The following is a 57,671-nucleotide window of genomic DNA, read 5'->3' as shown; positions in this document are numbered from 1 at the left end:
ACCGGTGATGACCGTGCCGTCCAGGCCGCCGAATCCGCCATCGCCTCGCCTCTGCTCGAGGCCAGCATCGACGGCGCCCACGGCGTGCTGTTCTGCATCCAGGGCGGTGCCGACCTCGGCCTGTTCGAAGTCAACGAAGCTGCTCGTCTGGTGCAGGAGGCTGCACACCCCGAAGCCAACATCATCTTCGGTGCAGTCATCGATGACAACATCGGCGACGAATGCCGCGTCACGGTCATCGCCGCCGGATTCGACAACACGGTCGCCGGTCAGGATTCAGCCCCGGTCGAGGCTGCTCCTGCCTCGATCCCGATGGCGACGAATCCCTCGGACATCGAATCCGCACCGCCGGCAGAAGACGCCGAGCCCGCTGCACCAGCGGCAGCGGCCGAGCCTGAGCCTCGCAACGAGGATCATCAGATTCCGACCTCACTGCCCAACGAGCGCAGCTCATCGAGCTTCGACAACGACCTCGATATCCCGGATTTCCTGAAGTAAGATGCTGCACTCGAGATTCGTCGTCCCCGGAAGGCTGAACGCACATGTGGCGTTCACCGACCGGCACGGCGGCTACTCGAGGGGAGATCTGTCATCATTCAACCTCGCACGACACGTCGGGGACGATGATGAGCTGGTCGCAGCGAACCGCGCAGCTCTGGCCCAGGTCCTCGGGCTGAGCGGAGAACGACTGAGCTTCGTGTCCCAGGTCCACGGGACCGACGTGCACACCGTCGAGTCACCGGAGCAGCTGCGGGAGGCTCCGGCGACGGCAGATGCGCAGGTCACCACCCGCGGTGGCATCGGCTTGGCCATCATGGTCGCAGACTGCACACCGATCATGCTCGCGGACCCGGACGTCGGAGTCATCGGCGCGATTCATGCCGGACGCCCCGGAATGGCCGCAGGCGTGGTGGCGGAGACGATCACCCATATGCGGGATCTGGGCGCTGCGAACATCCACGCGATCATCGGACCCTCTGTGTGCCCACGGTGCTACGAGGTCCCGGCCGCGATGAGGGACGAAGTCGCCCTGGTCGAACCAGTGGCCGCCTCGGTGTCGGTGACCGGAACCCCGGCACTTGACGTCGCCGGGGCAGTGGCCGAACAGCTGCGTCGGGCGGACGTGCACATCGATCATTTCTCCCGCACCTGCACCCGCGAGTCCGAGGACCTGTTCTCCTACCGCAGACACCAGAGCACAGGCAGATTCGCAGGCGTGGTCTGGCTCCAGGAAGAAAACCCCACGACACACCCATGAGACTCACCCGCCAGGCCGGTCTGTTGAGATAGTTTGGCGGCAGGCGAGGAAGTGCCGAAGGCCGAGGAGTGGAAAAATGTCAGCAATCAAGAAGACGCTGGAATACCTGGGTTTCGTCGAAGAAGAGGACGAGCCCATCGAACGTCGTGACCGCGAGGTCATCGACACCTACGAAGAGCCCGTCGACGATCATGTCGAGGAAGAAGAGGAACGGCCCTCCGCCCAGGTGACGCCGATCCATCCGTCACCGATTCGTCCAGTCGACTCTCCCGCGCCAGGAATCTCCATGAACCGCATTAAGACAATCCACCCCCGCAGCTACAACGACGCGATGGTGATCGGTGCCGCGTTCCGTGAGGGAACCCCGGTGATCATGAACCTGTCCGAAATGGACGAGAACAACTCAAAGCGCCTCGTCGACTTCTCCGCCGGCCTGATCTTCGGTCTGCACGGCTCGATCGAGCGTGTGACCAACAAGGTGTTTCTTCTCACCCCTGAGGACATCGAGGTCAGCGGCGAGAACGAGTCCGACCCCGACACCCAGGCGAGCTTCTTCAACCAGAGCTGAGACTGGTTCAACAGAACTGAGTCCCGTTCAAACAGAACTCAGATTCGTTCAACCAGAGTTGGGCACGTTCAACCGGAGCGGGGTTGCGTCAACTCAGACGCAGCCTCATCGACCAGAACTGAACCTCGCGAACTCAGGCGAATTCGCCTGGACCAGCACTGAGATCACCCGCCCGGAACTGAACTGAGATCACCCGGTCGGACCTGTTGCGGCGTAGTCCGTGCAACGCGTTCGGGCTCTGGTCGAAGTCATTCTGATCTCATCCTCAGCTCGACCGTATACGCTGGGGATCGACAGCTAAGCACCAAAGAAAGGCACGAGGAAACACGTGGCCATCATCTTCTACATCCTCGGCACGGCACTCAGTCTTTACGTCTATGTTCTGCTGGCGCGAGTCGTCCTCGACCTCGTCCAGGTCTTCTCACGCGAATGGAAACCTGCTGGTTTCTTCCTTGTTCTGGCAGAGATCGTGTACACGCTGACCGATCCGCCGCTGCGCCTCCTGCGCAAGGTGATTCCGCCCCTGCGCCTGGGTCAGATCTCACTGGATCTGGGCTTCATCGTGCTGCTGATCGGAATCCAGATCCTTGCATCTGTTCTGTTCAACTTCTCGAGGGTGAGCGCCTGAAGCAACTCGCTGAGAACACTTACAGCACGAGCTTCCTCTTCGTTTCACTACTGTTACACGCATCACTGCGGCTGTCCTGAGAAGGTGCTCAGTTCGCGGAACAGAACCGGGTGTTGCTAGGCTCGATTATTACAACTTCGTCATATGAAAATTGCGACACGGCATTTCTGCAGGACAAAACTGCAGGTGTTACGCTAATGTGACGTTGAAGCCGTCTTTAAGGCGGCAGCGTAATGAATGTAGATCGACCAAAGGTGACCTCATGGCGCTCACGCCTGAAGACGTAGTAAACAAGCGGTTCCAGCATGTGAAGTTCCGCGACGGGTACGACCAGGATGAAGTCGACGATTTCCTCGATGAGGTAGTCGTAGAGATCCGCCGTCTCTACCAGGAGAACGACGAACTTCGTCAGAAGCTCTCCACCGCCGAACAGCGCGTCAAGGAACTCGACGCCGGCGGAGCATCTGCTGCCGCACCCGCTAAGGACATCGACGCCACTCAGGCAATGCCTGCCGCGGTGCCGGCTCCCTCCTCGCAGAAGGCCGCCGAAGCGCCGAAGCAGGAGCAGACCCCAGCAGCACCTGCTGTCCCGGAAACCACCGAACAGCCTTCCGCACCTGCAGTCAAGGAAGCAGCACCTGCCGCTCAGACTCCTGCAGCGAAGGAATCTGCTTCTGCCGGCAACAACGCAGCACCAGCTGCTGCAGCAGGCACAGCCGCTGGCCTCGGCCTCGGTTCGGGTCTCGGCAGCGGAGACGGCGACGCCCACGGGCTCATCGCTCTTGCACAGCGCGTCCACGACGAGCATGTGGCTGAAGGCGAACGCCGCCGCGACGAGCTCATCAAGTCTGCAGAGACCGAAGCCAAGGACATCGTTGGCAAGGCTGAGACCAAGCGCGACGAGACACTGTCGACCCTGGAAACCCAGAAGTCGACCCTCGAGCGCTCCATCGATCAGCTCTCGAACTTCGAGCGTCAGTACCGCACGCGGCTCAAGAGCTACCTCAACGATCAGCTGCGCGACCTCGAGAATTCGACAAGTCTGGCACCGGAGACCCTGGACGGGAACTCCTTCGGTTCGTCGTCGAATCACAAACTCTGATTCGTCACAGCAGACACGCAAGGTCCGGGAGCTCCATGGAGATCCCGGGCCTTGTTCGTGCCCGGGTGAGATGGCGCATAACGGCTCCTTCCGTGCCATCGCGTCATCAGTCAGTGAGTTAGAATGAGCCAAATGAACGATGATGCCACTGAGACAAGACCCCGGCGGCGCAGAATGCTCGGGATGCTGTTCGGCATTGCCGGGATCGTCCTTATCGTGGATCAGTTCACGAAGTTCCTCGCGGTCCGATTTCTCGAAGGACAGGAGCCAGTCGCCGTCATCGGCACTCTGGCAGGCTTCAACTTCTATCGGAACCCAGGTGCGGCACTCGGACTCGGGTCCGGTGTGACGTGGATCTTCCCTCTCATCGCAATCGCTGTCTTCGTCGCGATCATCATGTTGTCGAGGAAGTTGGGCTCCGTGGCCTGGGCCATCGGACTGGGTCTGCTGTTGGGCGGACTGTTCGGCAACCTCGTGGACCGGCTGTTCCGACAACCGGGATTCCTCCACGGTGCCGTAGTCGATTTCATTGACCTATCGTTTTTCATCTGCAATGTCGCTGACATTGCGATATCCGCAGCGGCTGTCACCCTCGTGGTCGTCAGCCTCAAAGGCATTGAACTGGACGGATCGGACTCGAAGCACGAGAACACGGTCGGAGAGGACACACATGGCTGAACGCTCGATCCTGGTACCCGAGGGCCTCGAAGGCCAACGGGTGGACTCTGCGCTGTCGAAGCTGCTGGGGCTCTCCCGCACAGCAGCCGCCGACATCTGCGCCGAAGGGGGCGTGCAGCTGTCAGGACAGGTCGTCGCAAAATCGGATCGGGTCTCCGCCGGAGAGCGTCTGGACATCGAGATGCCCGAACCTCCGCGACCGCTGGAAGTCGTCCCGGATCCCGTGCCCGGAATGAAGGTCGTCCACGACGAGGATTCCTTCGTCGTCGTCGACAAACCCGTCGGCGTCGCCGCTCACCCGGCACTGGGCTGGAAGGGGAGAACCGTCGTGGGCGGACTCGCCGCAGCCGGCTTCAGAATCGCGACCTCGGGTGCACCCGAACGACAGGGAATCGTCCAGCGCCTCGACGTCGGCACCTCGGGCCTGATGGTCATCGCAAAGAGCGAATACGCCTACAGCGTGCTCAAACGCGCGTTCAAGGAACGCACCGTGGAGAAGACCTATCACGCCGTCGTCCAGGGACTGCCGGATCCTGTGCTCGGCACCATCGACGCGCCCATCGCCCGCAACCCTCGCCATGACGGTCTCTACGCCGTCCACAGCGGAGGTAAGAACGCGATCACCCACTATGAGGTGCTCGAAGCTCACCGACGAGCGTCCCTGGTCGAGGTGCATCTCGAAACCGGGCGCACCCACCAGATCCGAGTCCACTTCTCTGCGCTGAAACGCCCCTGCGTCGGTGATCTTCCCTACGGCGCGGATCCGACTCTGGCTAAGGACCTTCACCTGGAACGTCAATGGCTGCACGCCGTCAAGCTCGGCTTCCATCACCCGGAGTCGAACGAATGGGTCGAATTCGAGAGCGGATACCCCGAGGACCTGCAGTACGCGATCGATCGCATCCGTACGTCCTGATCTCACCTCGGAAACTGCGTCGCAGCTCCGTAGCGCCACCTCGCTGACCGACATCTTCTCGGTCGCCGAGGTGGCGTTTCGGGCTCCGCTGGCAGACCCGGAGATGGTCTAAGCTGGGGGTCGCAGCAAAGGTCATATCTGAGGGAAGGCTGTCAGTGCCGAAAGACGATTTCGTCCATCTTCACGTCCACACCGAATACTCCATGTTGGACGGAGCCGCCCGACTCACGGACCTGATGGCCGCGACCAAGGCATCGGGAATGTCGGCCATCGCGACCACGGACCACGGCTATCTCTTCGGTGCCTTCGACTTCTGGTCGCAGGCGACCGCAGCCGGCATCAAACCCATCATCGGCGTCGAGGCCTATGTCACTCCCGGCACCGACCGGCGCGATAAGACCAGGGTGAAATGGCGCACGGATGAGTCGCAGAAACGTGACGATCTCTCCGGCGGTGGTGCCTACACCCACATGACCCTGCTCTCACGCAACAACACGGGCATGCGCAATCTCTTCAAGGCCTCGTCCTACGCTTCCCTCGACTCTGTCTTCAGCAAGTGGCCGCGCATCGACCAGGACCTGCTCGAGACCTACTCGGAGGGGCTCATCGCGACCACGGGCTGTCCCTCGGGGGAGATCCAGGTCCGCCTGCGCCTCGGGCAGTACGAAGAGGCCAGGGCCGCTGCCGGCAAATACCGTGAGATGTTCGGCAAGGACAACTACTATGTCGAGCTCATGGACCATGGGCTCTCGATCGAAAAGCGTGTGACCAAGGACCTCATCCGTCTGTCGAAGGAGATGGACATTCCCTTGGTCGCGACCAACGACCTGCACTACACGCATGAGTCCGATGCGAAGGCCCACGAAGCGCTGCTGGCCATCCAATCCGGGTCGAAGCTCATCGAGCCCACCTATGACCAGGGCGGCTCCCGCTTCGCCTTCTCCGGATCCGGCTACTACCTCAAATCGGGTGCGGAGATGCGCGCCCTGTTCTCCGAATTCCCCGAGGCCTGCGACAACACCCTCGAGATCGCCGAGAAGTGCGAAGTCTCCTTCGACACCTCGGCGAACTACATGCCGAAGTTCCCCTGCCCTCCCGGCGAAGACGAAACGTCCTGGCTGGTCAAAGAGGTGCAGACGGGACTCGAATACCGGTACCCGGGAGGAATCCCCGACGATGTGCGCAAGCAGGCCGACTACGAGCTCGACGTCATCATCTCGATGGGCTTCCCCGGTTACTTCCTCGTCGTCGCCGACTTCATCAACTGGTCGAAGGACAACGGCATCCGCGTCGGACCCGGACGTGGTTCGGGTGCCGGCTCTATGGTCGCCTACGCGATGCGCATCACCGACCTCGACCCGCTCAAGCACGGACTGTTCTTCGAGCGCTTCCTCAACCCTGACCGTGTCTCCATGCCCGACTTCGACGTCGACTTCGATGATCGTCGCCGCGGCGAGGTCATCGACTATGTGACACGGAAGTACGGTGACGAACGTGTCGCCATGATCGTCACCTACGGCACGATCAAGACGAAGATGGCGCTCAAGGACTCCGCGCGCGTCCTCGGCAAGCCGTTCTCGATGGGGGAGCGTCTGACCAAGGCTCTGCCCCCGGCCGAGATGGCCAAGGACATTCCGCTGGCCGACATCGAGAACGCCGAATCGAAGCGCTACAACGAGGCGGGGGAGTTCAGAGAATTCGTCGACTCCGACCCGGATGCGCGTGAGACCTTCGAGACGGCGAAGGGCATCGAGGGACTGAAGCGGCAGTGGGGCGTCCACGCTGCCGGAGTGATCATGTCCTCGGACCCGATCATCGATGTCATTCCGATCATGCGTCGTTTCCAGGACGGCCAGGTCATCACCCAGTTCGACTACCCCACCTCTGAGGGCCTCGGACTGATCAAGATGGACTTCCTGGGGCTGAGAAACCTCACGATCATCTCCGACGCGGTTGAGAACATCAAAGCGAACCGCGATTACGATCTCGATCTCGAACACCTCGACCTCGACGACCGCGGGGCCTACGATCTGCTCTCCCGTGGTGACACACTCGGCGTGTTCCAGCTCGACGGCGGTGGACTGCGCGCCCTGCTGCGACTGATGAAGCCGGACAACTTCGAAGACATCTCCGCAACGATTGCGCTCTACCGTCCGGGCCCCATGGGTGCCGACTCCCACACGAACTTCGCGCTGCGCAAGAACGGTCTGCAGGAGGTCACCCCGATCCATCCGGAGCTCGAGGAGCCTCTCGAGGATATCCTCGGCACGACCTACGGTCTCATCATCTACCAGGAGCAGGTGATGGCGATCGCGCAGAAGGTCGCCGGGTACTCGCTGGGCCAGGCGGATATTCTGCGTCGCGCCATGGGCAAGAAGAAGAAGTCCGAGCTGGACAAACAGCAGGTCGGCTTCTTCGGCGGCATGAAGGAACGTGGCTACTCCGAGGCGGCGGCGCAGGCCCTGTGGGACATTCTGCTGCCCTTCTCCGACTATGCGTTCAACAAGGCCCACTCGGCGGCCTACGGTCTCGTGTCCTATTGGACGGCCTTCCTCAAGGCTCACTACACGGCGGAGTACATGGCCGCGCTGCTCACCTCGGTGGGCGACAACAAGGACAAACTCGCGATCTACCTCAATGAGTGTCGACGCCTGGGCATCACGGTGCTGCCGCCAGACGTCAACGACTCGGCCCTGCACTTCACCCCAGTCGGTGAGGACATCCGCTTCGGTATGGGAGCCGTGCGCAACGTCGGCGCCAACGTCGTCGACGGCATCGTCGAAGCCCGTGGGGAGAAGGGGGCATACACCTCCTTCACGGACTTCCTCGACAAGGTGCCCAGCCACGTCTGCAACAAGCGCACGATCGAATCGCTCATCAAGGCCGGCGGCTTCGATTCGCTGGGCCAGACTCGCAGATCACTCGTCGAGGTCCATGAGGAGGCCGTCGACTCGGTCATCGGCGTCAAACGTCAGGAGGCCAACGGCCAGTTCGATCTGTTCGCCGGACTCGGCGGGGACGATGACGAGCCGAGCTTCTCCGTGGCGATTCCCGACCGACCGGAATGGGAGAAGAAGGAGAAGCTCGCGTTCGAACGCGACATGATCGGCCTCTACGTCTCCGACCACCCGCTCAATGGTCTCGAAGGAGTCCTGGCAGCTGAGTCGGAGGCCTCCATCGCCGAGGTGGTGGATCCGGAGTCCCACCGCCACGATGGATCGCAGGTCAAGATCTGCGGCATGATCACCCAAGTCAGCCGCAAGGTGTCGAAGAACTCAGGCAAGCCGTACGCGATCGTGACCGTGGAGGACCTGAACGCCGAGGTGGAGGTCATGTTCTTCGGTGACACCTACGAACCTGTGGCGAGCCTGCTGACCAACGACCTCGTCATCTCGCTGACCGGACGCATCCGCCATTCCGATGACCGCCCGACGTCGATGATGGCGATGTCGATGACGATTCCCGATGTCACCGACCCGAAGGATCGTCCGCTCAACCTCATGCTGCCGATGGAGAAGGCCACAGAGGAGATGGCCTCGAAGCTGCTCCAGGTCCTCGAATCCCACAAGGGCCAGACCGATGTGCACCTGGTGCTCTCGCAGCCGGGCCGGCAGACGGTGATGCGTCTGGATCGCGCCATCCGCGTCGATCCCAATCCGAGCCTCTACGGTGACCTCAAGGCACTGCTGGGATCCCGCTGTCTGACAGCCTGAGAACACGAGCGGTGAGGGCGGGGACTAGAATGGTGCGGGTGAACATTCTGGACTTCCGCGGCGAGAGACTGAACAAGCGATTCCTCAAGCAGAGACTGCCTCGTGCCGCCGAGACGCATGCCGACATCGAACGACGAGTCGCCGAGCTCCTGGCTCAGGTACAGGCTGGGGGAACCCGTGCCGTGAAGGAATTCACCGAGAGGTTCGACTCGGTCACCCTTGAGTCGCTGCGTGTGCCCGCCTCCGAACTGGAACGCGCCGAAGCCGAACTGGACCCCTCGGTCAAGGCTGCCCTGGTCGAATCGATCTCCCGAGCCAGGAAGGTTGCTGCGGACCAGCGACCCACAGACGTCCGCACACAGTTGGCCTCCGGTGCGCACGTGACGACACGGCACCTGCCGATCGAACGAGTCGGTCTCTATGTTCCCGGCGGGCTGGCAGTCTACCCATCGACCGTCGTGATGAACGTCGTGCCGGCACAGGCTGCAGGGTCAGCCTCACTGGCTATCGCCAGCCCACCGCAGAGCAACGGACTGCCCCACCCCACGGTGCTCGCCACAGCCCACATCCTCGGCGTCGACGAGGTCTGGGCCATGGGCGGTGCCCAAGCCATCGGAGCGCTGGCCTACGGCCTCGATGATGTGGAGCAGCTCGACCCCGTCGACCTCATCACCGGTCCGGGCAACGCCTACGTCGCCGCCGCCAAATCGCTCATGCGATCCCAGGTCGGCATCGACGCCGTGGCCGGACCCACCGAAATCATCATCCTCGCAGACGCGAACGCCGATCCGGCCTTCGTCGCCGCCGATCTCATCAGCCAAGCCGAACACGACGAACTGGCGGCCTCCGTTCTCGTTACGGACTCGACCGAACTCTCCGAACGGGTCCAGGTAGAACTGCTCACCCAGGTCCCGGCCGCCGCACACGAAGCGCGGATCAACACCGCACTGTCGGGTCAGCAGTCCGCCATCGTCCTCGTCGACGATATCGACGCAGGAATCGATGTCGTAAACGGCTACGCCGGGGAGCACGTCGAGGTCCACACCGCCGAGGCTGATACCGTCGCTGCCCGCATCACCAACGGGGGAGCGGTGTTCGTCGGAGATTGGTCCCCGGTGTCCCTGGGCGACTACTGCGCAGGCTCGAACCACGTCCTGCCCACCATGGGAACCGCGGCACACGGCTCCGGCCTCGGAGTGCACTCATTCATCAAGGTCAGCCAGGTCATCGACTATGACCGTTCGGCACTGGCCGAGGTCGCCGACCACATCGAGGTGCTGGCCGACAGTGAACAGCTGCCCGCCCACGGTCGCGCCGTCAGCATCCGGTTCGAGGAGTAGATATGCGTTGTCCGTTCTGTCGTGAATCAGATTCCCGAGTCGTCGATTCGCGGACCAGCGAAGACGGCGCCGCGATCCGGCGTCGCCGGCAGTGCCGTCATTGCGGGCGCCGCTTCACGACCATGGAGGCGACCAGCCTCTCGGTGATCAAGCGTTCCGGTGTGACCGAGGAGTTTTCCCGACAGAAGATCATGTCGGGTGTGCGCAAGGCCTGCCAGGGGCGTCCGGTCAATGACGACGACCTGGCGAAGCTCGCGCAGAAGGTCGAAGAGGACATTCGGTCCAAAGGGATCGCCGAGATCGATGCCGACGAGGTGGGTCTGAGCATCCTCGAACCGCTGCGCGAACTCGACCAGGTCGCCTACCTGAGATTCGCCAGCGTCTACCAGGGCTTCGACTCCCTCGAAGACTTCGAGGCGGCGATCGACTCGCTGCGTGCCGACGCCGCATTGAAATCGGGCGATGCCAGGCAGGCAATTCCCGAAGATTTCCAAGCCTGAGAAAATCACCGACAGAATTCTGTGAGCGGAGTAGTCCAGCGCACCGATTCTTGTGTAATATTGACAGTGCGCGCTTCGGCGCGCGGCCGCTTGCGGTTCGGAGGGGAAGCCGAACCGTCAAGCGGCCCTTTAATTTCTCCGTGAGACTTGCTCCACGACGACAGAGGGCGCATCGGGAATGATTCCGATGCGCCCTCTGTTCGTCTTCTCTCAGGCGTGCTGAGAGACCGGGAGGTCAGCCTGCCTCAGTCTGCGATGAGCTCTGACAGCTCGGTCGGCGCAGAAGCCAAGATCCGCAGCCTATCCGTCGTACGGGTCAACGACACATAGAGCGCTCCGACCCCGTCTTCGTGCCCCTCGGGAGCGATCAGACCGGGTTCGACGATGACCACGGAATCGAATTCCAGGCCCTTCGCCTGCTGAGCGGTGATGACCGCGATCTGATGGTCGAGGCCGGTGACTGAACGGCCGATGTCGAAGCCGGCCAGCACCTCGGCGACGGAATCGATGAGATCGCGCGCAGCGATCACGGCGATCTTGCCGCCGCCGACGGTCTCGACCTCATCCCTGACAGTGGGAACGAGTGCCGCGAGTGTCTCCTGCGTCGAGGAGAACGAGTCCATTCGTGGGTCGGGACCGCCCTGGCGAACCGATTCGACGAGTTCGAGCTGCGGGAAATGGCGATGCAGGTAGCGGTTAGCCAGGTCCATGACCGACTGCGGAGTTCGGTAGGAGACGGTGAGCACCTGCAGGCTGTAGCGATCGCCGACGAACTCGGACAGGATGGAATTCCAAGTCCGGGTGTTGTCCACGTGCGAGGACTGAGCCAGGTCACCCACGACAGTCGCGGACTTCGACGGAACTCGACGGAAGAGCACCCGCCACTGCATGGGGGAGAGTTCCTGAGCCTCGTCGACGACGAGGTGGCCGTAGGTCCATTCGCGATCGTCGAGCGCACGCTCGGCCAACGTGACTGTCGGGCCTTCCTCCTCCCATCGGGCAGCCAGTGTCTCCGCATCGATGAGAGCCGAGGTGTCCGTCATGTCGAGGACCGCCTCGGCGTATTCCCGAGCCGATTCATCGCGCGCGGCAGTCTGCTGCGGGCTGCTGCCGAGCAGCTCCGCGAGCTCGTCGAGGAGAGGAACGTCCTCGATGGTCAGCTCTGCGTTCGCAGGGCGGATCAGTCTCTGCTGGTCTTCGGGGGACAGCAGTCGCTCGGCGGCGGCCTGCAGCTTGTGCGGCTTGGACAGCAACGCACGCAGAGCCGCAGCGGGACTGATGGGGAACCAGGCGAGATTGAGAGCCCGGCGCACGTCCACGCTCGAACGCAGTTCGTCCATCAGCTCCGGCAGTCGCTCACCTGCACCGTCGAGGCCCATCTGCCGTGCCAGATCCTCTGCGAGGGTCTTGAGCAGACCGGAGACGAAGCCGTTGCGGGCGGCATTGTGAGCGTCCCCGCTGCGACGGGCTCGATCGCGGGCCCCGCGCACGTCGCGGCGACGCAGCCAGATGGTGTGCGAGCCGACTCGCAGCTCTTCGTCCTGCTCGGGGATCCGCTCGTAGTTGGCGATGTGATTCCTCAGCACCGTGGCCATCTCGGATCGCCCCTTGATCACCGCGACATCCGTGTCATCGCTCAGCTCGGTCTCGAGACCGGGGTAGAGCTGTCCGGGGGTGAGCAGAAGGGCACCCGTTTCGCCGAGGCTGGGCAGGACCTTCTCGATGTACTTGAGGAACACCGCCGAGGGGCCGACCAGCAGCACACCCGATTTCGCGATGCGCTCCCGGTGACGGTAGAGGAGGAAGGCCGCACGGTGGAGTGCCACCGCCGTCTTCCCTGTTCCCGGTCCGCCTTGGACGACGAGCACACCCTGCAGCGGCTGGCGGATGATGGCGTCCTGCTCGGCCTGAATGGTTGCGACGATATCGCCCATGCGACCGGTGCGGTGATTGGTCAGGGCCGCGATCAGCGCGCCCTCGCCCTGCAGATTCGACCGTTCATCATCATCGAGGGCCTCGATGTCGAGCACATCGTCCTCGAGGTCGGTGACCGTGCGGTTCTTCGTCACCAGATGGCGACGCCGGATGACACCGGCCGGATTGGCAGCAGTCGACTGGTAGAAGCGCTCCGAGGCCGGAGCACGCCAGTCGATGAGGATCTGCTGACGGTTGGCGTCGGTGAGCCCGATCCGTCCGATATAGCTGGGCTCCGCGTCCGATCTGAGATCGAGACGGCCGAAGCACAGCCCGTCCTCAGCGCTGTTGAGTCGGATCAGCTGGTCCTCATACAGAGTTGCGAACGCATCGCGCTCACTCCGGTGCTGATGATTGCCGCCGACCTCGGAGATCCTCACCTTGCCCAGTCGGGCCGTGGCCTCATCTCGCAATTCGTCGAGTCGTGCATAGAGCTCGTCAAGCTTGACCTGCTCGACGCGTATTTCTGAAGTCTCGGTCATCTCACCTTCCCAATCGGCATTCCATTATGCCGAACTTTTCTCACCGGGAGTAGTTGGAAGCACTGAAACAATGCTGGTGTGTTCCGTCACAGCCCCAGCCGCGACTTCAGACTGTGCCCGGAAAGGAAGGTCGCCATGGTCGCGGCGGTCCGCAGACTCCTGTCGAGTTCGGGCACTTCCAGTGGAGAAGCCGAGGCGATGACGACCACATTGCCGCGTCGACGGCCCTTGAGAATCCCCGGTTCGGCGGCCGCAGCAACGTGGTCGAAGGCAGAGTACAGCAGCTCAAGCTCGGCCCGGAGGACCCGATGGTCGCCGGAGTCGGGGACGTTGGCGATATAGACCCCCGTGTCCTTGAGGATTCGTGCGCTGGTGGTGAAGAACTCCGAAGTCTGCAGCGTCGGGGGCACAGAGTCGTGATCGAAGGCATCACGGATGAGCACATCAAGGGTGTCGGGCCGGAACTTCTCAACTTCGAGGGCACCGTCGCCGGCGCGCAGTGCAAGCGCGGGGGAGCGCGGCAGATCAAACCAGTCGCGCGAATAGTCGAGGAGAACCGGGTCGATGTCGATTGCCGTCTGCTTCGACCCCGGGCGCTGTGCATGGAGGGCACGAGCGAGGGCGCATCCGGCGGCCCCGATGTGGACCGCTCGCAGCGGTCCCGGTGCGAACTGGACGTCGATGATCCGCGACATCCAATCCAGATATTCGAAGTCCAGACGAGTCGGCTCACTCAGAGTGATCGACGAAGACGGCACACCGTTGACATGAAGGACGTAGCTGTCGACCTCACCGTCGACCTTCTCCAGCCGCGCAGTGCCGGTCGAGATATCGACGACTTGTGAGCCGGGTGCTGTGTATATCCGTCGTTTCGCCACCCCTCACTTGTATGCCAGATGTGCCTCGGTGGCAATTCCGGGTGTCACAGCGTGGGGACAGCGGACCGGACTCATGTGCTCTCGGCCTGTGGATGCTTCGAGCGAATCCACAGGCATCTGATCAACCCTGGTCATTCCGGCAGAGGAGAAGCTTAAGTGATCCCATGCAGACGACAGCGAAGACAGCAGAAGACATCATCGGAATCGTGCCCCATACGCTCGGCTACATTCCACGCGAGAGCCTTGTGGCCATCATCGTGGGAACCGACGAAGACGGCGGTCAGTCATGTGCCACGACGCTGCGCGTCGACTTCGACCTGGAGACGGCCGCGCACATCGTTGCCGAGGGAGGGCAGTGGTACAGCGATCTCATCGCCGGAGCCTGCGCCGCCTCGGGAGTGTTCCTGGCCCTCTACGACTCGGAATATCAGCGCGATCTGCCCGGGGCAGGGCGGAGGCCGGACACAGATCCTGCGCAAGGCGGGGACAACGGCGACGAGTACTCATACGTTCGCCGGGATCTCATCCGGGCCGCCATCGACGAGATTGCCATGGCGCTGGGGGACCGAGGCATCGACACTCTGGGCGCGTGGTGGGTGAGTGAGGAGAGATTCGGTCGCATCGATGGCGATGGGCTGACCAGCACCCTGCTTGAGGCCGCAGCGACCTCGGCCTGCGCCACCGAACTCATCGCCGGCGGCTCAGCGCCCGCGGCATCAGCGAAGGAGCTCGTGGCCAGGCCCGTTTCAGCAGCGGAGTTCCAAGACAGCCGCAGAGACTGCGCAGACACCCGGCTGACCATCGGCGAGGGTTTCGACATCATCTCCGAGGTCTATCCGCGGCTGGTCCGCCTGAGCGAGGGAGACGACCCCATCGACCGAGCCGCCCTCACAGAGCTGATGACGCTGCAGACGGTCATGGCCATCGATGCGATTCTGGGGGAGAAGTGGTCTCGGGACGCACTCGAGATGATCCTCAGCTTCGACCACCCGAACTTCTCACGCTCTGATCTGAAGAAATGCGGTCCCGGGCAGCTGCACCGTCGCGCACAGCGATATGGAAGATCCCCGCAGGCTGCCCAGCACATGGTGGGCCTGTCCGATCGCGCTCCGAAGCCAAGCGATGTTCAGTTGGGCATCGAGTTCCTCGAGGCCTACATCCCTCTGGGCCACCCGGATGTCCGGGCCACCGCCTATGCTGTGATCGCATGGTTCGAATGGTCGTTGGGAGGGTCGACGATGGCAGAGCACTACGCCCAGGCCGGGCTTGACCTCGATGCTGATCATTCGATGGCTACACTGATCATCAACGCCGTTCAACATGGGTATCTCCCACGGTGGCTGATGCCGGTGCGTCGCGGCCCCGGATGAGGCCGTGACACACCCTCGACTCACCGTCCCGGGCTCAATTCGCAAAGCCGGGAATATCGTGCGAAAATTGGGTGTTGACCCTGTCATAGCATCATGGGCGAACTATGTGTTCCCCTCGGGCCCGATCCTCGGACCTCTTGACATGGGTCTTAGTAATGTCCTGGTGCATTCGAGAAGTTTCAACGCTCGCGAAAGGTGAACACGTGCCGAGAGTCGACAAGGAATCCACGACGGTGACGGAAAAGTCGGAGGAAACGGCCGCCAAGACCTCCACCGCTGGATCCAAGACCACTGCGGCGTCGAAGGGAGCCAAGAAGACGACGAAGACATCGGCTTCAGCGACCGCCGCGGCGACCGGGACCAAGCAGACCACCGCCGCCCGCAAGACGGCGACGGCCAAAACTGCTGCCACGAAATCGACGGCAGCCAAGGTGGCGAAGACCACCGGAGCAAAGACCACCGTGGCGAAGAAGACTGCTGCGAAGACCACCAAGGCCGGCGGCGCGAAGAAGAAGTCCGACGATGTGCTCGAAGCGGGCGAGACCGTCGAGCCGGCAACCGACACACTCGGAACCGAACAGAGCCCCGCCGAGGCGACTGAGACGAAGAACTCCGAAGAGAAGGAGAAGAACGCCGCGGTCACCGAAGCAGGCGGCTTCATCGTCTCCGATGCCGACGAAGAGGACGCACCTGCACAGCAGGTCGTGTCTGCCGGCGCCACCGCTGACCCGGTCAAGGACTACCTCAAGCAGATCGGCAAGGTCGCACTGCTCAACGCGGCCGAAGAGGTCGATCTGGCCAAGCGCATCGAAGCCGGCATGTATGCCGAGCATCTGCTCGACGCCGGTGGCATCACCGAACCGCGCGAATCCATGGACTACAAGTGGATCATCCACGACGGCCGCATCGCGAAGAACCACCTCCTCGAGGCCAACCTGCGTCTCGTGGTCTCGCTGGCCAAGCGCTACACCGGTCGTGGAATGCTCTTCCTCGACCTGATCCAGGAAGGCAACCTGGGCCTCATTCGTGCAGTCGAGAAGTTCGACTACACGAAGGGATTCAAGTTCTCGACCTACGCCACGTGGTGGATTCGTCAGGCCATCACCCGCGCCATGGCTGATCAGGCTCGTACCATTCGCATTCCGGTGCACATGGTCGAGGTCATCAACAAGCTTGCTCGCGTCCAGCGCCAGATGCTGCAGGATCTCGGACGGGAACCAAGCCCAGAAGAGCTTGCCAAGGAACTTGACATGACACCTGAGCGTGTCGTGGAGGTTCAGAAGTACGGTCGCGAGCCGATCTCTCTGCACACTCCGCTCGGCGAAGACGGTGACTCTGAGTTCGGTGACCTCATCGAAGACTCCGAGGCCGTCGTCCCGTCGGACTCGGTCAGCTTCACGCTGCTGCAGGAACAGCTCCACTCGGTTCTCGACACCTTGTCCGAGCGTGAGGCCGGAGTCGTGTCGATGCGCTTCGGACTCAACGACGGCCAGCCGAAGACTTTAGACGAGATCGGCAAGGTCTACGGCGTCACGCGTGAGCGCATCCGCCAGATAGAGTCGAAGACCATGGCGAAGCTGCGGCACCCCTCACGCTCACAGGTTCTGCGCGATTACCTCGACTGAGTCGGCTGCCGACAGCCTGGGCTGCACTCTGGCTCTGAGCCGGTGACAACGATCGCCTGCGGACGCGAATTCCCGCGACCGCAGGCGATCTCTCTGTTCAGGGACGTCTCTCTTTGAGACGTCGTCTTGCCTTTCAGGGAGTCCTCTGGTCGCGATGAGGTTCAGTACCAGTCGACGATGCCGTCCATCAGCGCGTCAGCATATTTCTGCTGACCGGATTTCGATTCCATGGACTTGGCTTCGTCTGGGTTGCGCATCTCGCCGCACTCGACGATGACAGCAGGCACGGAGGCGTTGTTGAGCCCAGCCAGGTCCGGACGCCGACTGATCGCGTCCTTTCCATAGGCGCTGTTGGGTGTGAAGGGGCCGGAAAAAGCCTTGCTCATGGCATCGGCAAGACGGTTCGAGTCGTCCTCGACGGTATCCGAACTGCCTGGTTCGGCCACAATGACATGAAAGCCCTTTGTCGTGGACGATTCGCTTCCGTTGGCATGGATGCTGACCATGAGGTCGGCATCATCGGCGAATGTGCCGCGCTCATCGACGCAGGGGCCAACGCCATCATTGTCATCGCGACTCATCACCACCTTCGCTCCGGCGTCTTCGAGATCCTTCTCGAGCTTCTGAGCGACTCCCCAGTTGAAGTCGGTTTCGGGAAAGTCGGAGTTCGTCGAGGTACCTGTGGTGTTGCAGGCCTTGGTTCCACCGCGACCATCCGGCACCGGGCTCGCGATCTCGCTCGGGTGTGAGGCATTGCCTCCATTATGGCCGGGATCAATGGCGATTGTCCGTCCGCTGAGATCGACGGCAGGCTCCGTGGTCGGGGTCTTCTGTGTCTCAGCACTCGCAGAACGCTCCGTTCCCTCGGGTGCGGCCGAAGCGGAGGGGGCTGAGGTGGAGGCGGCCGCATCTTCCTGCGGCTCCGGTCCGCACGAGGTGAGGGTGGGAAAGGCGAGTGCTGCACACACCAGGGGGACTGCGAGGCTGCGACGTGGAGACATAGTGCCATTGTTCCAGCAAAGATGCTTTGCGCAGGAGGATTCGGCAGAATCGAAGCGAGACACGGCTCGCAATGGCCGGGACAGAGTCGACTGAGCGATTAGAATTTAATCGAACGAGAGGAAACGTGTGGAAGAGGAAAGTTACGGCGCCAGGCATCTGTCCGTCTTGTCGGGTCTCGAAGCGGTTCGCAAGCGTCCGGGCATGTACATCGGGACCACTGATTCCCGAGGGCTGATGCACTGCCTGTGGGAGATCATCGACAACGCTGTTGATGAGGCTCTGGGTGGTTTCGGCAAATCGATCCTCATCGAACTGGAACCAGATGGTTCGGTGGCTGTCACAGACAGCGGCCGTGGCATCCCCGTGGACATTGAGCCCAAGACCGGTTTGACCGGCGTCGAGGTTGTCCTGACCAAGCTCCACGCCGGAGGCAAGTTCGGCGGCAGCTCATATGCCGCATCCGGCGGCCTGCACGGAGTCGGCGCCTCAGTCGTCAATGCGCTCTCTGCTCGCCTCGATGTCGAAGTCACCCGAGGGTCGAAGGTTCACAAGATGTCCTTCCGTCGCGGAGTGCCGGGACGATTCGATGACTCGTCCGGTCAGCCGGGGCCAGACAATCCGTTCGAAGAATTCCACGAGCCGACCGGGCTCGACGTCGTCCGCAAGGCGAAGAAGGGAGTCACCGGAACCCGCGTCCAATACTGGGCCGATCCGCAGATCTTCCTGTCCAAAGCTCAGTTCGACTACCAGCATCTCGTCGAGCGCGCTCGTCAGACGGCATTCCTCGTCCCCGGTCTCGAGCTGCGGATCGAAGACCGCCGTGGAGTCGCACGTGACGAGACCGGTGAAGTCATCGCCGAACGACTCGAGGTCTTCCGCTTCGACGGCGGCATCACCGAATTCGTCGACCACCTGTCGATCGATCCGCCGATGACGGACACCTGGCGTCTGCAGGACACCGGGAAATTCAGTGAGACAGTTCCGGTGCTCGATTCCTCGGGCCATCTGGTCTCGAAGGAGGTTGAACGCGAGGTCGGTGTCGACATCGCTCTGCGGTGGGGGACCGGCTACGACACGAAGGTGAAGTCCTTCGTCAATGTTGTGTCCACTCCGCACGGCGGAACGCACTTGTCCGGCTTCGAACAGGCCAGTCTGAAAGCGATGCGCAAGGCCGTTGAAGCCAATGCCCGCAAGCTCAAACTGGGCAAGGACAAACTCGAAAAGGACGACGTCCTGGCTGGGCTGACCGCCGTGGTCACGGTGCAGTTGGCAGAACCTCAGTTCGAAGGACAGACCAAGGAAGTCCTGGGTACGGCTGCGGTGAGGCAGATCGTGGCGAAGACGGTCGAGAGGCAGCTGGGCGACATACTGTCCTCGACCAAACGCGCAGAGAAGCAGCAGGCGGCCGTCCTCATGGAGAAGGTCGTCGCCGAACTCAAATCGCGCATCTCGGCGCGCACGCACAAAGAGAATCAGCGTCGCAAGACGGCACTCGAGGCATCGTCTCTGCCTGCCAAGCTCTACGACTGCCGTGACAACGGGGTGGAGAACACGGAGCTGTTCATCGTCGAGGGTGACTCCGCGATGGGGACGGCGAAAGCTGCTCGCAACTCCGACCATCAGGCGCTGTTTCCGATCCGCGGCAAGATCCTCAACGTGCAGAAGGCATCTCTGTCTGACATGTTGGCCAATGTCGAATGTGCCGCTCTGATTCAGGTCATCGGGGCGGGGTCCGGCCGCAGCTTCGACATCGATGCCGCCCGCTACGGGCGTGTCATCATCATGACCGATGCCGACGTCGACGGTGCCCACATCCGTACCCTGCTGCTGACCCTGTTCTTCCGCTACATGAAGCCGCTGGTCGAACAGGGGCGAGTGTTCGCCGCCGTTCCACCGCTCCACCGCGTGGAAGTGGTCACGAAGCGAGGAACACCGAACGATGTCATCTACACCTACAGCGAGGCAGAGCTCCAAGCGCTGCTGAAGAAGCTGGAGAAGTCGAAGAAGACGTACAAGGAACCCATTCAGCGCTACAAGGGCCTCGGCGAGATGGATGCCGACCAGTTGGCGGAGACGACGATGGATCCGAGTATGCGCACACTGCGTCGGGTCACAATGGCCGATGCCGAAGCGGCGGAGAACACCTTCGAGCTCCTGATGGGTTCCTCCGTTGGCCCGCGCAAGGAATTCATCGTCTCGGGGGCCGCTGTCCTCGACGCCGAGCGCATCGACAGCTGAACCGAACGAGGTGGGGCCCCGCCAGCTGAACTACGGTGTTCAGCTAGGCGGCGCTCCCGTCCAGCTCAGATTCCGGCGGCGATCGGAGCGAAGAGCAGCAGACTGGGGACGAGCAGCAGTCCCAGTGCGACGAGGCTCGACGTCACACGCACCGGGATCCGCGCAGGGTCCAGCGGACGCGAAAGTCGGTCGATTCTCTGAACCGAAAGGTCGCTGCGGTGTTCCGGGCTGATGCCTGCTGCTTCACGCACCGCTTGGGCCAGAATCGCAGGATCGACATGTTCACGCGCCTGGTCATCGGCCATGAGTTCAATCTGACCATTGATGGAGTTGAGTCCGATCGCCGTGGCCGAGAAGAACGGCAGGGCGCGATGCCATGCGGCAAAGGGAATGACCAGCACGTCGTGGCGAAAATCCAGGTGGGCTCGCTCGTGGGCGATGACAGCAGTGCGCTCGTCCTCGCTGAGGACTTCGAGCAGACCGGTGGAGAGAACCGCAGTGCCTTTGCGCGGTCCCTGCGGCAGACAATAGGCCACAACCTCGTCGGTCGTGATGATCCGCGTATCCGGGTACGTGGCAGACGGTTCGCTGAGCAGATGCAGGATCTCATCATGACGAACGCGAGTCTTGCGCGCTGAGTAGAACGTCAGCGCCAGACAGCCCAGCAGGCGCGCGATGAGCGCCACCGCGATGATGAGGAAGATCCAGCCGAAGACCGTGAGGGTGGTGTGCGACTCTCCTCTGGCGAGCTGCCACAGTCCCTCAGGCAGGCTGCGCGAGTCCGGAGCCACGGCGAAGGCCAAAGCCGTACCGATAAGTGAGAGGCCACCGGAAAGGCCCACGGCCTGCCACAGAATGACTTTCGAGATAGGGTCTCCGCGAAAACGAGACAGCGCAGCCGGGACCGGCCACGCTAAGAGAAATGCAAGTACCGCGAGGACGGATCCCACGATGCTCATGCTCGGGAACTACCTGCTTCAGGAGTTGGTTGAGTGATTGCGTCCCAGCAGATTGCGCAGAGCCTTCGTATCGGCCTCCGACACAGTGCCCAGGAAGCGGGCGAGAACGGCCTGGCGATCAGGTGCCTGTGACAGAACTTCGGTCATCAGCTCTGCGACATGGTCTTCGCGTGTTGACACCGCGAGGTAGCGGTGCGGGCGGATGCTGCGATCGCGAGTGACGAAGCCCTTCTTCTCCAGTCGAGTGAGGACGGTGTGGACGGTGGTCAGTGCGAGGTCGCGTGCTGCGAGCACATCGCGGAGCTCGGCCGCGCTCAACCCATCATCATGTACCCAGATGGCGTCCATGACGCTGCGTTCGAGTTCGCCCAGTGTTCCCACGGTGTCCTTGTCCTTCGAGGAGATGCTTCTTCTTGCCAGATCAGTCTAACTCTACAGGCTGTCGAATTCCATGTGAGATCAACAGCAATCCGCTTCGTGGCCGCTGTGGGTGCGGCTTTCGGGCCGGTTTCGTCCGCCCGCCTATTCCGTCGGAGTAGGGTGAGCGCAAACGGGCAATGACGCTCATTCTGGGACGGCAGATCTTAGTGGGCAGAATATTGCCGCAACGTCCTCTACGTGTTGTAGAATTCTACGTGTTGTAGAAATTAGGTCTTCCACGAACGGAGTTCCCATGGACCTGGATCCGGTTCTCATCGGGCGCTGGCAATTCGGCATCACCACCGTCTATCACTTCTGGATGGTTCCGCTCACCCTCGGCCTTGGCATGCTCGTCGCGATTCTGCAGACCAGGTACCACCGCACCGGCAACGAAATGTACCTGCGCAGCACCAAGTTCTTCGGCAAGCTCTTCCTCATCAACTTCATCATGGGTGTTGCCACCGGTCTGGTCCAGGAATTTCAGTTCGGCATGGCATGGAGTGAGTACTCCCGCTTCGTGGGCGACGTCTTCGGTGCGCCTCTGGCGCTGGAGGCTCTGCTCGCGTTCTTCCTGGAGTCCACGTTCCTCGGGCTCTGGATCTTCGGCTGGGGCAGACTCCCTCGTGCCGTCCACTTAGGCAGCCTCTGGTGTGCCGTGATCGGATCGTGGATCTCCGCCTACTTCATCATCGTTGCGAACTCATGGATGCAGCACCCCGTCGGTGTCGAGCTGGTCGAGGGCAGAGCGGTGATGACCGACGTCTGGGCAGTGCTGACGAACAACACGGCTCTCGCGGCCTACGCTCACACACTGTGCGGGGCGTTGGCCGTGGGCGGCAGCTTCCTGCTCGGAATCTCCTGGTATCACCTGTACCGCCGACGCAAGGACGGTATCGACACCATCGGGGCCGACGGAAAGGTCGTCGTCGGTTCCGCACCTGATGTGCCCGGCAGAGACGCCATCGACCATCAGGTCTGGATCCGGTCCCTGCGCATCGGGGCAGTCGTCGGCCTCGTGGCCTTCGTCGGAGTCGCGATCACCGGTGACATCCAGTCCAAGCTGATGTTCGAACAGCAGCCCATGAAGATGGCCTCAGCCGAGGCCGCCTGCCACGACGGCACCGAGTTCTCCGTGCTCACGATCGGCGATCCCTCATCCAACGACTGCGACGGGGTGGAGAACGTATTCGAGATCCCGGGGCTGCTCTCCTTCCTCGCCAAGGGTGACTTCAACACTCCGGTGCACGGCGTCACGACGCTGCTTCCTGACTACCAGGAGAAATACGGCACCCATCTGCCCGAGGACGAACGCTACGGCCAGCACTCGGGCGAGAAGATCGACTACCAGCCCATCATGATCGTCACCTACTGGGGCTTCAGGTTCATGATCGGGTTCGGCATGATCGCGGCAGGGGTCAGCGCGCTGGGACTGTGGCTGACTCGAAAAGGCACCGTCCCCGCCTCACCGTGGCTGATGCGCGGAGCGCTCCTGTCGATCACTGCCCCGTTCATCGCCAACTCCGCAGGCTGGATCTTCACGGAGATGGGACGTCAGCCGTTCGTGGTCGCGCCGAATCCCGCGCAGCTCGATGGCGTGTACATGTTCACTCAAGCGGCGCTGTCTCCTGAGCTCACCCCGGGGATGCTGCTGTTCTCATTGATCAGCCTCAGTCTCGTCTACGGCATTCTCATGGTCGTGGAACTGCGGCTGCTCATCGTCTACATCAGGGGAGGGGTCGCCTCGGCGATGCCGGAGGTCACGAAGACCAATCACACCCCAAAGATCACGAACGACGAAGACGACGTCCTGTCGTTCGCGTACTGAGGAGAAGTCACGATGGAAACTCTCGCTACGATCTGGTTCGTCCTCATCATCGTGCTGTGGATGGGGTATCTGTTCCTCGACGGCTTCGACCTCGGCGTCGGGATGCTCATGCCGGTGCTGAGCCGCACCGAACGGCAGAAACGGGTGCTGCTCAACACGATCGGACCGACCTGGGACGGCAACGAGGTATGGCTGATCACTGCTGCCGGTGCGACTTTCGCTGCCTTCCCCCATTGGTACGCCTCGCTTTTCAGCGCGCTCTACATCCCACTGACACTGTGCCTGCTGGCATTGATCTTCCGTGCAGTTGCGATCGAATATCGCGGCAAGGGCCACAGCGCGGTGTGGAAGTCCTTCTGGACGTGGGCCATGGCAGTGGGCTCGGCCGGAATCGCGTTCTTCATCGGTGCCATGCTCGCCATCACTTCCAGCGGGCTGCCCTTGAACGAACACGGTGACATCGTCGGCGGAGCCTTCGCCTGGATGGGATGGCCCGCGGTCCTGGGCGGCCTGGGAGGGGTCGGCTTCGCCCTCGTCCACGGTCTGATCTTCCTGGGGCTCAAGACTCAGGGCGACATCCGAGAGAAGGCTCAGCGGTGGGCGCGGAGACTGATGCTGCCGGGGTCGATCGGCTTCCTCATCTGGTTCGGGCTCTCCATCACCGCACGTCCGTGGCTCATTGCCTTAGTCGTCGTCGCCGTGATCGCGCTGGTGGCAGCGTACCTCGCGGTGCGTTCCGGGGCAGAGAAGCGAGCCTTCGCCCTCCACGGGATCTACCTCGTGGCGGGACTGGCCGCAGTGTTCGCCGGGGCCTATCCCAATGTCCTGCCCTCAACACTGGACTCGGCGAACTCGCTGACGATCGCCTCGGCCTCGTCATCGGACTACACCCTCACGGTGATGCTGGTCGTGACCGCTGTCTTCCTGCCGATCATCATCGCCTACCAGATCTACAGCTACCGCATGTTCCTGGGACGGATCGCCGAGACCCACATCCCGGAGGCACACCGCGTTCCGGTCGCGATCAGATCATGAGCTCGCCACTGCGGATCCTGCTCGATCTGCCGGCTGGACGGCGGGGACTCTGCCTCTCCGTGTTCAGTGCACTGGCGCGTGCCGTCGGCATCGTGCTCATCGCCGAGGCTCTGGTGCGTTCGATCATCGGCACGAGCCCTGTCGCAGTCTGGGCGGTGCTGGGACTGCTGGGGGCGGCACTGCGCGGAGCGAACCTGTGGGCAGATCACACCCTGGGCACGTCCCTGGCAGCGGTGAACAAACAGCGGCTGCGGTCCTCGATCCTCTCCTCGCTGCTGACCGGGCGCGGCCAGCCTCGCATGAACACAGCAGTCACCGTCACCCGCGGCATCGACGACCTCGACGACTACTTCACGACCGTGGTGCCGGCACTGGCCGCGGCGGCGGTGGTTCCGGTGACGCTGCTTGTGCGCATCGTGTTCACCGACGTCCTCTCGGCGGTCATCATCGCCCTGTGTCTGCCGCTGGTTCCGATCTTCATGATCCTCATCGGCCGCTTCACCGAGGAATCGACGGCAGCCAGCACCACGGCACTCGAGCGCCTGTCCGATCACCTCGCCGAGTTGGCCGAGGGCCTGCCCGTGCTCATCGGCCTGGGCCGATCCAGGGATCACGCGCGCACGCTGCGAGCCCTGGGGGAGAAGTACCACGGCGCCAACCTGGCAACGCTGCGCATCGCATTCCTCTCAAGCCTCGCCCTCGAACTCATCGCTACGATCTCCGTGGCCCTGGTCGCCGTCGTCATCGGCCTGCGACTGGTCTCGGGAACCATGGACCTGAGCTCCGGTCTCTTCGTCCTGCTCTTGGCACCCGAGTGCTTCACCCCTCTACGTGAGCTGGGCGCCGGCTATCACGCCAGCGAGAACGGCCGTGAGGCCCAAGCCCGGGCACATGCGCTGATCGAGAGCACCGAGAGCGAGACACATGAAGGGCCAGACCGGGACAGTGCGACCAGTGCCGAGGCCCATGACGAGACGACGGAGGTCCGTCACCGGGTCGTGTACCCGAATCGGACGACGATCGAGTGGTCCGGTGATTTCCGGGAGTCACCGGGCATCACCGCTGTCCGGGGGCCCTCAGGTGCGGGAAAATCGACGATTCTCTCGGCCCTGGCCGGCAACCTGCCCGCCCAGGCCCGCACCACAGTGGCACCTCGCCGAGTCGCGTTCGTCCCGCAGGCTCCACGATTCTTCGGTGCGACGATTGGGGCTGAACTCGATGTCTACGGTCTCTCACCCGATCTGCAGACTGCCGCTCTGAGCCGTGCCCGACTGTCCGTGGACACGCACCTGTCGACCTCGGCACTGAGTCCAGGTCAGCTTCGTCGACTCGCCTTCGTCCGTGTCCAGCACCTGATCGACGATGATGCGACAGCCCTCGTCCTCGATGAGCCGACCGCCCACCTCGACGATGAGAACGCGGAGATCATCATCGGCATGATCGCCGAGGCGGCCACACGTGTGCGTGTCATCCTGGCCAGCCATGACGACCGTGTCGTCGCACTGGCAGGGGACGAGATCGTGCCCAGCAGACCCAATGAACTCCACGGTGCACTCAGCGATTCGGCGACTGCGCACGCCCGTGCTCTGACCGCAGATTCGGGCACGGTTGCCCAGTCTGCTTCTGCGAATGTGTCCGAGGCAGCGTCTGCGGCGGGCGGGGAAGTTCCTGCCGTCCCGTCATCGGAGGATGGGACTCAGGGCACAGACACGGCGACGACGAACCGTGAGTTCGCAGCGGAAGAACCGCGGGCGAGGCTTCGCCGCCGTTGGTCGCTCCTGCGTTCGAGCATGCCTCTGTTCACCCCGAATATGATCATCGCGCTGCTCGCATCGTGCGCCTCGAGTCTGGCCGCGATCGCACTGACTGCGGTCTCCGCGTGGCTCATCGTCGAGGCTTCCTACCAGCCGCCCATCATGATTCTCCTCGTCGCCATCGTCGGGGTGCGATTCTTCGGGCTGAGCCGGTCCGTGCTGCTCTATCTCAGCCGCCTCAAACTGCACTCGGCGATCTTCGCCTCCTTGGGCAGGCTGCGCTCTCGTCTGTGGGAGCATTTCGAAGCGGTCGGAATGGGGGACCGGAAGCTGCTGACCTCCGATGCAGCGCTGCGCACCATGGTCTCCGATGCCGATGATGTTCGCGATCTGATTCCGCGGACGCTGTTCCCACCAATCGCCTCGGCGTTGGTCTTCATCGCGGTGCTCATCGCGGCCTGGGCCCTCGACCCGGCGTCGCTGCCGGTGTTCCTGATACTCGGCGGCCTCAACCTGATCCTGCTGCCGGCAGCCGTGATCAGGAGTGAGAGCGGTCTGGCCCGCGGCGTCCGAACTGCACGCAACCGGATCCTCTCTGTCCTGGCACGTGCGTTGAATGCCACAGCGGACCTGCGAACGAATCGCGGCGTGGGCACGGTTCTGACAGCACTGGGCCGCGAAGAGCAGGAACTGCGCCGTGTGCAGCGCCGCTCGTCCCACCACCTCGGCATCGCCCAACTCTGGCTGCAACTGAGCACGGTCGGGGCCGCGGTGCTCATCGCCTTGACCTCATCGGCACCGACCGAGATCCGGGCCGTCGTCGTTCTCATTGCGCTGGGGTGCGCGGATGTCTTCTCACAGTCGATGCTCGCATTCCGTGCGCTGCCGAGCCTCGGTGTCGTTCTCGACCGTCTCCCCGCAATGCCACCGGCCCGGTCGGAACGTTGTAGCTCAAACGAGAACGGCACGTGGGCGAGCAACGGGGGCGAGCGTGCTGCTGGCAGCTCCTTCACCGCCCTCAATTTGGAAAGCATGAGCGTCGGATGGGAAGCCGGCCCCGTCGTTGAAGACGTGGATCTGCGTGCTCGGACGGGGCAGTGGACGGTTCTCCACGGTGACAGCGGGACGGGCAAGTCAACGACACTGAGCGTGCTCCTGCGCTTCCTCGACCCGTGGACCGGCAGCTATCGTGCCGAAGACGAAGCAGGCCGCGAGACGGATGTGCTCAGCCTTGCACCGTCAGACCTCGCAGGGAGGATTGCGTGGTGTCCCCAGGAGGCGCACATCTTCCGGTCGACGGTGAGAGGTAATCTCGCGATCGCACGTTCGGGCACACCCACCACAGAGGAGATGTGTGAGGCTCTGACCCGCGCTGGCCTCGGCGAATGGGCAGATGCCGCTGGCCTGGACCTGTGGGTCGGCGATCACGGTGCTGACATCTCCGGCGGGCAGCGTCAGCGGCTGGCCGTGGCCAGGACGATCCTGAGCGGGGCCGAAGTGATCGTCCTCGACGAGCCGACGGCTCACCTCGACGATGAGATGGCTCATCGGCTGGTGGCTGATCTGCGGATGAGCCTGGACTCACACGCCGTTGTGATGGTCACTCACGATCGCAGTCTGATCGCTGAGGGCGATCGACTGGTCGAGTTGGGAGACGAACTCAGTCGCGCTTCGAGCCGAACATGATCTCGTCCCAGCTGGGAATGGATGCGCGGCTGTTCTTCTTCGACTTCGCCTTCGACTCAGGGTCCTTGTACTGATTCGAATCTTCGCTGACTCCAGGCTCATTGAGCAGAGACAGCTGGTTGTCGTCATCGAATCTGCCGACCTCCTGGGTCGGTTCCTGAGGTTCGTCCGGGTCCGGCCTCGAAGGATCTTCGAAGGCGAAGACCTCGTCATCGGTCGCGTCCTCCGGCCGACCCGGTGCGGTGTGCGCACCCTGTGGGTGGGTCTCGGGGTCCTCGGTGACGGCGCGGAGCCGACCTCGGGGTTCGTCCTCTTCCTCATGGCGACGCCGCTTGCGCAGATTCTCCAAGATCCGGCCGGTCTCGGCCTGGTGGTCGCGGGCGGCGGGAGAGGGCTCGGATGAAGCCGGAGGAGCGGGCGGAGTGTCGATCTCCTCGGTGTTCTTCTGTCGTTCGGCGCCGGTACCGTAGTTCGGGATGGGGCCCGTATCCGTCGGACCGGAATCTGCCAACCACTTCGCTTCGTCGTCGATGGGTGTCAGTGACCGGCGGTAGTAATTCCATCCGGCCGTGCGAGTCCGATCAGCGGCAGTGAAGCTGAGCTGGATGTACCAGTTGCCGTCCTGCTGCTTCCACGCATCCCAATCCATGGTCTCGATGTCGACGTCGCGCATCGCCAGACGGGTCTGGCACAGCTCCACCAGGGGAGTCGGGTCGCCATTGGGGTCATGATCGGAATAGATCGGATGCTGGCTGGCGGTGTACGCGGTGTGTGCGCGTTCGGCCAGGGCTGGTCGCTCGTAGGTGCGGACCTGTTCGATATCGGCACCTGTGGAAGCAATGACTTCCTCTGCGCTCATCCCGCCGCGGATCATCGCCTGGATGTCCCGGGGGCGCACAGGGGTCTCGGGCTTGACTGTGGTGCGGTCCTTGCGGACAGCGGCGTACAGAGCTTCGTCGAGAGCCAATCGATACTGCAGCCCGTTTTCGTCGTTCAGCAGCAGATGTGTGCCGTCGGCGTCGACTCCGTTCAAGATCAGTTCACGCATGCCTTAAGCTCCTTTATCGCGTCTCCCTGCATCGTGTCACGTTCGGCACCGCGTGTTGGGCAGATTTGCGCGCGAGTCGCGAAATGCCCACCGCGAACGGCCAGCGGGCCATCGGCAACAGTCAGCGCGCAATCGGCAACGGCCAGAGGGCTATCGGTCCATGAACCGATCTCTGGTCAGAACGGTGAGAGGAACTGACTCACTGTATGGACAACGGGCGCGGCATCTCTACTGGCTGTAAAATCAGTAACTGTGAATAAGACTGCACCCATTGACACTCTCGTCCTCATGTCTTTCGGGGGACCGGAGGCTCCAGAAGAAGTCGTCCCTTTCCTCAAAAACGTCACCGCCGGTCGCGGAATACCGGAGGAGCGACTCGAAGAAGTCGGTGAGCACTACTATGGCTTCGGCGGAAAGTCGCCGATCAACGATCAGAACAAGGCGCTCCTGCAGGCATTGCGCGAAGAGCTCGAACGCCGCGGAATTGATACTCCACTGATTTGGGGCAATCGCAACTGGGAGCCGTACCTGACAGACGAGGTCCGTGCCGAGGCAGAGGCAGGAAGAACACGTTTTCTGTCCATCGACACTTCGGCGTACTCGTCGTACTCATCGTGCCGTCAGTACCGGGAGGACTTCGCCAAGACGATCCAGGAACTGTCAGCCGAGGGCACGACAGTCACGATCGACAAGATCCGACAGTTCTACAACCACCCTGGGTATGCCCAGGCCTGCGCTCTGCTTCTGAAGGAGGGGCTGGTCGACTTTGCGAAGCAGGTCGGGGCTCTAGATGCTGGGAAGCATCGGATACTGTTCGTCACGCATTCCATTCCCAACGTCATGCAGGACGCTTCTGCGGTGGCGACGAGCGGCTACCAGGCGCAGCACGAAGAGCTGATGGCCCACCTCCTCGAGGGACTCTCGGAATCCGAAGCACTTCCGGCGGAGCTGGTGTACTGCTCTCGTTCGGGATCCCCAGAGGTCCCTTGGCTCGAACCCGATGTCAATGATCGGATGAGGGAGCTTTCCGAAGACGGGGTCACCGGCGTCGTCCTCGTGCCGATCGGCTTCATCTCCGATCACATGGAAGTTGCCTTCGACCTCGACACCGAAGCGAAGGAGACTGCTGCCGAACTCGACTTCGCATTCACCCGCGTTGCGACAGTCGGAACTCATCCCCTGTTCGTCTCCGGGCTCGTCGACCTCGTCGAGGAGAGAATCGCACAGCTTCGCGGTGAGCAGACAGCTGCCCCTGTTATTGCCGGTTCCACAGCGCTGACTCCCGGCAGCGGCGCGTGCAGCATCGAATGCTGCCGAGGACGCATCGAACGAGCGACCGAACCCAACTGGCCGGCCTGAGAGAAGCCTCACCACGCCTCGTCAGCAAACAGAAATCCCTCCTCTGCAGAATTCGCAGGGGAGGGATTCTCAGTTGCTTCGGTCCTGGGGAGTCAGGACTCTTCGGGTGCAGGAATGATCGGAATGGCTCCGGTCTCTGCTGTGATGACGGCGGCTATGGGTCCTGTGTCCACATCATTGCGATCGGCGAGTTCCAAGAGATTCTGCAGGTCGTCGATGAGTGTCTCGACGAGATAGTCGTCTCCCTCGGACCGGGCTTCCTGGAGGCGATGACGGACATCGTCGATCCTGGTATCGAGTTGATTTGCGAATTCACTCATCGTGTATTCGTCCTTCCTCGGGTCGTCTCCCACGCATGGGGCGATCCCAGTTTCGTTCACCGACGATGTTCAATCGGCACTATTCGACTTATGCATTCTCGCAGAGCTTTTCGAGAGTCGTATGTGCGAACCGTCACGAACTGACACATCAGTGACGAGTATCACTGTGAACATTCACGATCTGGTCTTGCCAACGGTAAGCATACAGTGCACAATGCTGGGGACACGTTTGGCGAGAGGGGCCGAAAATCCTCTTCAGCACACCCGACAGAGAGCGATGAGCCATATGGCAACAGACTACGACGCACCTCGTAAGCAAGACGATGAAATCAAAAGCGATTCGATTGAACAGCTGAAGGCTTCACGCTCGCAGGCGCAGGCCAGCAAGATTGACGAAGATGAGACCGCGGTTGCGGAAGGGTTCGAACTGCCCGGTGCGGACCTGTCGAACGAAGAGCTCTCCGTTCGAGTGCTGCCTAAGCAGAATGACGAGTTCACCTGCATGGAATGCTTCCTGGTCCGCCATCGCTCTCAGTTGGCCAGTGATGAAGGCGGAGTCCCCATCTGCACGGACTGTGCTGGCTGAAACAACTGTCGGATGATACAAGAACGCGCCCTTGTCGGGGCGCGTTTCTGTATCTCTGGCACCTGGTATCCCTGCCTGTGAACGTGTCTGCCGTCTCCGAGCGGTGCAGCTGGTCTCAGGGTTTGAGTGCGGCGGCGAGTTCCATCGGACGTTTGCTCGACACCAGCCAATAGGGAGTCGGATCGGACTCATCGTGGATGTCGATGCGCACCGCGCATTTGGCCCAAGGACGCAGCATCAAAAAGGCTCGGGCGTCGAGGCCCGTTCCCCGCGCGGTTCGTGCAGATTCAGCGTCGTACCCCGTGGCATCGGTGACGTAACGGCGATCAATATGCGCGTCCCCGACGAAGAGCTGTTGTTCGGTGACGATGATCGAAATACCGAGCGAGCGCAGCCACCAGGCCAGAAGGACGAAGCTGACCACTGGGAGGATGATGGTGCCTGCCGTCCACACGGGGAACACCATCAGTGCGGTCGAGGCCGCAGCGATCACAATGAGAATCCACATACCGATCGAGGGGCCGAGTTTTTCCGTGTAGACCACACGTGTTTCGGGTTGAGTCGTTGCCATAGGGCCATTCTCCCATAACGGACTTTTTGGAAGCGCTCAGGCTTCGGCGTTAGAGTGCATCTTTGTGGCAGAAATCCTGAAAATTGACCTCAAACTGCTCGACGCAGGCATCACTCCTCCTTCGTACGCGCATGCGTCCGACGCGGGAGCAGATCTATGCTCAGCGATCGACTTCGTTCTCGAACCATTTGAGCGCAAGGTTGTGCCCACCGGCATTGCAATCGCCCTCCCGATCGGTACCGCAGGATTCGTCCATCCGCGCTCTGGGCTGTCCAGCAAACACGGCGTGACTGTGATCAACGCCCCTGGCACGATCGACGCCGGCTATCGCGGTGAGATCAAAGTGCCGCTGATCAACCTCGACGCGCGGACCCCGGTGCGCATCTCGCGCGGAGACCGCATTGCACAGCTCGTCATCCAAGAAATCAAACAAGCAGACTTCACCCTCGTCGAATCGCTGGACGACAGCGATCGCGGCGCAGGGGGCTTCGGCTCCACTGGTGGGGTAAAAGCAGGTCTGACAGAGAAAGAGGTGTGAACGACCATGGGACTGTTCTCTCGATTCTCCAAGAAATCCTCCGCTGAGAAGATCGACGACACCGTCGACGAGGAGCGCGACGTCGATGACGTTGCGACAGAAGACACCGAGGCCGAAGAATCGACTGACATCGATTCAGACGAAGCCGAACCGAGCGACGCCGACAACTCCACCGATGACGAAGACGCCGCCGAAGATGAAGATGTCGACGAACTCGACGAGGACGCCCTGCTCGAGAAGTCCGCTCCCTACGACCGTTCGGAGAAGGGTCCCTTCGACGCTTCGGAAGACTACCCCGAGCTCAACAGGCTCGACCTGGGTGCTCTCAAGGTGCCAGTCGTCGACGGTATGCAGGTGCGCCTGGACACCGACGACGAGTCCCAGCGCGTGCTGGCGGTGACGCTCATCCACGAAGGTGGCGGAATCCAGCTGCAGGCCTTTGCTACACCGCGATCAGAGGGACTGTGGAACACGGTCCGCAAACAGCTGGCCAGCGGCGTCACCTCACAGGGTGGGGAAGCCTCGGAGCTGCACACCGCGCTGGGCAGGGAACTGGCCGTCGAAGTTTCAGCCAAGACCGAGGACGGTCGTCCCGGCAAGCGCGCCATGCGTTTCGCAGGCGTTGACGGACCACGCTGGTTCGTACGCGCGGTGTTCTCCGGCAAGGCGGTGACCAACGATGAGATCCGGTCCGAACTCAGCGCACTCTTCCGCGGCGTCATCGTCGACAGGGGCCAGGAGGCGATGGCTCCGCGTGAGCTCATCGTGCTCACAGCACCCGAGGTCAACGGAGATTCCGAGACTGAGGACGAAGACAAGGACGAACTCAACCCGTTCGAACGCGGCCCGGAAATCACCGAGGTTCGCTGAGATCCATGCTGGATCTCATCACACGCCTCGTGCGTGACTTCGGGTCCAGAGACGCTGAGGCGCGGGCCGATCTGAGACTGGTGTCCCAGATTCCCGGCGTCATCAGTGTGCAGGACCTCAGCCCACGGCAGCTCTCACGTATCGCCGGAGTCGTCAGCGCTGTGACGCAGTCATGCAGCGGCGACAGTCCCCGTCTGCACATCACGGTTGCTGACGGGACCGGCGAGGTCCATGCGCAGTTCCTGGGCCGCCGCGAGATCAGCGGAATCAAGCCCGGTGCACTCATCGTCCTCGAGGGGCGCTTCTGCGCACACGACGGTGCTTTGAAGGCCCATAACCCCGTCTATGAGCTGATCCAGACCCGCGACGACCACGAATAATTCTTTCTGGCGACGAGGCCAAGGCCTGAGATCTTCAGCTCAAGTCGCCGGAGCCTGCAGCAGGCTCAGCAGTGCGCCCTCCTGATCGGGTGAGGAGAGGAAGAACAATTCGTCCCCGGCCTCGATCACGTCATCGGCGCTGGGCGCGAAGGCTCTCGAGTTGCGGATGATCGCGACGAGCACCGTGTCCAGCGGGAAGGCGATTTCGCCGATCCGTGAGGCGACGAGCGCGGACGACTCATGAACGGTGAACTCCATCAGACCAGCCTGACCGCGTTCGAAGCTCATCAGATGCACCAGGCCGCCGACCTCGACGGCCTCCTCGACAAGTGCGGTCATCAGTCGTGGAGTCGACACTGCCACGTCGACTCCCCAGTTCTCGTCGAAGAGCCACTCGTTCTTCGGGTTGTTCACCCGCGAAACGGTGCGCGGCACACCGAACTCCGTCTTCGCCAGCAGAGACAGAACGAGATTGGTCTTGTCGTCACCGGTCGCGGCCACGACGACATCGGCCTCCTCGAGCTTGGCCTCACCCAATCCCGCCAGCTCGCACGCATCCGAAAGCAGCCATTCGGCCCCCGGTATGCGCTCATGGCCCAGAGCCTCCTTGCTCTGATCGATGAGCATGACCGTGTGCTTCTTGTCGAGGAGTTCCCGAGCCACTGAACGACCGACGGATCCGGCCCCTGCGATGACGACTCTCATTCTTCCTCCATTGCTCGCACCGGCTGGTCCAGGATCTTCTCGATCTCGCCGAGGCGGTCCACCGGGCACATCAGATGGACCAGATCCCCGTCCTGGAGGAGCAGATCCTCGTGAGCGAGGATGCCCTCGGACAGGCGTGTGACGTAGGCGACTCGTGCCTTGGTCCTGGTCTCGATCTCCTTGATCGGCCTGGCCACCCAGCCGGGATCGAGATGGACTTCGGCGAGCACGAGCCTGCCTGAAGGCTCGCGGAATTCGGTGATGGATCCCTGCGGAACGAGTTTGCGCATCACCTGGTCGGCCGTCCACCTCACTGTGGGAACGGTCGGAATGCCCAGTCGTTCGAACACCTGGGCGCGGTTGGGATCGTAGATTCTGGCCGCGACGTTGACCACGCCGAAGGTCTCCCGGGCGACACGCGCGGCAAGGATATTGGAATTGTCTCCGCTGGAGACGGCGGCGAAGGCGTAGGCGTCCGACGTCTTCGCCTGGGAGAGGGTCTCACGATCGAACCCGATGCCGGTGATGGTGGAACCGCTGAATTCCCTGCCGAGCTTGAGGAACGCATCGGGGTTGCGATCGACTACAGCCACCGAGTGCCCGTTGGCATCGAGGGCTTTGGCCAAGGACGCTCCGACTCGGCCGCAGCCCATAATCACGAAGTGCATGGGTAATCCTCTCCGCATTGATCTACCATTAGTGCCCGTGGCCAGCAGTTTTTCTGATGCCGTCAAAAGACTACTCGTTGGACGGCCCTTCCGCAGTGAGGACAGGCGTGCGCCTGCGCTGAAGAAGCGCATCGCAATGCCCGTCTTCGCCTCCGACATGCTCTCGTCCGTGGCCTATGCCCCCGACGAGATCCTACTGGCGCTGTCCCTGACATCTCTTGTCGCTCTGACTGTGGCGCCCTGGATCGGTGTAGCCGTCGGCGCGGTGATCTTGGTGATCGTCGCCTGCTATCGCATCAACGTCAAGGCCTACCCCTCGGGCGGCGGCGACTACGAGGTCGCGTCGAAGAACCTCGGGCCCCGTGCCGGTCTGGTCGTCGCCGCGGCCCTGCTGGTTGACTATGTGCTGACCCTGGCCGTGTCGATGACGGTCTTCGCCGCCTACATCACCACGGCCTTCCCAGTTCTGGCCCCATACCGTGTCCCCGTGGCGATCATCGGGATTCTGCTCATCACCCTGGCCGGACTGCGTGGTTCACGCGCCACCCCTGTGCTGCTTGCCGTCCCGACCTACCTGTTCCTCGGCGCTGTATTCCTCACCATGTGCGTGGGCCTGCTGCGGGTCGGCGCCGGCGACCTCCCGCAGGCGGAGACGGCCGATTACACCGTTGCCCACACGGGGATCAACGACGAGGCCACCCTCGGACTGGCGACGGTCCTCATCGTCCTGCGCGCCTTCTCCTCGGGGTCGGTGGCATTGGCCGGTGTGCAGACGGTGGCCACAGCGGTGCCCGCATTCAAGAAGCCGCGCGGCAAGAATGCCGGCAACACCCTGCTGCTCTCTGGCCTGCTGGCGGCCCTGATGCTCACCGGCCTGACCTATCTGGCGTCGGTGACCGGGGTCAAATACGTCGACGATCCGCATCTCTACCTGATGCGACCCGACGGCAGTGCGGTCAGCGCCGAATACGAACAGGAACCGGTGCTCGCGCAGCTGGCCCATGCCATCTTCGACAATGCACCCGTGATGTTCTACCTCGTTGTGCTCGTCGCAGCGCTCGTGCTCATCGTCGCCGCGAACACCGCGGTCGAAGGATTCCCCGGCCTCGCCTCCCGGCTGGCACGCGACGGATTCCTGCCCAGGCAGCTGGCGACGAAGGGCGATCGGCTGACGTTCTCCAACGGCATCTTGCTCTTGGCCTTCGCCGCGATCCTCCTCGTCGTCGCCACGCGAGCCTCGGCGACGACACTGATCCAGCTCTATCTCGTCGGCGTCTTCGCCAGCTTCGTCGTGGGTCAGGCAGGCATGGTCCTCCACTGGAACAAACGGCTGCGCCTGGTCATCGAGTCCAAGGCGCGCGTGCGGATGCACCTCAACCGTCTCGTCAACGGCGCCGGCTGCGTCATCGCCTCCGGCGTCCTGCTCGTCGTGATCGTTTCCAAGTTCCTCGCCGGTGCCTGGCTCGCGGTCGCGGCGATGGCCGGACTGTTCATGATCATGGGTGCGATCCATCGCCACTACTCCCGCGTGGCACGGGAACTGGCACCGGAGACGGACAGCGAATCCCGCACGATCCCGTCGAACACCCACGCGATCGTCGTCGTCAATGAGATCAACAAACCGACCCTGCGAGCCCTGTCCTATGCACGGGTGACACGCTCGAGCCAGCTCGAGGCCATCACCGTCGCCGTCGATGAGGACTCTGCCGCGGCCCTGCAGCGGCAATGGAACGAGATGGCGCTGCCCGTGCCGCTGACGGTCCTCGACTCTCCCTACCGAGAGCTCGTCAGGCCTCTGCTGGCGCATGTGCTGGCCATCCGGCGCAGATCCCCACGCGACCTCGTCATCGTCTACATTCCCCAGTTCATCGTCGGGCGCTGGTGGGAGCACATCCTGCACAACCAAGTAGCCTTGAAGCTGCGCACTCGTCTGCTGCTGGTCCCCAACGTCGTCGTGGTCTCCGTGCCCTGGCGGCTGCGTTCCTTCTCCCGGCAGTACGAGGGCGATGGACCCGAAAACGACAATCCACTGTACAGACAGGCCTGAACACCGATGAGCGCACCTTCAGCCGAAGAGATCCCGGCCATGGATCTGACCCTGCACATCGAGAGCCCCGCTGCCGGAGGCAGCAGCATCGCTCGCCACGAGGGGCAGGTCGTCTTCGTCACCGGTGCGATCCCGGGGGAGACAGTGCGTGCTCGCACCGAAGCCGGGCCGAAGGCGAAGTTCCTGCGCGCCGATGTCACCGAGGTCCTCGACGCCTCGGAATTCCGAGTCGATGACCGTCGCTCGCAGTTCCTCACAGAAGGCGCCGACGCCGGGGCGCTCTTCGGCGGGATGGAGTTCGCCCATGTCGACCTCGCCCACAGTCGTGAGCTCAAGGCCGAAGTCCTCCGCGATCAGCTCTCCCGGATCGGCCACATCGACCGCAGCGTCGAGGTGGCGGCCGCACCGGGGGAGACCACCGGCCTGAACTGGCGGACCCGCGTGCAGCTGGCCGTCGACGGCAACGGTCGCCTCGGCATGCTGGCACCGCGCTCCCACGACATCGTGCCGCTGACCGCCGCTCCACTGGCAACGTCTGCCATCGCCGAGGTGGCCCTGTCCTCACTGCGCCTGCCCGGTGCCGATCGACTTGAGTTCGCTTGGGCCGGTGATCGTGGAGCCGCCATCGTGCGCGGTGACTGTGATCCCTCCGGGCTCTCCGAGCTGGCGCAGATCCTGCCCTCGCAGTGGTCAGTTCTCGCAGACGCGCGAAACGGCACCGGCCGCAAGGGAGCCGGAACGAAGGGCGGACACTCGAAGCTGGCCGTGGTCAGGGGAGAGGACCAGCTGATCGAAACGGTCTCCGGGCGTGACTACCGGGTCGCGGCCGACGGATTCTGGCAGGTCCATGAACAGGCTCCGGGGCTGCTGAGTAAGAAGGTCAACTCCGCTCTCAGCGACCAGACGCAGATGATCACGGATCTCTACTGTGGTGTCGGGCTGTTGGGAATCAGTGCCGCCACCGCCACCGGTGCACGACTCTATGGGGTCGAAGGTGCGAAGTCCGCCATCGAGAACGCAAAAGTCAACGCGAAGGGCCTCACCGCGAACTTCGATGCGTCCCGGGCAGATCGGGCGAAGATCCCGAACTCAGACGTCATCATCCTCGACCCGCCGCGTGCCGGCGCCGGTAAAGCCGTCACCAGGGCACTCATCGAATCGAGCGCGACAACGATCGTCTACGTCTCCTGCGACGCCGCCACCCTGGCTCGGGACCTCGCGGTCCTGGTCAACGGTGGATTCGCCATTGACAGCCTCTCCGGCTTCGACCTGTTCCCACTCACCTCACACGTGGAAACTGTCACCGTCCTCAGACGGTGACAGTTGCGGGACGACGGCCCACCTCGGCGAGGGTGAGGGGTTGACGCGTTCCCACCTCGGCGGGGGAGGTCAGACTTGGGACCGCTGTGGGAGGAGGATGAGGACGATGAGGGCGATGAAAGTGGTCAGGAAGCCCCACAGCCCCCACCATCCGGAGGAGCGGCCCTTCTCGTCGGCTAGGGAACGGCAGATGACGGCGAAGATGATGCCCACGAGGAGTGCGCCGAATCCGAATCCGGCTCCGAGTGTGAACGGGTCCATGAGAGCTCCTTGCTCGCTGCTGTTGAGATGACTCCAGATTAGGGTTCTTCGACGCCGCTCCGCGCTGGAGTTGTCCGGACGCTCGCTTGGGGAAAACCCGATTCTCAGTTCACCGACAGGCCACCGTCAGAAGGTGGTCAAGGGCGGCCAAATGAGATAGAATTTATCTTGACGTCAAGATACTTTTGGAAACATTTGTGTCGCGTAAATCGGTGCGCGGCTCACGGGCTTGCCCGGTTTCTTGGATGAGTGTCGGATGAAACAGGAGAATCACGATGAGCAACGTCGATACGTTCAAATCGAAGAGCACCCTGACCGTAGGCGATACGGATTATGAGATCTATCGCCTGGATCAGGTCCCAGGGTCAGAGAAGCTTCCTTTCAGCCTCAAGGTGCTGATGGAGAATCTGCTGCGCACTGAAGACGGTGCGAATATCACTTCGGAGCATATCGAAGCCCTCGGCAACTGGGATCCCAGTGCCGAACCGGCTACGGAAATTCAGTTCACCCCCGCCCGTGTGGTCATGCAGGACTTCACCGGCGTGCCCTGCATCGTCGACCTCGCGACAATGCGCGAGAAGGTCGTCGAGCTCGGTGGAAAGCCCGAGCAGGTCAACCCGCTGGCTCCGGCCGAGCTGGTCATCGACCACTCGGTCCAGATCGACAACTTCGGCACCGCCGAAGCGATCGAGCTCAACATGGACATGGAGTACAAGCGCAACGGTGAGCGCTACCAGTTCCTGCGCTGGGGCCAGACGGCCTTCGACGACTTCAAGGTCGTTCCTCCAGGCATGGGCATCGTTCACCAGGTCAACATCGAGCACCTCGCACGCGTCGTCATGCCGCGTGAGGTCGACGGTGTGCTCCGCGCCTACCCGGACACCCTGGTCGGCACCGACTCCCACACCACCATGGTCAACGGCCTCGGAGTGCTCGGTTGGGGCGTCGGCGGCATCGAGGCAGAGGCAGCCATGCTCGGCCAGCCCGTCTCAATGCTCATCCCTCGCGTCGTCGGCTTCAAGCTGACCGGCGAGATTCCCTCCGGTGTGACCGCAACGGACGTCGTGCTCACGATCACCGATATGCTGCGTCAGCACGGAGCCGTCGGCAAGTTCGTCGAGTTCTACGGCGAGGGCGTCTCCGCGGTGCCTCTGGCCAACCGCGCGACGATCGGCAACATGAGCCCCGAGTTCGGTTCGACCGCTGCGATCTTCCCGATCGACGAGGTCACCATCGACTACCTGAAGCTCACCGGTCGTTCGGCCGAACAGATCCAGCTGGTTGAGGACTATGCCAAGGCCCAGGGCCTGTGGCACGACCCCAGCAAGGAAGTTGAGTACTCGGAGTACATCGAGCTCGATCTCTCCTCCGTCGTGCCTTCGATCTCAGGACCGAAGCGCCCGCAGGACCGCATCGAACTCTCCGACGCGAAGAACCAGTTCGCCAAGGACATCCACAACTACGCGAAGCCCGGCGAAGAGAACAAGTCGGCTCCCGTCACCACCGGCGACGGATCCAGCTTCGAACTGGCCAACGGTGCTGTGGCGATCGCTTCGATCACTTCGTGCACCAACACCTCGAACCCATCGGTGATGCTGGCTGCAGGCCTCCTGGCCCGCAATGCCCGCAAGCGCGGACTCAACTCCAAGCCATGGGTCAAGACCTCCATCGCTCCGGGTTCGAAGGTCGTCACCGAGTATTACAAGAAGGCCAACCTCATCGAGGACCTCGAGGCACTCAACTTCTTCGTCGTCGGCTACGGCTGCACCACCTGCATCGGCAACTCCGGACCGCTCGATTCCGATATCTCTCAGAGCATCCAGGACAACGACCTGGCGGTCAGTGCAGTTCTCTCCGGCAACCGTAACTTCGAGGGCCGCATCAGCCCCGATGTGAAGATGAACTACCTCGCCTCGCCTCCACTGGTCATCGCCTATGCTCTGGCCGGAACTATGGACTTCGACTTCGAGAACCAGCCTTTGGGCCAGGACTCGGAAGGCGTGGACGTCTACCTCAAGGATCTGTGGCCCTCGCCGGAAGAGGTCGAATCGGTCATCGCTTCGTCGATCTCGACAGATATGTTCGACGAGGAATACGGCCGGATCTTCGAAGGTGACGACCGCTGGAAGGCGCTGCAGACGCCAGAAGGCGCGATCTTCGAGTGGGACGATGAGTCGACCTACGTGCGCAAGCCAACCTTCTTCGACGGAATGGGCCTGGAAGCAGAGCCTGTTTCCGACATCAAGGGTGCACGCGTGCTGGCGAAGCTCGGCGACTCGGTCACCACCGACCACATCTCGCCAGCAGGTTCCTTCAAGGCTGATACTCCGGCCGGCAAGTACCTCATCGAGCACGGTGTCGAGCGCAAGGACTTCAACTCCTTCGGCTCGCGTCGCGGCAACCACGAGGTGATGATTCGCGGTACGTTCGCGAACATCCGCCTGCAGAACCAGCTCCTCGACGGAGTCCAGGGTGGCTTCACCCGCGACTTCACTCAGGAGGGTGGTCCGCAGACCTCGATCTTCGACGCATCCGTGAACTACGCGAAGGCCGAGACCCCGCTTGTCATCCTCGGTGGCAAGGAATACGGTTCGGGATCCTCGCGTGACTGGGCGGCCAAGGGCACGAAGCTCCTCGGCGTCGAAGCTGTCATCACCGAGAGCTTCGAGCGCATCCACCGTTCGAACCTCATCGGCATGGGCGTTGTTCCTCTGCAGTTCCCCGCCGGCGAGTCGGCTGACTCGCTGGGCCTCGATGGTACGGAGACCTTCTCGATCTCCGGCATCACCGAGCTCAACGAGGGCAAGACCCCCAAGACCGTCAAGGTCTCGGCCGCGAAGGAAGACGGAACCACCGTCGACTTCGACGCAGTGGTCCGCATCGACACCCCGGGTGAAGCTGACTACTACCGCAACGGCGGCATCCTGCAGTACGTGCTGCGTCAGCTCGCGACTGCCTGATAATTATCAGGACTGATTGAACGGTAATCAGGACTGATTGACGAAGGCCGGTGGGAACATCCCGCCGGCCTTCGTCGTGCTCGGGTGGCTATAGCTGGATGTCCATACCCTTTGTGTACGGTTGGGCAGGAGATGCCGGATTGCGCCAAGCCCTACCGTTGGCGCCAAGGCCTCCTGCAGGTGTGAAGTCCTCCCCGCGCCGCCTATGCCCACCATTGCTGCCAACTCATACCCTTGGCAGCGCAATACTGACCGTCAGTGCCTTAGGCAACCTCTGCTGAGAGTGGATTTGCGAGTGGCGGTGTTGGGTGCCGCGGGGGACTCTGCGCCGCTGAGCTCGGACGCGCTGACAACCCGGAGCCCGCGTGCCAGATGCTCGGGTGTCCGTGCCCCAGACACCGGGGTGGCTGTGGATCCAGACACACTCAATGGCGGATGAGCTCGCCTGAAGGCGAACTCTGGGCCGTGAAGCGTTAAGATGATTCGAGCGGAAATTGCAGTATCAGACCATCTATTGTGCATTCAGGAGCGAGGTCGAATGACATTCCTCGAGTCGATGAACTCGCCATCACAGCTGCGTGAACTCGACGACGCCGAGTGCGAGGTCCTGGCGAAGGAGATCAGGGACTACCTGGTCACCACGGTCGCCGGCACAGGTGGTCACCTGGGGCCCAACCTCGGCGTGGTCGAACTCACAGTCGGTCTCCACCGCGTGTTCGAGTCCCCGCACGACACGATCCTCTTCGACGTCGGCCACCAGACCTATGTGCACAAACTCCTCACCGGACGCATGGGGGACTTCTCGAGTCTGCGCCAGCGCGATGGGCTTTCGGGATACCCGAGCCGGGCCGAGAGCGAACACGACGTCATCGAGAACTCCCATGCCTCGGCCTCACTGTCCTGGGCCGACGGAATCGCGAAGGCTCATCAACTCAAAGGTGAAAGCGACCGTCATGTCGTCGCCGTCATCGGTGACGGTGCACTGACCGGCGGTATGGCCTGGGAGGCCCTCAACACCATCGCGGCCGACAAGTCGACACCACCACGCAAGCTCATCATCGTCGTCAACGACAACGGACGCTCCTACGCCCCGACCGTCGGCGGATTCGCCGAGCACCTCGATGAACTGCGCACCACCACCGGATACGAAAAGCTGCTGTCCTGGGGCAAATCGACGCTGCGGCAGTCGGGCGCACCCGGACGGGCCGCCTACAGCGCCATCCACGGGGTCAAACGAGGCCTCAAGGACATGGTCTCCGCTGAGCAGGCCGGAATGTTCGACGAACTCGGGATCAAATATCTGGGTCCTGTCGACGGCCACGACCTGCCGATGGTCGAGAAGGCGCTGCAGCGTGCCAAGCAGTACGACGGCGGCCCCGTCATCGTGCACATGATCACTCAGAAGGGCCAGGGCTACGACCCGGCGCTCAATGACGATGCCGATCAGTTCCACTCCGTCGGAGTCATCGACCCTCTGACCGGCAAGTCGACCCCGTCGAAGCAGACTTCATGGACCTCGGTCTTCGGCAGCGAAGTGCTCGAGATCGCGAAGAACCGCGACGATATCGTCGCAGTCACCGCTGCAATGCTCCTGCCCGTGGGTCTCGCGAAGTTCGCCGAGGTGTATCCGGAGCGGGTCTTCGACGTCGGCATCGCCGAACAGCACGCAGTGACGTCCGCAGCCGGGCTCTCCTACGGCGGACTGCACCCCATCGTGTGCATCTACGCGACGTTCCTCAACCGCGCGTTCGACCAGATACTCATGGACGTGGCCCTGCACGGTCAGGGAGTCACCTTCGTCCTGGACCGGGCAGGAATCACTGGACCCGATGGCGCCAGCCACCACGGAATCTGGGACATGGCGATGCTGCGCATCGTGCCCGGCCTCAAGCTGGCCGCCCCTCGTGATGCGGCGCGTCTGACTGAGGAACTGGCCGAGGCCGTTGCCATCGAGGACGCACCGACCGTGATCCGGTTCCCGCGCGGAAGTGTGGGTACGGACATTCCGGCGCTGCGTCGTCTCGACGATGGCGTCGACGTTCTGCGAGAGGTGCCGGCAGGCACTCCCAAAGACGTACTCATCGTGTCCGTCGGGCCATTTGCCGGACGTGCTCAGGAAGTGGCCGAAGAGTTGGCTGACCAGGGCATTGCGTCAACGATCGTCGACCCGCGTTGGGTGCTGCCTGTGCCAGGCGGTGTCATCGACATGGCCGTTGAGCACAGTCTCGTCGCAGTCATCGAAGACGGCGTCAAGGTCGGTGGCGTCGGTTCACAGATCCGCAGTGATCTGCGCGCCGCTGACTCTCGTGTCGGTGTCCTCGAACTCGGAGCACCCGATGAGTTCCTGCCACAGGGCACTCGCGATGAGATCCTTGAATACGCGGGCCTCGATGTGGCCACCATCGTCTCCGAGATCGTTCATATCCTGCCCGCAGAGGTCAGGGAACGCGCTCAGCAGAGCTCACGCCGAGCCGTCTGACTCGAAGAGCCGTCTGACCCTATGAGCTGCTGAGCCGGGCAGAGAACTTCTCAGGCTCGGGGCAGTGACTCGAGGGTGCTTCTGAGCACCGGTGCGCTCAGTTCGACCTGCCATCTCCGAGCTCCCCTTTCGAAGAGGAACTCCTCGACGTTGACCCTCGACTGCGCGCCGAGCGCCTTGACGATGGCCGGCTGCAGCAGCACATCGTGGGGAATCGTGTGCTCCTCGGACAGCTCGGCCATTGCCGCCTTGAGGGCAGAGACCCGGTCCTTGATATCAGTGTGGCTGAAAGGAGACCGCGACTGCGTTGCGTGCATTTCCTTGCGCGCAGGCAATTCTTCTGTTGTGAGCCGCGTCGCTTTGCGGAAGGCCCGGTACAGTCGACCGGAGTTCGCGCGGGAGAGCTTGGGCCACGTCGCCATGATGTCGTCGCTCGACTGCACCCGTGACTGGGCGAGGGCGACAAGATCGCGATCGCGGAGGATGCGTGAGGGCGCGATGTCAGACTCGGCGGCCATCTCATCACGAGACGTCCACAGTTCGCGCACCTTGGCGATGTCCTTGCGCGATTTGAGCTTGGTCAGCCCATGGGTCCGACGCCAGGGTTCGGTGAAGTGCTTGGGCTGGAAATCGAGGAGATGCTCGAACTCCTGCCTGGCGAACTCCCACTTGTCGGCCTCGATGAGAGCCTCGTGGAGAATGTCGCGGATGGGCAGCAGCACCTCGACGTCAAGGGCTGCGTAGTTGAGCCACTCCTTCGGCAACGGCCGCTTCGACCAGTCGGCTGCCGAGTGCTCCTTGGCCAGACGGACTCCGAGAGTCCTCTCTGCCACGGCGGCGAGACCGAACTTCTCCCACCCGAGCATTCTGGCAGCAAGCTCGGTGTCGAAGAGCACCTCGGGCTGCATGCCGCGTTCCTGCAGACACGGCAGATCCTGGGTCACAGAGTGAATGACCCACTCCGCCCCGGCGAATGCGTCATTGAGCGGGCTGAGGTCAGCAAGCACCTCGGAGTCGAGGAGGTAGGTGCCGGCGTTCGCGCGACGCAGCTGCACCAGGAAGGCTCGTTGGCCGTATCTGATACCCGAGGCACGCTCGGCGTCGATGGCGATGGGACCGGATCCCTGCGCGAGCTCGGCACAGGCCGAGGAGAATTCGGCTGGGGTGTCGACGAGTGGCGGTACGCCGTCTGCGGGTGTGGCCAAGAGCGGTAGTTCGGTTGTCATCGACGTCGCCCGGGCAGGGCTGAAACTCCTTCAGGAAGCGGTGGCAGTCCGGCAACTGTACACAGCAGATCGATCCACGCTTCGAAGTGATCGCCGATCAGTTCCGGCTCCGCGATCACGGGGGTCCATGAAGCGCGCAGCTCCAAGTCTATCGTGGACGGCCGATCGGCAAGCGTGCCGAAGCTCTCGGAGAGGACGCGGGTGGTCGTGCCTCCGGCGGCGACGACCTCGCAGTTATTGGATTCCAGAGCTTCTTCGAGCCAGGTCCAGGCGACCGGACCGAGCATCGTCTCATTGCCGAGTTCGTGTTCGAGTTCGGCACGTATATAGGACACGACCCGGAATCGCCCTTCCCACTCCTCGGGGAGCTGGGGTCGAAGAGGACGACGATGCGGCCGGTGGCCAATTCGTCGATGGCCTCTCCGCTGGCACGCAGGAAGGTCTCATCGGCGCTGACCTCGGCTCCCAGCGCATAGGAGTACGGCGCCAGACGAGCCGGCGCCGGGATTTCAGAGATCGAGACGTTGTTCGTGTTCCGGGCTTCGCGCAGAACCGAGGTCACGGCGGAGAACTCCGGCGGAATGCGATTGAGAGGTGAGGTGTTGACCACACCTGCCACGATAGATCAGGCCACGGTAGAGGTGAACCGTCCACGCCGTGGCGGAACCAAGAGTTTTCGCCCGCACCCGCGAGCAAGACTCGGAGTCTTGAAACCGGCATCCGGTGGGCATCAGTCCGTGGAGCATGGGAGGATGGAGACATGACTTCAACCTTGTTGCCCGCCCTGCGCGGAGAGCAGATTGCGCACACTCCCGTCTGGTTCATGCGACAGGCAGGCCGCTCACTTCCCGAATACCGCGAACTGCGTGCCGGCACCGCAATGCTTGATGCCTGCCGGACCCCGGAGCTCGTCTCCGAGATCACCCTGCAGCCGGTGCGCCGTCACGGTGTGGATGCCGCCATCTTCTTCTCCGACATCGTGGTGCCGCTGCAGGCGGCCGGAGTCGATGTGGAGATCGTCCCCGGCACCGGTCCCGTGATCGCGAACCCGATCCGCAGCCGTGCCGATGTCAACGCACTGGCCGAGCTCGAACCCGAGCAGATTCCCGATATTGCGGAATCCATCGGCCGGATCCTCGAAGAGCTGGGCCAGGAGACTCCGCTGATCGGATTCGCCGGTGCTCCCTTTACGCTGGCCAGCTACCTCATCGAGGGCGGACCGAGCAAGAACCATGAGAAGACCAAATCCCTCATGGCCTCCGACCCGGAGACCTTCTCCCTGCTGCTGAGCAAGCTCGCTCGGATCTCCTCGACCTTCCTCGACGTCCAGCTCGGCGCCGGAGCCTCAGCGTTCCAGCTCTTCGACTCCTGGGCAGGCTACCTGTCCCGCCGCGACTACGAGGCTCACGTCGTCGAGCACTCCAGCGCGGTCTTCGAATCGCTGCGCCACCACGAGGTGCCGAGCATCCACTTCGGTGTCCAGACCGGTGAGCTCCTGACCTCCATGTCACGCGCCGGCTCCACCGCAGTCGGCGTAGACTTCCGAGTCGACCTGGACGATGCCTCAACGCGAGTGCAGCCGGGCCAACCGCTGCAGGGCAATCTCGATCCGGCGCTGCTCTTCGCCCCTTGGGAGGCTCTGGCACCGCGAATCGAGGAGATCGTGAAACAGGGCCTCAACCATGAAGCAGGCTTCGTCTTCAACCTCGGCCACGGCGTCCTGCCCTACACCGACCCGGACGTGCCCGGACGGATCGTGGACGAAGTCCACCGCGTCTCCGCAGAGATCCTGGCCGCACGAGGCTGAGGCGATGCGTCACATCACGATCGTCGGGGGAGGAATCTCCGGTCTCGTCACCGCCCATCGACTGGCCCCTGATCATCGGGTCACACTCATCGAAGCTGACTCCCGCCTCGGCGGCTGCCTGCATTCGACGACCTTGAACGGGACTGTGCCAGTGGGCCTCGACACCGGTGCCGAAGCCAGCCTGTACCGTCGCCCCGAGACGAAGGACCTGGCTGCCGAACTCGGGCTCGACGTCGAATTCCCCTCCACGAAGCACAGTTCGCGAGTCCTGTCGAAGGGACGCCTCCACCCGATTCCCAAACGCACCGTCATGGGAGTGCCTGGCAACGGCTCCGAGGTCAGTGACCTCCTCGGGCCGGCCGCCAGCGAGCGCGTCGCACATGAGGTCATCACCGCACCGATCGACGGCGGCGATGTGTCATTGGGGGACTTCCTCAGCGACCGCCTCGGCGCTGACCTCGTCGACACACTCGTCGACCCTCTGCTTGGGGGCGTGTATGCGGGACGATGCCGTGACCTGTCGCTGGCGGCGACGGTGCCTGCCCTGCTGCCAGCCGCAGCAGAAGGTACCTCGGTGCTCGAACTGGTCGAGACCCTGCTCGCAGCCCGTGACGCGCAGTCGGCAGCGCTGGCTGACGGGAAGACCCCGCGGCCGGTGTTCATGAGCCTCATCGGCGGGATCAACCGTCTGGTTCCCGCCCTCGTGGAGGGCATCCGCGAGCACAACGGCACCATCCACACCGACACACGAGTGAACTCGGTTCACGTCGACAACGGTCGCTGGACCGTTGAAACCGAGGACTTCAGCCTGGAATCCGACGGTCTGGTGCTGGCCACCCCCGCACACGTGACGAAGGATCTCATCGCCGAGGTGGCCCCTCGGTCCGCATCGATGCTGGCCTCCGTGCCCTACGCGTCCACCGCTCTGATCCCTGCACTTGTCGAGCTCAGAGAGGGTGAACTCGACGGCTCCGGCTTCCTCATCCCGCCGACGGAGAAATCATTCATCAAGGCGTCGACCTTCGTGTCGAACAAGTGGCCCTGGACGGGGGAGCGCATCCCCGCAGGAACCGCCCTGATCAGGATGAGCATCGGACGATACGGGGACGAGCCCGGGGTCTGGCAGGACTGTACGGACGAAGAGCTCATCTCACAGGCCTTCGACGACTGGCAGGCCACCGTCGGCCGGAGTTCGGATCGGCTGATCGCGGCCGAGGCGCATCGCTGGGAACGTGCTCTGCCGCAGTACCTGCCGGGGCATGGTGAGATGGTGGCGAGAATCGATGAGGAGATCAACGACATCGCCGGACTCGAACTGGCCGGTTCGGCCTACTTCGGTGTGGGCATTCCTGCCTGCATCAGCCGGGCAGAGACCGTAGCCCAGAGAATCACATCGATGCAGACCTGAACACTCCAGACGGGCGCGACCACTTCGCAGCCCCGACCACCTCGCAGGCTCGACCGCTACACAGAATCGTGCACAAGCACCGACACACAGAAGAAGGAGCAGGAATGAGCGAATACTCTCACCCCACCGACGAGCAGATCGATCAGGCGAACAACGAGACGCGCTATATCGCGTATTCGGTCTTCGCCTCCGCCGGCGAACTCGGTGACGCCGATCGCGCCGAACTCGCCGACGAGGTCCACGAAGCACTCGCCCCGTTGAAGGAGCAGGGTCTCGTCGTTCGCGGAATCTACGATGTCTCCGCCCTGCGCGCAGATGCCGACGTGATGTTCTGGTGGCATGCGCCGACCATCGAACTGGTCCAGGCCGCCTACTCGGCAGTGCGCCGCAGCATGCTGGGCGGAGTCCTCGAACCTGTGTGGTCAGTCGTGGGACTTCACCGTCCGGCCGAGTTCAACAAGGCGCACCTGCCTGCACTGCTCACCGATGACGAACCAGGCAAGTACATCTGCGTGTACCCGTTCGTCCGCTCCTACGACTGGTATCTCCTTGATCCCGCGGAGCGCTCGAAGATGCTGCGCGATCATGGCATGGCCGCCGCTGGCTACAAGGACATCAAGGCCAATACGATCGCTTCCTTCGCTCTTGGTGACTACGAATGGCTGCTGGCCTTCGAAGCCCCCGAACTTCACCGCATCGTCGACCTCATGCGCGATCTGCGCAACACCGAGGCGCGCCTGCACGTGCGCGAAGAGGTTCCGTTCTACACCGGGCCGCTGCGCGAACTCGTCGATATCATCACCGACTGGCGCTGATTTTTCGGCTCGGGGCCGCGACGGGGGAGACCACCTCGGCGCGGCCCCGAGTGCGTTCCGGGACGCGCACCCCGCGCTGACTATTCGGGGTTCTGCTTCTTCACCACATAGGAATGGCCGTTGGCGTCGGTGCGCATCTCCAGGCCCATCGCGTCGAGGCGCTCATGGCGCAGGTGCTCATCTTCGTAATAGCCACCGGGACGGGAGTTGTCGACTTGTGCAGGGCCGACGATCTTGCGGAAGAAGCGATTGAGCCAGGCAACGCGTCGCTGAGGATCGTGGGAGTCTGACATGTGATTCCATTCGGTGATGTGGAGCCGGACAGCTGGCGTCGGGCTGAGATGAACGCAATACATACAGTGTACACTAATCATTAGTGCGCTAACTAAATGGCGTCGCCGGTGGAAGGACAAAGAAGAGATGCAGACCAGAAACGATCCTCTGGCTCTGGAGAGCCAGATCTGCTTTGCCCTGGCCGTGGCCTCTCGCGGAGTGATCTCCGCCTATCGCTCGGTGCTCGAGCCCATCAATCTCACCCACCCGCAGTATCTGGTCATGTTGGCTCTCTGGCAGCATGAGAGGCTGCCAGTGCGAAAGATCGCCGAGCTGCTGCGACTCGAGGCGGCAACGGTGTCGCCGCTGATCAAACGTCTCGAAGCATTGGACTACGTGGAGAAGCGACGCAGCAGCCACGACGAGAGGATCGTCGAAGTCTCCCTGACCGAGACTGGTGCGAAGCTGCGGAAGACGGCTGAGGCGATTCCCGGGCAGATGATGGCCAAGCTCGATATGGGCGAGGCAGATCTGTGTGAGCTCCACTCAACGATGACGCGCCTCATCGAGGCAGTCGACGCCTCTCATGCGCAGCAGCAGGACAGTTCGGCCCAAGCCTAGTGTGTCCCGAAGCCTCAGGCGATCGCTGGGCGTGACATCGGTGTGTGCTCGATCCCGTCCTCGAAGAATCGTGGACCGTTCGGGCTGAACCCGAAGCCGGCGTAGAAGCTCTCAAGGTGAGATTGGGCGTTGAGCGTCAGCAGTCCGTGACTGTGACCGGCGACGAGCTCACTGATGAGCCGTCGCCCCCAGCCTCCGCCGCGGACCTCGGGATTGGTCACGACGCGACCGATGCTGCGGGCACCGGGCTCGAACGCCGGCCCGTCCGGGAAATCGGGCGGCAGCATACGAGCGTAGGCATTGGGGGCCAGACTCCGGCCCACCTCGGCGCCGTGAGAATCCTGCATGGTTCGAACGTCTCCGGGGAAGAAGGCATGCAGGGTCTGCGGCAGAGTGTCCACACCGTCCTGGTCGAGGAAGATGCAGCTCTGCTCGACGACGAAGACCTGGGAGCGCAGCTGCATGATCCCGTAGAGCTCGGCGAGGGTGAGTTCGTCGAAGGTTTTGACGACGAGCTGGGAGTCTTCGCTCACTCCTGTCCCTCGGTGAGCCGCAGCGACACCGAGTTCAGGCAGTAGCGCAGGTCGGTGGGCGTGTCGTAGCCTTCGCCCTCGAACAGGTGACCCATGTGCGAATCGCAGTTCGCGCACCGGACCTCGATGCGCTCCATGCCCATCGAAGAATCGCGGAGGTAGCGCACCCGGTCCTCGGCCAGTGGTGCATAGAACGAGGGCCAACCGCAGTGGGAGGAGAACTTGGTGTCTGAGGGGAACAGATCCGCGCCGCAGGCACGGCACTGGTACATTCCGACAGTCGTCGTGTCGACGTATTCGCCCGTGAACGGACGTTCCGTACCGCCCTGCCTCAGCACCGCGAATTCGGCAGGAGTGAGCACATCCTGCCAGCGGACTTCCTCGGGATTGGCTTCTGCATTGGCATTCGGTGACTGACTCATCGCGACCTCCGGGCCTTGTCGGTTTCTCGTGTCTCCCATTGTCCCACCGCCGCCTGACACACCGGCAGTCCTGCTGCGGACGATGCGTGGTGTGGCAGCGCGTGGACTCTGGGAAGCCTTCTCACCTGCACAACAGCGTTTGGAGACTGCTCATTCCTTGGGCGACAATGAAGGCAGGAGGTTTTCATGGTTCGCGACACTAAATTCCCGACTCGCCTGCTTCTGGCTTCGGTGGGTGTCGGTGCTGGGATCGGCGCTGTGATCTCGGTGGCGTCCTCGGGGCTGGCCGTCTACTTCGCACGTAAGATCGTGGTGCCCGAGAATGCGCCGGAAGAGCTCGAGATTCTCCACATCGATGGATTCTCGCCCAATATGCGCATTCATCTGCCCGCCACCGAAGAGACGACGGTGCGCGGCACCTATGGCCTCTACTTCAACCAGGGTGCCGGACATGCCGTGATCGGTGACATCGTCGAATACGATCCGCGATCGAGAACCGTGTCCCGGGAGATCCTCTCGGTGACTCGCGGCGACATCAAACGTGCCGCTCACGGCCGTTGGACGGGCATCGTGTACCCGGAGCCGCTGGCGGCTGGAGTCGACGCGAAGGACATCGAGATCGAGTCCGATGCAGGCAAGCTCCCGGCCTGGCTTCTGCCCACCGACCATCCCGAGCCGCAGAGCACCTGGGCGATCCTCGTCCACGGTCGTGCCAGCACCCGTGCCGAGGGCCTGCGTGCCGCACCGATCCTCAACACGCTGGGGATTCCTGCGATCGCCATGTCCTATCGCAACGACGCCGAGGTGCGGGTCGAGACCACCTCTCGCTACGGACTCGGCGACACCGAATGGATCGACGTGGACGCCGCGATCGACTTCGCGCTCTCACACGGTGCCAGCGACGTCGTTCTCATCGGCTGGTCGATGGGTGGAGCCATCGCGCTCCAGGCCGCTTCCCGCGGACGCAACAGACGTTTTGTCAAGGCACTCGTCCTCGACGGACCAGTCGTCGACTGGGTGAATGTCCTCGATAACCAGGCCCGCCTCAACATGCTGCCGACCCCGATCGCGAAACTCACCTTGGAGATGATCACCCAGCCGTGGGCGCGTCCGATCACCGGGCTGCAGACGCCGCTGGACCTGGGCCGATTGGACTGGGTGACCCGTGCCGCTGAGCTTGACGTTCCGGTGCTGCTCATCCACTCCGACGATGACGAGTTCGTACCTTCTTCGCCATCTCACGCGCTGGCATCGGTGCGCCGTGACCTGGTGACGATGCCCGTCTACGAGAAGGCCCGCCACACCAAGGAATGGAACGTCGACCCCGTCCGCTGGGAAGACGATGTGGCGAACTTCCTCGAGGCGAAGGTCCTGCCCAAGAGCTGATCCCGTGATCCCGGGAGTCTGGACTCCCGGGTCTCAGGGCCGCAGCACCAGAGTGTCCTCGGTATGCCGGTCCAAGGCATCCGGAGTGTAGGGCCAGGGCCGGGTCTTATTGGCTGCCCAGTCCTCGGTCTGATCCGCATAATGCGGGTGGAAGGCATGACCAGAGGCACCCGTGAGGTTGATCCACTGCGAGTGGTTGAAGTCCTTGAGGTCGATGATCTGCCTCATCGAAGGCACCCAGTTCGTCTCGAATCCGACCGAGGCATCCCAGCCGGTGGCGTTGACCTCTCCGGAACCGCCCGCGACCTCATAGGGGCCACGGTTGAACAGCTGCTCGATGGGTTTGATCCCCGATTCGCCGAGGCTGGCGTTGCGGATGGTCAGTCTGTGCAGAATGCCCCAGCGCCAGGTCACAGGCTCGGAGCCGAGCAGATCCTCGGTCGTCTCCCACGCCGAGTCCATGGCCCGAGTCAGTGCCTCGTCCCGATCATCGACCTCGGAATCGGCCCACCAATCGGAGTCGGGGTCCTTGAGCTGGTTCTTGATGATGAGGTACCAGCGTGACCCGCCTCCAGGCGGCACAGCGTCGGGCAGCTTGGGAGCGAAGACCTCGTCGAGGATCGTCTTCGTGAGCACGTTGAAATAGGCTGCGGCGGCACTGTTGGCATCATCGCGGCCGTCCCATGACGAGAGCAGCTCCTGCGCTTCGGCGATGTCGCTGCCTTCCTCTGCCTCAAGGTCCTCCAACAGAGGGATCAGGGTCAGGGCAAGTGGATTGAGGTCATCGCCCTGAATCCGAGACATGTCGTCGGTCGTGACATCTCCGTCAGCAATGGTGTCCTGGACCAGCTTCGTGATTCGCCGAGCCCGGTCCCCATCGTCGAAGTCATTGCTCAGCTGGACGGAATCCCCAGGGGGAGTGACCGGGTTGTTGGCTGTCACGATCCACCCGCGTTCGGGGTTGTAGAGACTCGGCAGGTCCTTGAAATCGAGGTATCCCTGCCAGTTTTCATCGGTATTCCACCCGTGCCGGGGCAGCATGCCGTCGCCCTTGCCCCGTTTGGGGATCTTGCCCGGTGCCTGGTAGCCGATGTTGCCGGCGGTGTCCGCGTAGATGAGGTTCTGGGACGGCACGTCGAAGAGCGAGGCGGCCTGACGGAATTCGCCCCAGTTCCTGGCCGCGTTGAGTCCGAAGATCGCGGAGGCAGTATTGCCCGGCTGCAGAGCCGTCCACTGCAGCGCCAGCTGGTAGTGCTCCTCCGCCGGACCCGATTTCGTATCGGAGGTGTCGGCTCCCGTCGCAGCATCGAGGACACCCCGGTAAGGGCCCTCGAGGTCTGAGATAAGCGGACCATTGCTCGTCGAGCGGATCGTGATCTCGCGCGGTTCCTGCTTCGCGATCTTCACGGTCTCTTTGCGGGTGGTGACCGCTTCGTCGCCGGTGTCACGAACTGCTTCGCCGTCGCGGATCCTCTCCACCACGAGGTCGGCGACGTCGGGTCCCAGATTCGTCAGCCCCCAGGCGATGTTCTGGTTGTGTCCGATGACGACCCCGGGCAGTCCGGAAAAGGAGAAGCCGGACACGTCGAAGGGGCATTCGGGTGTGATCTCGGTGCAGCGCAGACCGATCTGATGCCATACCGAGGGCATGGACGGAGACAGGTGCGGATCGTTGGCCAGAAGCGGGGCGCCGGTGGCCGTGTGCTCACCGGAGACGACCCAGGAATTCGATCCGATGTCATGACTGTTGACCCCCAACAGTGTGGGCAGCGACTTCAGCTGCTGCTTGAGCTCGCCGAGGTTGCCCGGAGTCTGGCCGTCCACCTCGGCGTCCGTTCGTGGTGCGTTGACGCCGGCCACTTCGCCGCCGGCTCGTGCTTCGTCCTCGCCGGAGTCGGCTCTGGGCGCGTCACCGCCACCTGCTGTGCTGCCACCGGGTTTACCCGCTCCGCTCTTGCGGCTTGTCGCGGGCGCTTTAGCTCCGGCGTTGCCGCCGGTGATCGTCGGTCGGGTGTCATAGGGGTAGTCGGGGTAGATATCGGCCATCTGCTCGTCGTCGAGTCCGGTTGTGCTGATGGCGCGGTCGATTTCGTCCTCAACGTTCGAACGCAGGTCCCAGGCCATGGCCTTGAGCCAGGACACGCTGTCGACGGGTGTCCACTCCTCGATCTCGACCCCACCGTTCTGCAGGCCGACGATTCCGTACTCGAGGGACACCTCGGTAGGGGACTTGTCGTGCAGATAGGCGTTCACGCCTTCGGCATAGGCTTCGTAGTATGCGCGCGTTTTGTCATCGAGTGCCGCGACCTCCGCCTCGGCGACCTTGCGCCAGCCCAGAGTGCGAATGAACGAGTCGGTGCCGAACTGTGATTCTCCGAAGAGCTCCGAGAGCCGACCCGAGGTGACATGCCGGCGGAAGTCCATCTCCCAGAAGCGGTCCTGGGCATGGACGAAGCCCTGGGCCATGAAGAGGTCATGGGAGGTGCTGGCTTCCACGGTCGGGACTCCCGATTCATCTCGTGTGACGCTGACCTCGGCATTGAGGCCAGGCAACGACATGTCACCGTCCGTGGTGGGAAACGACCGACGCATGATGAAGACACCGAGCAGGGTGAGGATCAGCAGCAGGACGAGGACTGCGGCGAGGACGCGGATGAGGACCTTCATGCTCACGAAGCGATGCGATCCCGATGGGCGGCGGACCGCCGCCACCAGTGCACTGGAATCCTCGGGATCCGCGTCTGCCATGTGTCTCCTTCGGCCAAGTCTGAGTTTCAGCTCAGATTATCAGGTGAAGTGACCTCATCAGGGGGTTTGGGCGGGTAGACGAACGTGACGAGAACGACGGAGATCATCATCAGCAGGAACCACGCCACGAGCTTGGTCACCGGCACCAGCTCCCAGTCGTCGACCTGAGAGGGGTAGAGCCAGGCGCCGGTGACGGTGCCGATGTTCTCAGCGATCCAGATGAAGAACGCCACCAGCACAAAGGCGAGAAGCACCGGCATGCGCAACGTGAGCCTGTGCACATGGAAATGCATGCTGCAGCGGAGGAAGACCACGGCCACAGCCAGGACGAGGACCAGCCGCACGTCGACCATGAAGTGGTGGGTGAAGAAGTTGATGTAGATCGCTGCGGCGATGACTGCGGTGATCCACCTCGGCGGGTAATGACTGAAGCGCAGATCGAAGAGTCGGTAGACGCGGACGATATAGGAGCCGACGGCGGCATACATGAACCCCGTGAACAGGGGGACGGCCCCGATGTGGAGGACACCGCCTTCCGCGTAGTTCCACGAACCCACCGAAGTCTTGAAGATCTCCATGCCGGTGCCCACGATGTGGAAGAGCACGATGACCCAGAGCTCGCGCCCGGTCTCCAGACGGAAGATGAGCATGAGGGCTTGGATGAGGACAGCCAGGATGACGAGGAGGTCATTGCGGGCCAGGCTCGCATCGTCGGGGTACCACCACGCTGTGGCGATGATGGCCAGCAGCATGAGGGCTCCGAACAGGCACGCCCACGCCTGCTTGATTCCGAAGACGAGGAACTCTCTCAGGCCGGCAGGGATCCGAGCCAGATGCCGATTGGCCAGATCGTCGAGGACGCGTTCGCGACGAGTGAGCTCGTGCTGATCGGCCATGAGGTCCTTGTCCGGGTGGGAAGCGGTCGAGGACGATTCTATCGCGGCCGGCGCGGCGATCGACCCGCGCCGGAATTCGTCTGGGCGAACGCGTCGAGGCCTTCGTCAAATAGACTTCGAGACATGCACATCCTCATCTTCGGAGCCTCGGGCCATGTCGGCTCGGGACTTGCTCAGCACCTGTCCGCCGACCACCGCATCACCGGAATCGTCCGTTCACAGCCGGAGGCCAAGACTCCCTACACTCCGGTCGTTGTGCCCGAATGGGTGGAGCGACCGCAGACCGTCGTCGACGAACTCGGCCGCGTGGGAACACCACCGGTCGACGCTGTCATCGCCGCGGTCGGCGGTTGGTACGTCGACATCTCGATGATTGCCCGCGGCGTCGACTCCTTCGACGCGGACTACGGTTCATACCTGCGTGGTCATTTCGCGGCCTGTGCCGTGTCGGAGGCGCTCGCCGAGGCGGGTGGCAGTGACCGAATCCGCCACCTGACTCTCAACGGCGTCGCCAGCGTCGAACCCTGTGCCGGGTCCGGAGCCATCAGCGTCTTCGGTGCGGCCCAGGAGATGCTGCTCAGGGTCGCCGCGGAAGAGACGGACTCGGTGCACTACCGCGAACTCAAGGTCATGGCGCCCATCGCCGGCGACGACCGCAACGACCTCAGCGGGGGAGTGGAGACGATCGGACTGACGACCGTCGCCGAGGCTGTCATCGACATCGTGAGCAGGCCGGAGGATCACGAACTGAGCACGCAGCTCAACGTGTAGCTCGCAGCTCGACGTTGAGCTCAGGCTCGACCGTAGCGGACGAAGACCTGGTCATCGACGGCCCGCACATCGATGAGTCGCAGATCGAGGGTGGCCTCGAGCTGGGAGAAGTGGCTGCCGGGGGTGCGGCTGTAGAGCGGACTGAGACTCAGATGCAGTTCGGCACCGGGGACGGCGTCGAGGAGACGGAAAGCCAGATTGGGCCCCGATTCGCACACCAGGGTCTCATTCGTGGCCTCGAGAGCCTCGATGGTGGCGGCGGCAGCCTCGGGAGTGAAGTGCTGGGCCCGGTAGTCGAGGCCCGCCTCGGCGAGCTGCTGGGTCAGTGCCTTCGGATCTGATTCGGTGAGGACATGCACGGGGGTGTGCTCGAGTGCCTTGCCCGGTGCGTTGATGACCGGCAATGCGGGATTCAGCGCGGTCCGGCGATCGATGATGATGGCACCCGCCTGCTTGCGGAGCGACGTGAAATAGGCGAAGTCGGCCTTGGTGGACACACCCGTTGACCAGCCGTCCTGGGCATAGGAGCCGTTGATCGACTGCACCAGGGAGATGATGAGCTTGCGCGTCACTGTGCCTCTATTTCTGCAGCTGGGACTCAGGTCCCATGGCGATGCGCGGGTGGGCGTCGGGGTCGATGGTCTCAAGGATCCACGTGAGGTCCTTCTCCTTGAGGGTCACGCAGCCGTTGGTCCCCGAATC

50 protein-coding genes and 1 pseudogene (2 of these 51 only partly in view) are annotated in these 57,671 nt (G+C 62.8%); 31 read left to right on the top strand and 20 right to left on the bottom strand.

Annotated features, from left to right (window positions below):
• The 10 genes from ftsZ to nrdR form a co-directional block, all read left to right on the top strand.
• Positions 1-498: the final stretch of a cell division protein FtsZ gene (gene ftsZ / locus CXR25_RS11225; RefSeq protein ID WP_009883149.1), read on the top strand. Its footprint begins 684 nt before the window's first position; 498 of the gene's 1,182 nt are visible here — the last part of the coding sequence; the start codon falls outside the window, past its left edge; its stop codon occupies positions 496-498.
• Between the two features lies 1 nt (position 499).
• Complete coding sequence (gene pgeF / locus CXR25_RS11220; protein WP_096162300.1) at positions 500-1,258, top strand: peptidoglycan editing factor PgeF; 759 nt, start codon at positions 500-502, stop codon at positions 1,256-1,258.
• Between the two features lie 76 nt (positions 1,259-1,334).
• Positions 1,335-1,826: a cell division protein SepF gene (locus CXR25_RS11215; protein WP_009884374.1), complete on the top strand. Its 492-nt coding sequence runs from the start codon at positions 1,335-1,337 to the stop codon at positions 1,824-1,826.
• 328 nt (positions 1,827-2,154) lie between these two features.
• Positions 2,155-2,454 (top strand): YggT family protein, encoded by a 300-nt coding sequence (locus CXR25_RS11210; RefSeq protein ID WP_069600305.1) that lies wholly within the window; start codon positions 2,155-2,157, stop codon positions 2,452-2,454.
• Positions 2,455-2,716: 262 nt separating this feature from the next.
• The gene (locus tag CXR25_RS11205) at positions 2,717-3,556 is read left to right on the top strand and encodes a DivIVA domain-containing protein (protein ID WP_125240552.1); all 840 of its coding nucleotides are present in this window, start codon (positions 2,717-2,719) and stop codon (positions 3,554-3,556) included.
• Between the two features lie 132 nt (positions 3,557-3,688).
• The gene (locus CXR25_RS11200) at positions 3,689-4,234 is read left to right on the top strand and encodes a signal peptidase II (protein WP_009884377.1); all 546 of its coding nucleotides are present in this window, start codon (positions 3,689-3,691) and stop codon (positions 4,232-4,234) included.
• Positions 4,227-5,150 carry an RluA family pseudouridine synthase gene (locus CXR25_RS11195; protein ID WP_009884378.1) on the top strand — a complete coding sequence of 308 codons (924 nt, stop codon included), beginning with the start codon at positions 4,227-4,229 and terminating at the stop codon, positions 5,148-5,150. Before CXR25_RS11200 ends, CXR25_RS11195 begins: the two co-directional genes overlap by 8 nt.
• Positions 5,151-5,353: 203 nt before the next feature.
• The gene (dnaE, locus tag CXR25_RS11190; RefSeq protein WP_236850743.1) at positions 5,354-8,863 is read left to right on the top strand and encodes a DNA polymerase III subunit alpha; all 3,510 of its coding nucleotides are present in this window, start codon (positions 5,354-5,356) and stop codon (positions 8,861-8,863) included.
• Positions 8,864-8,892: 29 nt separating this feature from the next.
• Positions 8,893-10,203, top strand: a complete 1,311-nt coding sequence (gene hisD / locus CXR25_RS11185) for a histidinol dehydrogenase (protein ID WP_125240551.1) — start codon at positions 8,893-8,895, stop codon at positions 10,201-10,203.
• Between the two features lie 2 nt (positions 10,204-10,205).
• Entirely contained in the window at positions 10,206-10,703 is a 498-nt protein-coding gene (gene nrdR / locus CXR25_RS11180) for a transcriptional regulator NrdR (protein WP_009884381.1), read from the top strand.
• 245 nt (positions 10,704-10,948) lie between these two features.
• Here the strand turns inward: nrdR and CXR25_RS11175 are convergent, their stop codons facing one another.
• Both CXR25_RS11175 and CXR25_RS11170 read right to left on the bottom strand, forming a co-directional pair.
• Positions 10,949-13,159 (bottom strand): HelD family protein, encoded by a 2,211-nt coding sequence (locus tag CXR25_RS11175; RefSeq protein WP_009884382.1) that lies wholly within the window; start codon positions 13,157-13,159, stop codon positions 10,949-10,951.
• 86 nt (positions 13,160-13,245) lie between these two features.
• Entirely contained in the window at positions 13,246-14,037 is a 792-nt protein-coding gene (locus tag CXR25_RS11170) for a spermidine synthase (protein WP_069600302.1), read from the bottom strand.
• Positions 14,038-14,201: 164 nt separating this feature from the next.
• Here CXR25_RS11170 and CXR25_RS11165 point away from each other — a divergent pair, with 164 nt between their 5' ends.
• A complete protein-coding gene (locus CXR25_RS11165; protein ID WP_069600301.1) occupies positions 14,202-15,407 on the top strand; it encodes a DUF4192 family protein in 1,206 nt (401 codons plus the stop codon).
• Positions 15,408-15,610: 203 nt separating this feature from the next.
• Positions 15,611-17,032 carry an RNA polymerase sigma factor gene (locus tag CXR25_RS11160; RefSeq protein WP_009884385.1) on the top strand — a complete coding sequence of 474 codons (1,422 nt, stop codon included), beginning with the start codon at positions 15,611-15,613 and terminating at the stop codon, positions 17,030-17,032.
• Between the two features lie 161 nt (positions 17,033-17,193).
• Here CXR25_RS11160 and CXR25_RS11155 read toward each other — a convergent pair whose 3' ends face one another.
• The gene (locus CXR25_RS11155) at positions 17,194-18,033 is read right to left on the bottom strand and encodes an N-acetylmuramoyl-L-alanine amidase (RefSeq protein ID WP_069600300.1); all 840 of its coding nucleotides are present in this window, start codon (positions 18,031-18,033) and stop codon (positions 17,194-17,196) included.
• A gap of 127 nt (positions 18,034-18,160) precedes the next feature.
• On the opposite strand from CXR25_RS11155, the gene CXR25_RS11150 reads away from it, so the two are divergent.
• On the top strand, positions 18,161-20,272 hold the full coding sequence (locus tag CXR25_RS11150) for a DNA gyrase/topoisomerase IV subunit B (RefSeq protein WP_069600299.1): 2,112 nt from the start codon (positions 18,161-18,163) through the stop codon (positions 20,270-20,272).
• Between the two features lie 65 nt (positions 20,273-20,337).
• Here CXR25_RS11150 and CXR25_RS11145 read toward each other — a convergent pair whose 3' ends face one another.
• Both CXR25_RS11145 and CXR25_RS11140 read right to left on the bottom strand, forming a co-directional pair.
• Positions 20,338-21,231 carry a M56 family metallopeptidase gene (locus CXR25_RS11145; protein ID WP_096160784.1) on the bottom strand — a complete coding sequence of 298 codons (894 nt, stop codon included), beginning with the start codon at positions 21,229-21,231 and terminating at the stop codon, positions 20,338-20,340.
• A gap of 18 nt (positions 21,232-21,249) precedes the next feature.
• The gene (locus CXR25_RS11140) at positions 21,250-21,612 is read right to left on the bottom strand and encodes a BlaI/MecI/CopY family transcriptional regulator (RefSeq protein ID WP_009884389.1); all 363 of its coding nucleotides are present in this window, start codon (positions 21,610-21,612) and stop codon (positions 21,250-21,252) included.
• Positions 21,613-21,910: 298 nt separating this feature from the next.
• Between CXR25_RS11140 and CXR25_RS11135 the strand changes: the two genes are divergently transcribed.
• From CXR25_RS11135 to cydC, 3 genes are read left to right on the top strand one after another with little or no spacing between them, the layout of a single operon-like run.
• Positions 21,911-23,476, top strand: coding sequence for a cytochrome ubiquinol oxidase subunit I (locus CXR25_RS11135; protein WP_035279304.1), 1,566 nt, complete (start codon positions 21,911-21,913; stop codon positions 23,474-23,476).
• A gap of 12 nt (positions 23,477-23,488) precedes the next feature.
• Positions 23,489-24,511, top strand: coding sequence for a cytochrome d ubiquinol oxidase subunit II (gene cydB / locus CXR25_RS11130; protein ID WP_009884391.1), 1,023 nt, complete (start codon positions 23,489-23,491; stop codon positions 24,509-24,511).
• Complete coding sequence (gene cydC / locus CXR25_RS11125) at positions 24,508-27,951, top strand: thiol reductant ABC exporter subunit CydC (protein WP_096167257.1); 3,444 nt, start codon at positions 24,508-24,510, stop codon at positions 27,949-27,951. Before cydB ends, cydC begins: the two co-directional genes overlap by 4 nt.
• On the opposite strand, the gene sepH is transcribed toward cydC, so the two are convergent.
• Entirely contained in the window at positions 27,926-28,999 is a 1,074-nt protein-coding gene (sepH, locus tag CXR25_RS11120) for a septation protein SepH (RefSeq protein WP_029417479.1), read from the bottom strand. The two genes, cydC and sepH, sit on opposite strands and share 26 nt — an antisense overlap.
• A 252-nt stretch (positions 29,000-29,251) precedes the next feature.
• Here sepH and CXR25_RS11115 point away from each other — a divergent pair, with 252 nt between their 5' ends.
• The gene (locus CXR25_RS11115) at positions 29,252-30,358 is read left to right on the top strand and encodes a ferrochelatase (protein WP_009884394.1); all 1,107 of its coding nucleotides are present in this window, start codon (positions 29,252-29,254) and stop codon (positions 30,356-30,358) included.
• 92 nt (positions 30,359-30,450) lie between these two features.
• Here CXR25_RS11115 and CXR25_RS11110 read toward each other — a convergent pair whose 3' ends face one another.
• On the bottom strand, positions 30,451-30,678 hold the full coding sequence (locus tag CXR25_RS11110) for a Med9 domain-containing protein (protein WP_009884395.1): 228 nt from the start codon (positions 30,676-30,678) through the stop codon (positions 30,451-30,453).
• A 286-nt stretch (positions 30,679-30,964) separates the two neighbouring features.
• Here CXR25_RS11110 and CXR25_RS11105 point away from each other — a divergent pair, with 286 nt between their 5' ends.
• The gene (locus CXR25_RS11105; protein ID WP_009884396.1) at positions 30,965-31,264 is read left to right on the top strand and encodes a DUF4193 domain-containing protein; all 300 of its coding nucleotides are present in this window, start codon (positions 30,965-30,967) and stop codon (positions 31,262-31,264) included.
• A gap of 115 nt (positions 31,265-31,379) precedes the next feature.
• On the opposite strand, the gene CXR25_RS11100 is transcribed toward CXR25_RS11105, so the two are convergent.
• Positions 31,380-31,835: a DUF3093 domain-containing protein gene (locus CXR25_RS11100; protein WP_009884397.1), complete on the bottom strand. Its 456-nt coding sequence runs from the start codon at positions 31,833-31,835 to the stop codon at positions 31,380-31,382.
• Between the two features lie 64 nt (positions 31,836-31,899).
• Here CXR25_RS11100 and dut point away from each other — a divergent pair, with 64 nt between their 5' ends.
• Genes dut through CXR25_RS11085 form a run of 3 tightly spaced genes read left to right on the top strand, consistent with a single transcriptional unit; the run spans position 31,900 to position 33,623 of the window.
• A complete protein-coding gene (dut, locus tag CXR25_RS11095) occupies positions 31,900-32,373 on the top strand; it encodes a dUTP diphosphatase (protein WP_009884398.1) in 474 nt (157 codons plus the stop codon).
• A 6-nt stretch (positions 32,374-32,379) separates the two neighbouring features.
• Positions 32,380-33,243: a DUF3710 domain-containing protein gene (locus CXR25_RS11090; protein WP_125240550.1), complete on the top strand. Its 864-nt coding sequence runs from the start codon at positions 32,380-32,382 to the stop codon at positions 33,241-33,243.
• A 5-nt stretch (positions 33,244-33,248) separates the two neighbouring features.
• Entirely contained in the window at positions 33,249-33,623 is a 375-nt protein-coding gene (locus CXR25_RS11085) for an OB-fold nucleic acid binding domain-containing protein (protein ID WP_009884400.1), read from the top strand.
• Between the two features lie 39 nt (positions 33,624-33,662).
• On the opposite strand, the gene CXR25_RS11080 is transcribed toward CXR25_RS11085, so the two are convergent.
• Together CXR25_RS11080 and CXR25_RS11075 are read right to left on the bottom strand one after the other, a co-directional pair.
• Positions 33,663-34,328, bottom strand: coding sequence for a potassium channel family protein (locus CXR25_RS11080; RefSeq protein WP_009884401.1), 666 nt, complete (start codon positions 34,326-34,328; stop codon positions 33,663-33,665).
• Entirely contained in the window at positions 34,325-34,996 is a 672-nt protein-coding gene (locus tag CXR25_RS11075; RefSeq protein WP_009884402.1) for a potassium channel family protein, read from the bottom strand. Before CXR25_RS11075 ends, CXR25_RS11080 begins: the two co-directional genes overlap by 4 nt.
• A 136-nt stretch (positions 34,997-35,132) precedes the next feature.
• Between CXR25_RS11075 and CXR25_RS11070 the strand changes: the two genes are divergently transcribed.
• Complete coding sequence (locus CXR25_RS11070) at positions 35,133-37,043, top strand: APC family permease (RefSeq protein WP_009884403.1); 1,911 nt, start codon at positions 35,133-35,135, stop codon at positions 37,041-37,043.
• Positions 37,044-37,049: 6 nt separating this feature from the next.
• On the top strand, positions 37,050-38,363 hold the full coding sequence (locus CXR25_RS11065) for a class I SAM-dependent RNA methyltransferase (protein ID WP_125240549.1): 1,314 nt from the start codon (positions 37,050-37,052) through the stop codon (positions 38,361-38,363).
• Between the two features lie 69 nt (positions 38,364-38,432).
• Here the strand turns inward: CXR25_RS11065 and CXR25_RS11060 are convergent, their stop codons facing one another.
• The gene (locus CXR25_RS11060) at positions 38,433-38,624 is read right to left on the bottom strand and encodes a hypothetical protein (RefSeq protein WP_009884405.1); all 192 of its coding nucleotides are present in this window, start codon (positions 38,622-38,624) and stop codon (positions 38,433-38,435) included.
• A 275-nt stretch (positions 38,625-38,899) separates the two neighbouring features.
• Here CXR25_RS11060 and acnA point away from each other — a divergent pair, with 275 nt between their 5' ends.
• Together acnA and dxs are read left to right on the top strand one after the other, a co-directional pair.
• Positions 38,900-41,584 carry an aconitate hydratase AcnA gene (acnA, locus tag CXR25_RS11055; protein ID WP_096158815.1) on the top strand — a complete coding sequence of 895 codons (2,685 nt, stop codon included), beginning with the start codon at positions 38,900-38,902 and terminating at the stop codon, positions 41,582-41,584.
• Between the two features lie 538 nt (positions 41,585-42,122).
• Positions 42,123-44,063 (top strand): 1-deoxy-D-xylulose-5-phosphate synthase, encoded by a 1,941-nt coding sequence (gene dxs / locus CXR25_RS11050; RefSeq protein ID WP_069600292.1) that lies wholly within the window; start codon positions 42,123-42,125, stop codon positions 44,061-44,063.
• 50 nt (positions 44,064-44,113) lie between these two features.
• On the opposite strand, the gene CXR25_RS11045 is transcribed toward dxs, so the two are convergent.
• Both CXR25_RS11045 and CXR25_RS11040 read right to left on the bottom strand, forming a co-directional pair.
• Positions 44,114-45,289, bottom strand: coding sequence for an HRDC domain-containing protein (locus CXR25_RS11045; protein ID WP_069600291.1), 1,176 nt, complete (start codon positions 45,287-45,289; stop codon positions 44,114-44,116).
• Positions 45,286-45,899 (bottom strand): annotated as a pseudogene (locus tag CXR25_RS11040) (DUF3000 domain-containing protein). Before CXR25_RS11040 ends, CXR25_RS11045 begins: the two are co-directional and overlap by 4 nt.
• Positions 45,900-46,049: 150 nt before the next feature.
• On the opposite strand from CXR25_RS11040, the gene hemE reads away from it, so the two are divergent.
• The 3 genes from hemE to hemQ all read left to right on the top strand — a co-directional run bounded on the left by hemE (position 46,050) and on the right by hemQ (position 49,319).
• On the top strand, positions 46,050-47,096 hold the full coding sequence (gene hemE, locus CXR25_RS11035; protein ID WP_009884410.1) for a uroporphyrinogen decarboxylase: 1,047 nt from the start codon (positions 46,050-46,052) through the stop codon (positions 47,094-47,096).
• A gap of 4 nt (positions 47,097-47,100) precedes the next feature.
• Positions 47,101-48,504, top strand: a complete 1,404-nt coding sequence (gene hemG / locus CXR25_RS11030; protein WP_069600290.1) for a protoporphyrinogen oxidase — start codon at positions 47,101-47,103, stop codon at positions 48,502-48,504.
• 104 nt (positions 48,505-48,608) lie between these two features.
• On the top strand, positions 48,609-49,319 hold the full coding sequence (gene hemQ / locus CXR25_RS11025) for a hydrogen peroxide-dependent heme synthase (protein WP_009884412.1): 711 nt from the start codon (positions 48,609-48,611) through the stop codon (positions 49,317-49,319).
• Positions 49,320-49,399: 80 nt separating this feature from the next.
• On the opposite strand, the gene CXR25_RS11020 is transcribed toward hemQ, so the two are convergent.
• A complete protein-coding gene (locus tag CXR25_RS11020; protein WP_035279299.1) occupies positions 49,400-49,612 on the bottom strand; it encodes a hypothetical protein in 213 nt (70 codons plus the stop codon).
• Between the two features lie 127 nt (positions 49,613-49,739).
• Between CXR25_RS11020 and CXR25_RS11015 the strand changes: the two genes are divergently transcribed.
• Complete coding sequence (locus CXR25_RS11015) at positions 49,740-50,213, top strand: MarR family winged helix-turn-helix transcriptional regulator (RefSeq protein ID WP_096158814.1); 474 nt, start codon at positions 49,740-49,742, stop codon at positions 50,211-50,213.
• Between the two features lie 14 nt (positions 50,214-50,227).
• Here CXR25_RS11015 and CXR25_RS11010 read toward each other — a convergent pair whose 3' ends face one another.
• Positions 50,228-50,746 carry a GNAT family N-acetyltransferase gene (locus tag CXR25_RS11010; RefSeq protein WP_069600288.1) on the bottom strand — a complete coding sequence of 173 codons (519 nt, stop codon included), beginning with the start codon at positions 50,744-50,746 and terminating at the stop codon, positions 50,228-50,230.
• A complete protein-coding gene (msrB, locus tag CXR25_RS11005) occupies positions 50,743-51,168 on the bottom strand; it encodes a peptide-methionine (R)-S-oxide reductase MsrB (protein ID WP_069600287.1) in 426 nt (141 codons plus the stop codon). Before msrB ends, CXR25_RS11010 begins: the two co-directional genes overlap by 4 nt.
• A 186-nt stretch (positions 51,169-51,354) precedes the next feature.
• On the opposite strand from msrB, the gene CXR25_RS11000 reads away from it, so the two are divergent.
• On the top strand, positions 51,355-52,554 hold the full coding sequence (locus CXR25_RS11000) for an alpha/beta hydrolase family protein (RefSeq protein ID WP_009884417.1): 1,200 nt from the start codon (positions 51,355-51,357) through the stop codon (positions 52,552-52,554).
• 33 nt (positions 52,555-52,587) lie between these two features.
• Here the strand turns inward: CXR25_RS11000 and CXR25_RS10995 are convergent, their stop codons facing one another.
• Both CXR25_RS10995 and CXR25_RS10990 read right to left on the bottom strand, forming a co-directional pair.
• Positions 52,588-55,302, bottom strand: coding sequence for a penicillin acylase family protein (locus CXR25_RS10995; RefSeq protein ID WP_125240548.1), 2,715 nt, complete (start codon positions 55,300-55,302; stop codon positions 52,588-52,590).
• Positions 55,303-55,328: 26 nt separating this feature from the next.
• Complete coding sequence (locus tag CXR25_RS10990; RefSeq protein ID WP_096158811.1) at positions 55,329-56,198, bottom strand: DUF817 domain-containing protein; 870 nt, start codon at positions 56,196-56,198, stop codon at positions 55,329-55,331.
• 123 nt (positions 56,199-56,321) lie between these two features.
• On the opposite strand from CXR25_RS10990, the gene CXR25_RS10985 reads away from it, so the two are divergent.
• Positions 56,322-56,969: a Rossmann-fold NAD(P)-binding domain-containing protein gene (locus CXR25_RS10985; protein WP_096158810.1), complete on the top strand. Its 648-nt coding sequence runs from the start codon at positions 56,322-56,324 to the stop codon at positions 56,967-56,969.
• 20 nt (positions 56,970-56,989) lie between these two features.
• On the opposite strand, the gene CXR25_RS10980 is transcribed toward CXR25_RS10985, so the two are convergent.
• Both CXR25_RS10980 and CXR25_RS10975 read right to left on the bottom strand, forming a co-directional pair.
• Positions 56,990-57,541, bottom strand: coding sequence for a hypothetical protein (locus CXR25_RS10980; protein ID WP_009884421.1), 552 nt, complete (start codon positions 57,539-57,541; stop codon positions 56,990-56,992).
• Between the two features lie 7 nt (positions 57,542-57,548).
• On the bottom strand, positions 57,549-57,671 hold the 3' portion of the coding sequence (locus CXR25_RS10975; protein WP_009884422.1) for a L,D-transpeptidase family protein. It continues 693 nt past the right edge of the window; only the last 123 of its 816 coding nucleotides appear in the window; the start codon falls outside the window, past its right edge; it ends in the stop codon at positions 57,549-57,551.

The organism is Brevibacterium aurantiacum, assembly GCF_003932995.1.
GTDB classification, from domain to species: Bacteria; Actinomycetota; Actinomycetes; order Actinomycetales; family Brevibacteriaceae; genus Brevibacterium; species Brevibacterium aurantiacum.
This window is presented reverse-complemented; position numbering and strand designations above follow the sequence as displayed.

Excerpts from the sequence above, each read along its gene's own strand:
- CXR25_RS11020 (WP_035279299.1), bottom strand. The coding sequence starts at position 49,612 with ATGTCAGACTCCCACGATCCTCAGCGACGCGTTGCCTGGCTCAATCGC.
- dnaE (WP_236850743.1), top strand. The coding sequence starts at position 5,354 with ATGTTGGACGGAGCCGCCCGACTCACGGACCTGATGGCCGCGACCAAG.
- CXR25_RS11145 (WP_096160784.1), bottom strand. The coding sequence starts at position 21,231 with ATGAGCATCGTGGGATCCGTCCTCGCGGTACTTGCATTTCTCTTAGCG.
- CXR25_RS11195 (WP_009884378.1), top strand. The coding sequence starts at position 4,227 with ATGGCTGAACGCTCGATCCTGGTACCCGAGGGCCTCGAAGGCCAACGG.
- CXR25_RS11060 (WP_009884405.1), bottom strand. The coding sequence starts at position 38,624 with ATGGACCCGTTCACACTCGGAGCCGGATTCGGATTCGGCGCACTCCTC.
- msrB (WP_069600287.1), bottom strand. The coding sequence starts at position 51,168 with ATGAGTCAGTCACCGAATGCCAATGCAGAAGCCAATCCCGAGGAAGTC.
- hemE (WP_009884410.1), top strand. The coding sequence starts at position 46,050 with ATGACTTCAACCTTGTTGCCCGCCCTGCGCGGAGAGCAGATTGCGCAC.
- CXR25_RS10990 (WP_096158811.1), bottom strand. The coding sequence starts at position 56,198 with ATGGCCGATCAGCACGAGCTCACTCGTCGCGAACGCGTCCTCGACGAT.
- CXR25_RS11105 (WP_009884396.1), top strand. The coding sequence starts at position 30,965 with ATGGCAACAGACTACGACGCACCTCGTAAGCAAGACGATGAAATCAAA.
- CXR25_RS11080 (WP_009884401.1), bottom strand. The coding sequence starts at position 34,328 with ATGAGAGTCGTCATCGCAGGGGCCGGATCCGTCGGTCGTTCAGTGGCT.
- CXR25_RS11155 (WP_069600300.1), bottom strand. The coding sequence starts at position 18,033 with ATGTCTCCACGTCGCAGCCTCGCAGTCCCCCTGGTGTGTGCAGCACTC.
- acnA (WP_096158815.1), top strand. The coding sequence starts at position 38,900 with ATGAGCAACGTCGATACGTTCAAATCGAAGAGCACCCTGACCGTAGGC.
- CXR25_RS11215 (WP_009884374.1), top strand. The coding sequence starts at position 1,335 with ATGTCAGCAATCAAGAAGACGCTGGAATACCTGGGTTTCGTCGAAGAA.
- CXR25_RS11065 (WP_125240549.1), top strand. The coding sequence starts at position 37,050 with ATGAGCGCACCTTCAGCCGAAGAGATCCCGGCCATGGATCTGACCCTG.
- cydB (WP_009884391.1), top strand. The coding sequence starts at position 23,489 with ATGGAAACTCTCGCTACGATCTGGTTCGTCCTCATCATCGTGCTGTGG.
- sepH (WP_029417479.1), bottom strand. The coding sequence starts at position 28,999 with ATGCGTGAACTGATCTTGAACGGAGTCGACGCCGACGGCACACATCTG.
- dxs (WP_069600292.1), top strand. The coding sequence starts at position 42,123 with ATGACATTCCTCGAGTCGATGAACTCGCCATCACAGCTGCGTGAACTC.
- hisD (WP_125240551.1), top strand. The coding sequence starts at position 8,893 with ATGGTGCGGGTGAACATTCTGGACTTCCGCGGCGAGAGACTGAACAAG.
- CXR25_RS11175 (WP_009884382.1), bottom strand. The coding sequence starts at position 13,159 with ATGACCGAGACTTCAGAAATACGCGTCGAGCAGGTCAAGCTTGACGAG.
- CXR25_RS11015 (WP_096158814.1), top strand. The coding sequence starts at position 49,740 with ATGCAGACCAGAAACGATCCTCTGGCTCTGGAGAGCCAGATCTGCTTT.
- CXR25_RS11205 (WP_125240552.1), top strand. The coding sequence starts at position 2,717 with ATGGCGCTCACGCCTGAAGACGTAGTAAACAAGCGGTTCCAGCATGTG.
- CXR25_RS11075 (WP_009884402.1), bottom strand. The coding sequence starts at position 34,996 with ATGCACTTCGTGATTATGGGCTGCGGCCGAGTCGGAGCGTCCTTGGCC.
- CXR25_RS11070 (WP_009884403.1), top strand. The coding sequence starts at position 35,133 with ATGCCCGTCTTCGCCTCCGACATGCTCTCGTCCGTGGCCTATGCCCCC.
- hemG (WP_069600290.1), top strand. The coding sequence starts at position 47,101 with ATGCGTCACATCACGATCGTCGGGGGAGGAATCTCCGGTCTCGTCACC.
- CXR25_RS10985 (WP_096158810.1), top strand. The coding sequence starts at position 56,322 with ATGCACATCCTCATCTTCGGAGCCTCGGGCCATGTCGGCTCGGGACTT.
- hemQ (WP_009884412.1), top strand. The coding sequence starts at position 48,609 with ATGAGCGAATACTCTCACCCCACCGACGAGCAGATCGATCAGGCGAAC.
- CXR25_RS11045 (WP_069600291.1), bottom strand. The coding sequence starts at position 45,289 with ATGACAACCGAACTACCGCTCTTGGCCACACCCGCAGACGGCGTACCG.
- CXR25_RS11085 (WP_009884400.1), top strand. The coding sequence starts at position 33,249 with ATGCTGGATCTCATCACACGCCTCGTGCGTGACTTCGGGTCCAGAGAC.
- CXR25_RS11100 (WP_009884397.1), bottom strand. The coding sequence starts at position 31,835 with ATGGCAACGACTCAACCCGAAACACGTGTGGTCTACACGGAAAAACTC.
- CXR25_RS11200 (WP_009884377.1), top strand. The coding sequence starts at position 3,689 with ATGAACGATGATGCCACTGAGACAAGACCCCGGCGGCGCAGAATGCTC.
- CXR25_RS11000 (WP_009884417.1), top strand. The coding sequence starts at position 51,355 with ATGGTTCGCGACACTAAATTCCCGACTCGCCTGCTTCTGGCTTCGGTG.
- CXR25_RS11165 (WP_069600301.1), top strand. The coding sequence starts at position 14,202 with ATGCAGACGACAGCGAAGACAGCAGAAGACATCATCGGAATCGTGCCC.
- pgeF (WP_096162300.1), top strand. The coding sequence starts at position 500 with ATGCTGCACTCGAGATTCGTCGTCCCCGGAAGGCTGAACGCACATGTG.
- CXR25_RS11090 (WP_125240550.1), top strand. The coding sequence starts at position 32,380 with ATGGGACTGTTCTCTCGATTCTCCAAGAAATCCTCCGCTGAGAAGATC.
- CXR25_RS10995 (WP_125240548.1), bottom strand. The coding sequence starts at position 55,302 with ATGGCAGACGCGGATCCCGAGGATTCCAGTGCACTGGTGGCGGCGGTC.
- cydC (WP_096167257.1), top strand. The coding sequence starts at position 24,508 with ATGAGCTCGCCACTGCGGATCCTGCTCGATCTGCCGGCTGGACGGCGG.
- nrdR (WP_009884381.1), top strand. The coding sequence starts at position 10,206 with ATGCGTTGTCCGTTCTGTCGTGAATCAGATTCCCGAGTCGTCGATTCG.
- CXR25_RS11110 (WP_009884395.1), bottom strand. The coding sequence starts at position 30,678 with ATGAGTGAATTCGCAAATCAACTCGATACCAGGATCGACGATGTCCGT.